The sequence below is a fragment of the Meiothermus sp. genome, assembly GCF_037443965.1.
Taxonomy (GTDB): domain Bacteria; phylum Deinococcota; class Deinococci; order Deinococcales; family Thermaceae; genus Meiothermus.
Genome location: NZ_JBBINI010000008.1, coordinates 1 through 56,450, shown reverse-complemented (window position 1 = coordinate 56,450; position 56,450 = coordinate 1). Strand labels below are relative to the sequence as shown.

The window sequence follows — 56,450 nt, the reverse complement described above, 5'->3', positions numbered from 1 at the left end:
ACAAGCAGGCGCACGCGGGCATCCTGGCGGCTAAATTCCTCGACTACCTGGGCAGTCACATCGGTGGAGTGGTCGTCCAGCACCAGAATTTCCTGCACCCCCTGCAACAGCAGGCCCGGCAGGGTTTCCCGCAGGTTGTGGGCCTCGTTGCGAGCCGGTACCAACAGCGAGACCGTGGGGCGCGGCCTGCGCAGTTTCTCTCGCTTCAAAACCGGGAAAAAGAGCATATTCAGTAGCAGTATCAAAAGCTTGAGGCCCAGCCAGGCCAGCACCCCATACCAGAGCACCTCGAGGATAGACAGCATACGACTACGGAGCGCCTTTACGCTCGGCCAGCCCGATCAGTTTACCCAGCGCCGCCCCCCAGGCCGCCATGCGTTCGTGGGTGCTTTTGCGCCCGGCCAGCCGCAGTTCGAAACCCGGCAGCGGTTCCTCGGCGGGCGCGGTGCGGATCTGGTCGTCGAGTTTGGCCAGCATCTGCTCCATTTGCTCGCGCAACAGCTTCAAATCGGGTTCTATGGGCACACCAAAGACCAGATAGGCCTCGGCCAGCTCGTGCCCGCGCAGCACCACCCTCGAGGCCACCGGCACCACCGGCACCCCCGCCCGCTGGGCGAACCAGACCACCCCCCGGTTCAGCTCGCCCAGCGGCCCCGGCGGGCGCAGCTCGCCCTCGGGGAAGACGATCAGCGCCTCTCCCCGCCCAAGGGCGGCCAGCGCCTCCCTGGGCTTGCTGGCCGAGACCGTATCGAGATGGCGAAAGAAAGCAAACTCCTGCAAGCGGCGCTCCCCCACCACAATTTTGAAAGGCCGCCCGGCCCCCCAGAATAAGACGGGCAGCAGATAGCCATCCCACCAGGAGTGGTGATTGCCGGCCAGCACACAGGCCTGCCCTGGCCATCCCCCCCGCACCCACACCCCCCGCAGGCCCCGCTGCACCGTGCGGCAAAACAAAGCCTTGAAGGCCACGCTCAATAATCGTTCCCAGGGGCGCATCTTCTCCATAGGTTTCCTTAACACTGCCCACGCTGGATTCAAGAAATAGCAAAAGACCTCGAGAGGGTCTCTTTTTGAATCCTAGAATACTGCCTTCTGTCGGGTTATTTCGCCACCACGCAGCAACCAGCTACCCGAGTCTGGCATCAGGCTGCTCATGCCCTCCAAGGCGCAGGTACCCCGACCAGGCCAGCCCGTTCATGGCCAGGCCACAGAGCAGCGCTGCCGGCCACAGGCCCAGCAGGGCCAGCCCCACCGGTAAAAACAGGGCCTCGAGCCGGTAGGCCCAGGCAAAAGCGCCATCCTGGTGCAGGCCAGGCCCCAGCCGTCCATACATCCAGGAGATGGCATAACCCACCACAAACCAGGCCAGGTAGTTCTGGACGGGCGCCCCATACCACAGGGGGTTGGGGTCTTGCCACGCCCAGTAACCCTGGGCGGGCATCAGGGCCTCCAGTCCCAAATCCCAGGCCACCACCAGCAAGCCGGTGCGCCAGGGCCGCCCCTCCGCCAGCACATGGGCCGAGAGCACCAGGGCAAACCAGCCCAGCGGCACGATCAGGGGCACACCCCCAATGGTGGGCTGCGGTGCACCCTGGTAGCTGTAAAGCCCAAAGGGAAAGCCGGTCTGGCTGCCCAGCAGCTCCACCCCCAGCCCCAGCGCAAAAGCCAGAGTGGCCAGCAGCACAATTCGCACCCCCACCCGCCCCCAACCCCACAGCAGGGCCGCCAGGGTAATGAGCAGCATCTGCGCTAGGCTGATGAGGGGAAAACCCTCCGGCCAGAGCGGCACCGGGATGCGCACCAGCACCGCCAAAGCCAGCAGCACCATCCAAAGTTGCAGGCGCTGCCGGAGCCCGCCAAGCCGGGCCCGGGCTTCGGGCTGGGCCATAAGCCAGAGGGCCTGGGCGGTGGCCGTGGCCGCCAACACAGCCCAGATCCCCAGTGCAGGCGATTTGTAAAACAACCAGCCCGCCCCACCCGCCAACAGCGTAGCGACCCCGCCTACAACCAGCAAAACCCTGCGGCCTGCCCAGAGCAGATCGCCGCCCCACACCGCCAGCAAGGCCAGCACACAGCCCCACCCGGCCAGCGCAGCACCCACCAGCCCACCCCACCCCAGCACCAGCAGCACCGCACCCAGCAGGGCCAGGCCCATACCCCAAAGCCCCCCCAGCCCACGCAGCCAGACCGGGCCTGCCGCCGCAGCGGGCCCCGCGCACCGTGCCCAGAACAGCCCAACAACCGCGAGCAAAACAGCCAGCAAGGTGGTTATCAGTAAGTCCACCGCTACCCTCGCCTGGGCGCCATTCGGCCCGACTTTGTCAGAAACCAGCGCGACCTTCCCACCGCCAGCGTAGCCCTCAGAAACGCCGGAATATTTACACTGGACATAATCTGCAAATCTTCCAGCAGGCTGGTTTCTTCATCCAAAAAGCGCAGCACCCGCTGGGGGGGGTTTTTGCGGAACAGGTCGCTGAAGACCTGTTTACCCGGACTGCGGCGGTGCGCCAGCACGTTCAGGAGCACGCTGTCCATGTAGGCGTGCCGATTAAAGGTTGGTTCCCTATAAAAGGGCTGGCCGGTCTGGGCAAGCGCTTCGGCAATGCGACGCGACTGCTGCTGGATGCGCCGGAAGGTGTAGCCGGTAGAGGCCTTGGTACAGCCTCCGGCGGTGCCGATGTTCACCACGTGGGGGCTCGGCCGGCGGGCAAAGGGCGCGTCGGTCATGGGGATGACGCCGAACTCGGTCTCGAGCACCTCGTACTGCGCCAGGCCCAGCGGGCCCTCGAGGTAGGCCCGCAGCCCTGCATCGTAGGCGTCCGGGGGCAGCAGCTCGGGCGAGAAGAGGGTGTACTCCACCAGCGCGGTCTGGGCATCGAAAGGCAGGACATAGGCAAAACGCACCGCGCCCTCCTGGGGAAGCCGAAAATCCATAAAGGTCGCGGCCCCAGCGTCGAAGGCCGGCCGGGGGGTTCGCACCACCCAGCCCTTGAAGTGCTGGAGCAGGTAGTGATAACGGGGGTTTTTGGGCCCAGGCCGGTACAGGCTGCTAAAGGCCCAGCGGCCCATAAACACCTGCCCCCCCGCCTCGACCCGCACCCCTTCCGGGGTCTCCTCGAGGTGGGTGACCTCCCCGTAGTGCAGGCCGATGTTGGGTTGCTCTGCAATCCAGCGCTGCATGAAGGTATAAAAATCAAGGCCCCGGATCATCTTGTAGGCATAAGGGGCGATATCCAGCCGCCGCGATATCCCTTCTCCATGAAACCAAACCCGGTTCCATTTGCGAAAAACCACCGACTCGAAGGGACTTTCGCCCACCTCCCAGAAGCTCCAGGTGCGGTCGTTGAGGGTTTTGGGGGCTCGCTCGAGCAGTAGGATTCGCTTATCGCGCAGGCCCGCCTGCACCAGATGGTAGGCCAGGCTCAGGCCCGCCGCCCCGGCCCCCACAATGATGTAGTCGTAGTCGTAAGCCGCGCTCACCTGGTAACAGGCTACGCCGCAAGGCCAGACCCTGGCTAGCCGGGGTTACAAAGCGGGGCGCTCGAGCCCCCGCAACTCCGCGCCGTGCTTTAGTGCCCGAAGATCGTCGCGCAGGCTGGACAGTTCACGCCGCACGGCGCGGAGGGCGCTGGCCTCGGCCAGCAAGCCCACGATGTACTGATTCAGGCTCACCTCCTCGGCCTCGGCCTCCTCCACCAGCCGGCGGTGCAGGCTGGGGGGCATCCGCACCAGCACCTTACCGCCGTAAGCCCGCTCGGTGGAGGGCAGGGGAATCTCGTCGCCGTGCTCGTAGGCCACCTCGAGCCACAAACGCTTGGCATCCTCAATCATCTGCAAGGCCTCCTCTCTGGTCTCCCCCACCGAGACGCAGCCCGGAAGGTCTTTGATTAGGGCGGTGTACCCCCCCTCGGCCTCGGGAACCAGCGTGATGGGGTAGTGCAGGTTCAGATAGTAAGCCAAAGGCTTGCGTGTAGCCGGCTTCCTCATTCCTCCTCCTCCAGCTCCAGAAGCTTGTGCACCTGTCTGAGATACGTGGTTTTCACCACCTGTCCTTTGTGCTTGGGCACGATCTGCATTCGACCATCGGGGTGGCGAAAGACGTGGTGGCTGCCGCTCGAGCGCACTTCCTTGAACCCATGCGCCTCGAGCACCCTCGCCACCTCCTCGTAGCGCATCTCAGGGGGCAGACGGCGCATTTTCTCGATCAGTTTCTCGAGCTGCCCCATCGGCCCACCCATAAAATAATATCACAAGTAATATCATTTTACAAAAGGTATACGGTCATACCCGGTTGCGGCTCAAATCCCTGAGCAACACCCTGGCGGCATTCCGCCCGCTCGCACCCATGATGCCCCCGCCGGGGTGGGTGCTGGCCCCGGTCAGGTAGAGGCCTTTTAGCCCCGGAAACCTGTACTCGTGGGCCCCCAGCCAGGGACGGAACATGAACATCTGGTCGGGGGTCATCTCGAGGTGCATCACATTCCCCGACGGCATGGCAAACTCCTGCTCGAGCCAGAGCGGGGTCTGCACCAGTTCGACCACAATCTTGCGGCGAATCGCGGGGTCGAAGCGCTCGAAGCTCCGGATCACCCCCTCCCGGGCCTCCATGGCCCGGGTTTCCCACGTCCCCGAGGCCAGCTTATGGGGGTAGTACTGCGCCCACAGCCACAGGGTCTCGCCCCCTGGGGGGGCCAGGGTCTCGTCCACCGCGCTGAAGCTCATGGCGATGAGCGGAGGGTCGCGGGTGGGCTCGCCCGCCAGGTAGTCGCCATAGGCCCGGCTGAGTTGCAGCTCGTCGGTGATGAGGAGGCCCAGCCCAATGCGGGCCTCGAGGCCGGGGTGGGTCTGGTAGCAAAGCTTTTCCGAAAGCCCCAGCCGCAGCACCAGGCCAAAGCCGTTGCCCACCCGCAGGCCTTTGGCCACCTCGGGGGTCTGGTCGGCGGGCAGCATGGCCAGGGTTTTCTGGATGTGCGCCCCGGCCACCACCGCTCGAGCGCCCACGCTTTGCCCGTCCGCCAGGCGCAGGCCCACCGCCCGTCGGCCCTCCAGCACAATCCCGGCCACCGGGCTATCCAGGTGCACCTTCCCCCCTTTGGCTTCTATCGCACGCACCAAGGCCAGCGACAGACCGCCCGAGCCGCCCCGGGGCCGGGCCACCCCACCCACGTGGTAGAGCGGGTGCCACAGCAAAAAGGGCGACGACAACGGGTCGGAGGGCGGCGGCCCGGACTGCGCGGCCATCCAGACCAGGGGGGCCCGCACCCGTTCCTCGCTGAAGTACTCCCGCGCCACATCACCGTAAGGGCGCAAGATCTGCGGCAGGCGCTTCTGCCACTCGCGCCCGAACCCCGCCCCCCAGATCATCTTGCGGCCCAGGTTGAGCGGACTGGGCGAGGCCAGGAAGGCTTCTTTGACCGCCTGGGCAAAGGGCAGCCAGTCGCGCATGAAGCGGTGGTAGGCCTGGCCCTGGCCCGGATAGCGCTCGTCCAGCTCGGCGGCGGTGCGCTCGGGGTCGCGCCAGACGAACCAGCTTTCCCGTGCATCCGAAGCGTGGAAGAGGGGGTCGAGCTCGAGGTACTCCAGCCCGTGCTTGTGCAGTTCCAGCTCATCCACAATGGGCGTCAGGCGGATCAGGATATGGGCACTCCCCCCCAGGTCGAAGCGGAAGCCCTCGTAATCAATGGTCGAGACTGCCCCGCCCGGCACCTTGCGCCGCTCGAACACCCCCACCCTATAGCCCGCCTGGGCCAGATACGCCGCCGCCACCAGCGCGTTATGCCCCGCGCCCACCACCGCCACGTCAAAATCCGGCATCTCGGGCGAATAATACCCTAGTCTGGGCTTGCTCAAAATGGGTTGAACCGTGCTTCAAGCCCCCCGCAGCCAGATGGCCTTGGGCAGGAGCATCACCCGCTCGTAAGCGGAAAGCGAGGCCCGGCGCGAGAGGTTGTCCCAGCCGTTCATCTCAAGCTTGTCCAGAATGCCCTGGTACTGCAAAGCGGCCAGCGCCACCGCCCCGCGTCCGGTTCGCAGGTGCTTAAGACCGGCCAGGCCCTCGCGGTAAAGTCGGCGGGCCTCCTGGGCCAGTTCCCGCATCAGGCCGATGTAGCGGGGACTAATCGCGCCCTGGCGCAGGTCTTCGATGGACACTTGGTGCTTGCGCATCAGCTCGGTAGGCAGATAAACCCGGCCCAGGGCTAGGTCTTCGCCCACATCGCGCAAGCAGTTGGTGAGCTGCATGGCTTGGCCCAGCTTGATGGCCGCGTCCCGCCCAGCCTCCCCCGCCCTACCAATGGGCGCAATCATCAGCCCTACGGTTCCGGCCACCCGGTAGCAATAGGTGTAGAGCTCCTCCAGGGTGTCCAGCCGCACCGGGTTCAGGTCGGCTAGAAAACCCTCTTTCATGTCAGCAAAAGCTTGTTTTGGGATGTCCCAGCGTTGCAAAGCCCAAGTCAGGGCCACTTCCCAGTCTTCTCTGGGAACCCCTGCATAGGCCCGCTCGATGCCCACCCACCACTCGTTCAGGTCGGCCAGGGGGTTGGCCGACTCGTCCACGGCATCGTCCCCAATGCGGCAAGCCGCATAGACAGCCCAAGCACCCTTGCGAGCCTGACCCTTAAACAGCAAGCTACCGTAATAAAACGTGGCCGAATGGCGACGGATAATTTCCGATACAGCTTGCCAGTTAGGTTCCATTCTGATCTCCTGGGGCACCGTCTTGAAAAGTACTATTGGCTAAGAATGCCTTTATCCTTTGATTGTGACTTTTGTCCCTGTCACAAATCCTATCAACCCCTCCCGCCAGCCGTCTACCTTGAAACCACTTTTGAGTAGTGAGTCCATTAGCTCAGGAAGGGCAGGAAAGCGCAGCCCTGTCCACTCTAGCACTCGCTGTAGGGGGCCGTCGGAGCGGTGGCTAAACATGATCCAGAGCCGCCCGCCCGGCTTAAGCACCCTGTACATTTCGCGTACAACTTGCTCGGGGTTGGGGAACTCGTTCCAACTGCCCCCCACCACCACCCCATCCACCGAAGCCTCGGGCAGCGGAATGGCTTCGGCTCGAGCCAGCAAGGGCACAAAACCGGCATATCCCTTGGCTTTCTTGACCGCCACTTTCAGCATGGGCGGGGAGAGGTCAAGGGCATAGACCTGGGCTGCGCCTGCATCGAGCAAAGCCCTGGCGTAGAGGCCTGTAGAAGTTCCTAGGTCTAGGAATTGTGATCCAGCAACTGGTTGTACTGCATTTACCAATAAGGCAAACTCTTCTTGCAACGGAAAAGGTCTGCCGGAAAGCAACGAGAGGGCTCTTTTTCTCCAGAATTCGTAGCCCATCGCGGTTATGGGAAGCAGGTTTGTCCGTGCTGCCAACGTGATGGGAGCTTGCTTGCGCTGATCTAAAAAAATTTCGCTCATCTTGAACCTCTGATTCGGATACATTCCTAAACTTATACAAACTGTGGACGATTTCTCCAACGAAGTCTTGACATAACTTAGACAGTAATCTAACCTATTATGTAACAAAAGGATTTACTTATGCGCAACGATCTAGGGGTTTACACCATCGCCGAAGTGGAGGAGCGCACAGGTCTGTCCTCTGCGCTACTTCGCCAATGGGAGCGGCGCTACGGTTTTCCCCGGCCCGAGCGTTCGCCAGGTGGACACAGGTTGTACAGCGAGACCGATCTGGAGGCCCTGCGCCACATCAAACAGTGGATTGCCGAAGGGGTAGCCCCGGCCCAGGCCGTCAAGCGCTACCTCGAGGGCCTAACCCAGGAAGGGCCGCGCCCCCCCGAAACCCTTTCGCTCGAGCTCGAGGAAGCCCTGTTACGGGCCGACACCGAAGCTGCCGAGCGGATTCTTTCTGAGGCCTACAAGTTACATCCGATGGAGACCGTAATTATGGATGTGATCTCGCCCTGTCTGCGACGCATTGGCGATGGCTGGCACATGGGCCGGGTTACTACTGCCCAAGAACACCTGTCCAGTACCTATTTGCGGGGTTCCCTGCAGGGCCTGCTCAATCTGATGGGCGGTTCGCTGGGGCCTACGCTGGTGGTTTCGACGCTACCGGGCGAACAACACGAGATTGGTAGCCTGATCACAGCATTGTTTTTGCGCCGGGCGGGCTATACGGTGCATTACCTTGGCCCCAATACCCCCCTGGCCGACCTCAAATCCTTTGCCGAACGCACCGATGCCAAAGCCATTGTGCTCTCGGCCATGCAGCCCATTTCGTTGGAGTCCCTCCCACATCAAGCCCTACGCCACCTTGCACCGCTGGTGGTAGTAGGCGGACGCGCTGCCGCCGGTGATCCCCGCACGGTAGAACGTTTAGGGGCCTCCTACATGGGCAACGATCCGCGTGAACTCGCCGAGTCGTTGTCGGTAGCGCTGAAGGAGGCGGGCCTGTGGTAGCGTACGGCTTTCCCAGGGAGAACGCTCCCCCTGACACGAGTCTACCCTTTTTACGTGGTGCTGTAAGGCTAGAAACCAGGTTCAAGGAGGCAGTATGAAAAAGGTACGTAGAAAAGAAGTGGTCTATCGGGCCGGCGACCGTGCAGATGTGCTCTATCACCTCGAGCGTGGCCTGGTGCGCATCGTCGAGATTCTGCCCGACGGACGCCAGCTCACCCTGCGCCACGTCCTGCCCGGCGACTATTTTGGCGAAGAAGCCTTATCGGAGCGGCAGTACAAGTACACGGCCGAAGCCCTGACCGACGCGGCTGCTTTTGCGGTAGACCCAAAAGTGCTTTCCAACGACGATCTACGGGCCCTGGCCGGAAGCCTAGCCAGCCAGATGGTACAGGTACAAGCCTACGAAACCCACCTCCAGTGGGGCGAACTTCGCAGCCGCATCTGCCGTTATCTGCTCTACTTGGCCGCTACTGCGGCAAAGGGCCAGGATGAACGCGGGGTCTTTGTGACGGCCAGCCACGAAGAAATTGCAGATGCCACCGCTTCGACCCGCGAGTCGGTCAGCAAACTACTCTCCGATCTGCGCCACGAGGGCCTGCTGGATACCGGCTACCGCAAAATTTACCTGGTAGACCGCAAAACTCTGGAGCTGGAAGCCGAAAGCCGGATGCTGCAAGCAGTTTGAGGTAGGGATGAAGGTACTCATCGTCGGCGGCAGCGGCTATGTGGGCAGCCACATGGCACAACACCTTTTGGCGCAGGGCCACCAGGTCACCATCGCCTCGAGGCGTGGGGAGGGGCCGCTCGAGGGCGTGCGCTATGTGGCAGCCGATGCCGCCAAAGACGAGGGTCTTCGGGAGGCCGCCCTGGGGCACGAGGCCCTGATCTACCTGGTGGGCATCATCCGTGAGCGCGGCGACCAGACCTTCCGCCAGGCCCACGTGGAGGGGGTGCGCCACAGCCTAGCAGCAGCTAAGTCGGCGGGCATCCGGCGCTTTGTGCACATGTCGGCGCTGGGCGTGGCCCGTGGCACCGGAAGCCGCTACTACGAGACCAAGGCCGAAGGCGAAGAGCTGGTACAAGCCTCGGGGCTGGACTGGACGATTCTGCGTCCCAGCCTAATTTTTGGCCGGGGCGACGAGTTTTTTGGGGGTGTTCTGAAGGGCCTGGCAACCGCCCCCATCCCCTTTATCCCCCTGATTGGCGATGGCCACTTTGTCTTCCGGCCCATCTGGGTGGGCGATGTAGCCGCAGCCTTCGAGCAGGCCCTGAACCGCCCCAACACCGTGCAGCGCAGCTACAACCTGGTGGGGCCCAAGGAATACACCTTCCGCGAGCTTTTGCTCATGGTGCGCGACACCCTGGGCTCCCGCAAACCCCTGCTCTCTATTCCGCTGGCCCTGATGGATCGGGTGGTTCCATTGATCTCCCCACTGCCCTTCAGCCCTATCACACTGGATCAGTATTTACAACTCAAGATGGGCAATACTGCTGACCCTGTGCACATGCGTGGCGCTTTTTCTTTGTTGGAGCGATCCCTGGAAGTGGAGTTACCTGGAATCCTCACAACTAAACGGTTGGTTGGTGCTTAGTCTGGAATACTGTTGAAAAACCAGGCCGGGTCTACCCTGAGAGCGTGATTAAGTCTGCTCGGCCTTATCTGTTGAAAATGAAAACACCCACCGACCCCCTCAAACGCTTCGAGGAAGTGCTTCCGCACAGCCGCGACGGATTGCTAAAGCTTTGGTCAGAACTGGCCCATCGGGTGCGGGTGGCCGATCCGGGCCGTTATTACGCGGTGCAGGATGCCCTCGAGCAGGATATCCCCTTTCCAGTGTTGGTGCTGTACGTGTTCCGCGAATCCCGCCGGGCCCTGGAAGACAACCGCGCCCGAGAACGCGCAGCTGAATAGCCCTTGGTTTTTTGTGACCCACCTCGGCTTATGGGGTGGGGTTTTGTCGTTTGATACGGAGAACTATGCCGTGGTTCTGGGTTTTGCTGTGGGCCGGGGGGCTGGTCTGGGCCAACCCCTTGTTGGTGGAAGGGCGTTTTGCCGAGGCTTATCAGCAAGGCCGGACTGCCGGGGGCGCGGGGTGGTTGTTGGCCGCGCAGGCCGCCAATTTACACGCATCCTATATCGCTACCGGCGACAGTGAGATTGGGAAATGGTTTGCCCTAGGACAAGAAGCTGCCCAGCGAATGCTGGAATTCAATGCTCAGTCGGCAGAAGCCCACTTCGAGTTGGCTCGCTCGATAGGGGGGCAGTTGTCCCAGCAAAATCTGTTGGGGCGCGCAGCCAATGTGAGTGTGATGCGAGACCACCTACAGCAAGCCTTGCGCTTGCGTCCGGACTATCCCGAGGCCCGGGCAGCTCTGGCAGTGTGGCACCTCGAGGTCGCACAAGCCGGGGTCGGATGGCTTTATGGAGCCAACATCCACCAGGTCAGACCGCTTTTTGAGGAAGCTTTACGCCTGGAGCCCAATTCTATTCTGATTCGGGTCTGGTATGCCCAAGTGTTGGTGAAGCTAGGGGCGGCGCAGCAAGCACGGATCCAGTTCGAGCATGCCCTCCGCCTAACCCCCCGCAACGCCGTCGAGGTTTTCGAGCAAGGATTTGCCAGAGAACGGCTGCACAATTTGCGCTAGGCGACTCTATGCAAACCCACAACTGTGAGCCTCTTGCTGTTTCCCCAACGCAATTCCCTATACCCTTACCCCTGCCATGCCCGAACTCCCCGAAGTGGAGACCACCCGGCGCATCCTCGAGCCCTACCTGCTGGGCCAGCGCATCCAACAACTCCTGCACCAGGATCCCGCCCGCTACCGCCACACCGAGCGGGCCCAGGGGCGCAGGGTGCTGGGCACTTCCCGCCGGGGCAAGTACCTGATCCTGCACCTGGATAAGAACCTAGAACTCATCGTGCACCTGGGTATGACCGGGGGCTTCCGCTTCGAGCCGCACCGGCATACCCGGGTTACCCTGCACCTGCCCCACCAAACCCTCTACTACACCGATCCCCGGCGCTTTGGGAAGTGGTGGGTGGTGGAGACGGGCGACTACCGCGAGATTGACCTACTGCGCCGCATGGGGCCCGAGCCACTCTCGGACGACTTCACGCTGGCAGGTTTCCAGCAGGCGCTTTGTACCCCCCGAAAGGTCAAGGAGGTGCTGCTCGCGCAAGGAGCGGTGGCGGGGGTGGGCAATATCTACGCCGACGAGTCGCTGTGGCTGAGCAAAATCCACCCCGAACGACCGGCGGCTTCGCTCTCGAGGCCCGAAGTCCGGCGGCTGTACAAGGCCATCCGGGCGGTGATGGAGCGGGCCGTGGAGGCCGGAGGCTCCACGCTCTCGGATGCGAGTTACCGGCAGCCAAACGGCGAGCCCGGTTATTTCCAGTTTGCCCACAACGCCTACGACCGCGCCGGTCAGCCCTGCAAGCGCAAGGGCTGCACAGGCCGGATCGCTAAGATGGTGGTGGGTGGGCGGGGGACGCACTTCTGTCCGCAGTGCCAAAAAAATGGCTGCTAGGGGCGCAGTTCAGCCAGACTTTTCCGGCCCCGCTTGCGGCAGCTTTCCCTGCTCGGCTAGGGTGTTGGTCACAATCCAGGCCTCGGCCTCCTCGGGGGTTTTGACCCGGTAGACCTCCTCACCGGTGCGCTTGTCCACGATGCCGTAGGCCTTGCTGCCCTTGAGGGGTTTGTACTCGTAAGGGGCCGACTGGAGGAAGGCCTCGAGGTCCACCCCCTCCCCCAGCACCTGGCGGAACCAGGCCCGCTGGGCCTGCTCGACCCGCCGGTAACCCCAGTAGTTGACCAGGCCAAACAGGGCGATGAGCACAAAGAGGGCCAGAAAAACCACAACCCAGCTCATAGCCCTAGTCTAGTGTGTTATGGGCCGCTCGGGCGAAGCAGCCACCGGGTAGTATCATCATCTATATGAGCCAATTACACATCTTACTCCTTGTTGATCTGTCGGTTGCTCGACCGATGGGAGGGGGCTGTTGAAGGTTCTACTGCTAGCCGGCGGCCCCCCCGGCGAACACGAGGTCTCGCTCTCCTCGGCGCGGGGGGTGCTGGCGGCCATGCCCCACCCCACCGAGCTGGCCGTGCTGGCCAAGGATGGCCGGTGGCTGCTGGGCGAGGACGCGTACGAAGCCCTGCGGGCCGGCGTGGCCGAACATGGCACCCATCCCTTCCCACCTCCCGTTCCCTGGCCACACTACGACGTGGTCTTTCCGCTGCTGCACGGCCCCCTGGGCGAGGATGGGGTGATCCAGGGGTTTTTACAGCTCCTGCGGCGGCCCTATGTGGGCGCGGGCGTGGCCAGCTCGGCGCTGTGCATGGACAAAGACCTCTGCAAGCGGGTGCTGCGCCAGGCCGGTATCCCGGTGGTACCCTGGGTGACCCTGTACAGAGGTGAACCGACACCCCAGCCCCCCTTCCCCCCGCCCTACTTTGTGAAGCCGGCCAACACCGGCTCCTCGGTGGGTATCTCCAAGGTCAAGGCCGACCAGGACGCGGCCAAAGCCCTGGCCGAGGCTTTCGCCTGGGACGATAAGGTGCTGGTGGAGCAGGGCATCGAGGGGGTGCGGGAGCTCGAGGTGGCCCTTTTGGGCAACATCCACGCCGAGGCCAGCGTGGTGGGCGAGATTACCTACCAGGCCGAGTTCTACGACTACCAGACCAAGTACACCGAGGGCAAAGCCCAGCTTCACCTGCCCGCGCCCATCCCCCCCGAACTTTCGGATCGGGTTCGCGCCACCGCCCTCGAGGCCTACCGCATCCTGGGCGTGCGCGGGATGGCCCGGGTAGACTTTTTTCTTTCGCCCCAGGGTGAGCTTTATCTCAACGAGCTCAACACCATCCCTGGCTTTACCCCCACCAGCATGTACCCCAAGCTCTGGCAGGCCAGCGGGCTGGCCTACCCCGACCTGCTCGACCGGCTGGTGCGGCTGGCGCTCGAGCCTTGAGCTGGGCAATACTATGGCCGCCCATGGTATAAAGCACTACTGCACATAGGGCACTCCGATACCGGTTTACTCTGTGGATTCGCGCAACTCGTTTTTGTGGAAAAAACCATCTGAACACAAAACCGACCAGCAAACCCAACGCAGAAAATCCAACCAAGGGCCAGGTAGCGAGCTCCTCTCGTTGAAACGCCACCGCCGTGTAACCAGCCAGAGTGCGCCCAGGAACGAAAGCAAGATGTTTCAATCAGCTAAATAGCGGTATCTACCCCAGGTCTTACTATTAGGCTCGAGCCTGAATGCCAGGCCCATACCAACAAATAGAGCGGCTGTAATCGCAAGCCAAGCCACGCGCTCTGGCAGGCCGAAGTAAGGGCGGAATACCTCAGCCATAAGGAGCATAAAAAGCGCAACTGTTGGGTTGAGGAGGAACCTCTTAAGTCTGAAGTTTGAAGTCAAAGTGACACCGCACAGCTCTTAGCCTTGGTGCTTGTGCTAGCCAGGATGGTTTTGCGCTTCGTTGAGGCTCCGATCAAAAAACATCAGCACCAGGCCTACCCCCACAAGAATTAGGGCCAGCAACAAAATGTTTTGCCGAAGCACCGGTGAGGAAAAGTTCAGAATAGTGGATGTGGCCCACCAACCAAACAGGATTGCAAACACAATAGCTGCACTTTTGGGACCCCAGAAACTTCTCTGCTTCATGTGTAAAGCAATGCCAAGCAAGGCACCCGCAGCCAGACTAAAAGCCAACGAAAACCCAACCTCTGCCACCGGCCAACCTGGTGACCAGAGGTTTACCAACCAAGGGAGTGGAAATGCCAGCAACGCTATCAGGTAGTGAAGCCAGCGAGATGGCATTAAAAACAAGTTCCTCATGGGCATGATCTCCTGCACGAATCGTAGCATACGTAAGACATGACGGCGGTACACACCATCCTACAGACGGCAGCAGCCCCTGGATATGGGGGTTGGCATATTTGATTACAGCTTTCAGATACGACGGGAACACAGACAAGAGTGCAAACTGTTGTGCAATCTGGGCCGCTTCCGCTGCCTCCTCCGGAGCCTGGATTGCCACCGCTGCTACCACCTCCTGATCCACTGCCATCATCAATACAGGAAACATCGCACTGAGTCTGGTTGCCCGAGCCGCTTTTGTTCTCCTCCCAGTAGTTTCCTACCTCCTGTGCTTGTCCAAAACTGTTGCCAAAGAACGCAAAAAGAAAAAGAGCCAACAAGACAAATAGCCCTGACTTACTTTTCATTTTTTGCCTCCTTCCTGGACAAAGCCTCAACTATCTCCGCCAGGTCACCCCGGTACCCCACATCAATCCACACAACCCGGCCCTGTCGGAGATATATGTGGGTGGGTGAACCAGGTATACCAAAAGTGCTAAAGAGCTCTGTATTTAACTCGCCTGTACAGGCCTCGGGCCACCTCCCTTCGCTGTAAATCACGCGCAAACGCACCGACTGTTGACACAACTTTGCCCAAACCTCCTTCTCGAGCGCACACCAGCGACACTGCTCGTAACCGAAAACCAGCAGGCCCGAGAAGTCTTGAAACGGGGCAGGGGCCGTATCGCCCAGGGTAAGGTTCAGGGTGTAGGCGGGACTCAGCAGACCGGCCTCGGCAGCGTCTACCAGCAGGCTTAGTGGATACCTTTTGCGTGGTTGATGAGAAGTACGGACGCAGACTTTAACGGCTACTCCCCCAAAAAGTTTTACCGGCTAATAGGAGCAATGTTTGAACCATTTAAGTTCTGGTTTATATACAATGCGGCATGCAAACCACCTCTGGAACCGGGCCCATAGACCTGGGCATCGTGGAAGACCTGGGCGGCATCAGCGTAATTCGTGGTGGGGGCAGCCGGCGGGCCTGGAACGGCATCCAGTACCTGCAGGGCATGTCCGCCAAGAACGTGGGCTCTACCGCCCTTTCCATCAACCTGGCCACCGTACCGCCGGGGGCCGTGGCCTATGCCCATATTCACAACGGCTTCGAGGTGATGCTGTTCATCCTTCAAGGCAGGGTCAAGCACACCTTTGGCGAGAACCTGGAAAAAGAAGTGATTAACCAGGCGGGCGATTTTATCTACATCAAACCCGGCGTGCCGCACGAGGTGTTCAACATCGGCGAGGAGGAGCTGGTGGTTTTTGTGGCCCGCTCGGCGGCAGACGAGTGGGACAAAATTATCAACTACCCCTCCAAGTACCGTCCGGCAGAGGGACAGGACACCTGATCGAGAAGGGACGAGCTGGGGTGTGGGGCTCGCCAACCTCGAGCTGAACCCGTTCTCGACATCCGGCCTTTGACCAATGAAACAAAGCAGCACTATCGCGGTCTTCTTGTTTTCGCTAGGCGGCAAAGTCTGTGAAGTGCGCGATAGGCCCGGAAAAGCGCTTCTCATGATTGGGATGGTGCCATCTCTCTAAAGACTGCTCTGTTCGCACATTGGCGACATCAGCAAGGTCGTAGCTGCGCCAGGCGGAGCTCAGATCCTGAAAGTCCGTTGATCTAGCTGCACTCAGGGGGTGCAACACCCCGGTCTCCAACCCGGTGGAAAATCCCGTGGGCGACTATAGTTTCCAACTGGCTGGGGGCACCTACAATTTGCTGGTAAGCCGTGCTGGGTTCTTGCCCGTGACCACCACCATCTACGAACCCACCGGCGGCTCGGGGGTGTACCGCTTCTCGGTGCACGACTATAGCTACAAGGACTTGACCAGCAGCAGTGCTATGGCTGTTTCTGGAGCCCAGGTGCGGGTTTTCCGAGGCGCTACGTTGGTCGCAACCTACAGTGTGCCCAACCGTGCCGGCACCCTCTGGACAGTGGCCGAACTCGACCTCACCAACCCCAGCTTCCCCATCCTGACCCCCATTAACCGCATGTCTTTTACCAGCAACCCTGCGGGGGTTCAGCGCATCGGTGAGGCCGAGCTGTTTCAGAACCTGCCGCAAAAGTAACCGGGTTTCCCACTACAGGGGCTGGCCCAGAAGCTGGCCCCTGTTTGCTGCATGCCCGAAGCTTGTGGGTGGGAGACTGTGTAGCCACGTGAAAGACGTTTGCAGCGGCGCTGCTTTATCCCAAGTCGCTTGTGAACGGTTCTTACGAATACCCCGTGCAATGGTTTTGGTGGTACGGGGTAGGTTGCTCTGCATAGCGTGCAACGCAATTGTGGGAATTGCTCGAGGAGCAGCCCATTTCCAAAACGGAGATACTTCGTAAAAATTCCCAAGCTCTAGCGTTGGCGCAGGATGTAGCGCAGGGCGGCCTCGAGCTGCTCGTTGGGGTCTTCTTCCACTAGATCGGGCTCCACCCCGCGCCCTTCCCAGGTGGGGCCACTTAAGGGGGCCAGAACACCATTCGCAACCAGCGCCACCCCGCCATCGGGGAAGCAGTAGGGGGTAAGGGCTTCGGTGTTGCCTGCGCTTCGGGTGCCAATAATATAGGCCCGTTTAGCGTTTTTGAGGGCACCCGCCAGTCCTTCGGCAGCGGAGTGAACGTCGCCATCAATCAGTACCACCAGGGGTTTTTGCGTTTGTGGGCGGCCCAAGAAGGGGGTGGTGGGGAACGGAATGGCCCCCAGGCCTCGGCTCACAATGCGCCAGGGTACGCCCCGCATAAAGACCCCCGCGACCTCGGCCATGCGCAGCACCAGTCCGCCAGGGTTGCCCCGCAGATCCAGCACGTAACCCCGAGCCCTGGCCTCGTAGCGGCGGATGGCGTCCTGCAAAGCGCTCAGGCCCGCCGCGTCCACCAAGTTGCTCAGCCGCACGATGACCACCCCATCGGTAAAGCGCACCTGGGGCGTCTCGTAGGGGGTTCGGGATGGCTGGGAAGGGGGTGAAACAGGGTTCACCGGCTGAGCGGGCCGGGGACTGGGAGTGCTGGGGTTGGTTGGGGTGGCGTTGGGGAGCAAGTCCTGGTCTTTGAAGGGCAAGGCCAGGCACTGCCCCCCGCTCAGATAGCGCCGGGCCTGAGCGGGGCTCAAGACCCTCGAGTGGTCGTCGCCCAGTTCGCCGTACATCTCGTCCAGCAGACGGTATAGCCCCTCCCAGTCCCGTACCTCGCCCAGCCGCTGCCGGTAAGCATGGCCTATGGCCTCCCAGTTCACCCCTTTGAAACCGGTGTCGTAGTAGCGCTCCTTGACCAGCCGCCAGGCCTGCTCGAGGCGCAGGGCAAAGGCCTGGGTATCTTGATTCTGGGCCAAAGCCAGGCTGCCCCATAGCACTAAGCCCGCAATCCACCAGCGCATAGCTGCATGATATGCGAAGGGCGGACAGCAAACTGTGGCAGCCGGGTTACTGGCTATTTTCTTTGTCCTCTTTATCGTGGCCTTCTTCCAGCTTGGCAAAGGCCTCGAGCCCGGCCCGAATCTTGTCCTGCAGACCCCGGAAACCCTCCATGCGGGCGCCGGTCAGCAGCTCGAGGGCCTGTTCTACGGTTTCGACCGCGTAGATGTGGAACTGGCCGGCTTGGATCGCCTTCAGCACCTCGACCCTCAGGGTCAGGTTGGAGATATTGGCTTTGGGCAAAATCACCCCCTGGGTTCCGCTCAGACCCAGCACCTTGCAGACCCTAAAGAAGCCCTCCACCTTGGCATTGATGGCCCCCACGGCCAGCACCTTGCCGGTCTGGTCTACCGCGCCGGTCACGGCCAAGTCTTGCCGCAGGGGGAAGTTGCCAATGGCCGATAGCACGGCCACCAACTCGGCCAGCCCTGCCGAGTCGCCATCAATGGAGACATAGCTTTGCTCGAAGGCCAGGCTGATGGTGGCAGGGAGTGGGCCGCTTTCGATATAGCGGCTGCGCAGGTAGCCGGCCAGGGTGAGCACCGCCTTGTGGAAAATCTGCCCGCCCAGGCCGACCTCACGGTCTATGGAAATCAGGTGATCGCGGCCAGGGGCGGCTCGAGCGGTCAGTCGGGCCGGACGGCCCCAGTAGGGTGCTGCCTCGACCACCACTAGACTGTTGATCTCCCCCACCACCTGACTGGTGGTGCGGAGGCTCCAAACCCCTTCCTGTACGGCCCGCAAAAACTCCTCCTCGGAGAGGAAACTTCTGTGGTCGCGGGCCTGAACAGCCTCCTCGACGGCTTGGGCAGTGAGAATTCCCTCACCCAAAACAGCCGCTTCTTCGGCCAAGGCACGGATTTCGATCAGGCGAGCATCCATGCGATCGCGCTGCTCGGCACTGCGCCGGGCTTCGTCGTAAAGCCGGATCAGGCCGCCCTGGGTGAGCTGGAAGCCTTGGGCCTGAAGCCACCCACCGAGGGCCATGAAATTGTCTGGGGTGGCAGGCAAGGTGGGGGAGAACTCCACCCGAATGCGGAATAACTCATTGAAGGCAGGGTCTTCTTCCAACGATTCAAAGGCCTCCTGAGTCCCCACCAGCATGACTTGCATCTGGATCGGAAAGGGCTCGACCTCGAGGCTGGCCGGGGCCTGTGGTTCGGTGACCGGCTCGACCTGGCCGTTGCGCAGGGCCCGCTTGAAGGCTTCCCAGGTGCCCTCGCGTTTGAGGCTCAGGGCATCGAGAATCAGATAACCCCCTTGGGCGCGGTGGACGGCACCTGGGCGAATCAGGCTTACGTTGGTGCTCCACACCCCCCGGTCTACAGCGTAATCCAACCGTCCAAACAGCCGTGGAGCAGTGGCGTAGGGTTCAAACACAATGGGGGGCGGGGTGCCGCTGCTGGAAGAGGTAAGCAGGTTGGGCCGCCACTGGGCCGGGTCGAGGGGCTCGCCGGTCTCGGCGTAGCGGGCTAGGCGGGCCCGCAGGGCCTCGAGGTAGGCTCTGGCCTGGGGAAAGCGCTGGAACAGGGGTTCTACCCGATTATTCAGGTAGTGCAGGGCCCAGTCGCGGCGCAGCCGCCTAAGCGCAACCTCGAGTTCGGCTGCATCGGCTAGGCTGCCCAGGGTGACCTCCTCCAGCCGGGCGCTGAGTTCGGCAGGAACCGGGCCGGGGCCAGTGAGCTCCAGCCGCTCGCCGTTGGTAGACAGAGCGAACCCGGCCTCCTGGGCTTCTTGTTGGAGCGCGGCCAGTTGCTGTTCGCGGGTTTGTTTGAAGCGGGCCTCGAACTGGGTTTTTTCCCGCAAAAAAGAGCCCTGGCGGAATAGTTCGTCCAGCCGCGTCACCTCGAGCAGTAGGTTTTCAACCGCATCGGCCAGATGGGTTTCCTGTCCGCTGGGCAGGGTCAGCACCGCCACCTTGCGCTCCGAGAGGGGCACATACAATAGGTCGGGTGGGGTTTCGACGGTCTGGGTGCTCAGATAGGCCAGCAATGCCTCGTGTTTGCCCAGGCTGGACGGCCCTACCAGATAGGCGTGGAACCCCCCCCGAATCGCCAGTTCCAAGGCTGCCTTGGCCCGTTCCTGACCAAAAAAAGGCGGCGCGGGGGGGAAAGCCACAATATCGGTGGAATGATCGCTAAATGTGCGCCACTCGAGCGCTTGGTAGGAAAGCTTCATGCTGGAAAAGTATACCCATCACGATGAGAGGGGGAGAACCCATGCTCTCTTTGGTCTAGGTTTCCGGCGTTGCCGGTCGCAAAAGCGATGTCCTGCCGGTTTCTGGCGTTGCCAGCGCAAGAGCGATGCCCCTATCGCTGGGGAAACTTAGCAGGTGGAAGAACCCTAATTTGGGATACTACCCCCTATTTCAATAAGCCCGCCGCTGGGCCTCTGGGTGATAGAGCCAAAAATCCCATGAACCCTGTTATGCTGTTGCCAAAGGAGGCAACTTCGTCATGTCTATGCGAGTTCTTGGAATGATTCTCGCGGGGGGTCAGGGCTCAAGGTTGTTCCCCCTCACGGCCAAGCGCGCAAAACCTTCAGTGCCTTTTGGGGCACGCTACCGCATCATAGATTTTGTACTCAACAACTTCCTGAACTCAGGGATTTACGGAATTTACGTGCTGACCCAGTTCAAAGCCCAGTCCCTTACCGAGCACGTGCAGCGGCACTGGCGGTTTGGGGGCTTTCTGGAGGATGCCTTCATTCTGCTGGTGCCGGCCCAGATGTACCGCTACGAGGAGCTGGGGCCGGTCTGGTACCGCGGCACCGCCGACGCCATCTACCAGAACCTACACCTCATCAACAACCATAAACCCGAGTGCGTGGCGATTTTTGGGGGCGACCACATCTTCAAGATGAACATCGCCCACATGCTGGACTACCACACCGACCACAGGGCCGACCTGACCATTGCAGCTTACCCGGTGCCCATCGAGCAGGCCAGCCGTTTTGGGGTATTGCAGGTAGACGAGCAGTGGCGCATGGTGGGCTTTCAGGAAAAACCCAAAAACCCCACCCCCATCCCCGGAAAGCCCGACCAGGCCCTGGTCTCGATGGGCAACTATATCTTCCGTACCGAGGCCCTGGTGGAGAAGCTCGAGCACGACGCCAAAGACCCCAACTCCTCGCACGATTTTGGCAAGGATGTGATCCCCCGGGCTCTGAGCGAGGGCTACCGCATCCAGGTCTACGACTTCAAGCGCAATCCCATCCCCGGCCAGCAAGTCCCCAACACCTACTGGCGCGATGTGGGAACCATTGATGCTTACTTCGAGGCCAGCATGGACTTGATCCAGGTCACTCCGGAGTTTGACTTGTTCAACCCCGACTGGCCGCTGCGGGCTGCCAACTTCAACTCCCCACCCGCCAAGTTTGTCCACGAGGCCGGAGCTCGTACTGGACAGGCTTTTAGCAGCCTGATCGCCGGGGGCTGTATCATTTCCGGGGGTACCATCCGCGAATCGGTGGTGTTCCGCCGCAACCGCATCAACTCTTACGCGTTGGTAGAGCGTAGCATTTTGTTTGACGAGGTGGAGGTAGGGCGCTACGCCAAGCTGCGCAACACCATCGTGGACAAAAACGTGAGCATTCCACCCCATGTCGAGATCGGCTACGACCTCGAGGCCGACCGGGCCAGGGGTTTTACCGTCACCTCGGAAGGCATTGTGGTGGTGCCCAAGAGCTTTAGGTTCTAAAGTTTAGCTATAGCTGGTAGCCTATAGCCGGTAGCGGTTTTGCTATAAGCTATCAGCTATTGGTTGCGGCATTTTATGGATAAGCATCCTGGTAAGGTTTTTTACCGCCTGACACGTATTTTCCCCGGAGACCAGCTACCGGGCGGGCGGGCGCCTGCCGCCAAAGTCTATGCCAATCCACTGGAGTCGGTGGAACTGGCCGAGCCAGTGCGGGACGGTGGCCCGGCGGTGTGGCGGGTGCTCTCTAGGGTCATGCCCACCACGCCCAAAGTGGGTTCTTCCATCACCCAGGCCGAGCTTTCGCAGGTGCTGGCCCCGTTGGCGGTGCGCCGAGGGGGGCGGGGCTATCCTTCGGCGGGGGGTGCGTATCCGCTCGAGGTCTACCTGGCTGTGCAGCACCTACAGGACACCTTCCAGGGCATCTATCACTACGCCGCCAAGCAGCATCAGTTGGAGCAGCTCTCGGGTCGTTTCGACCCTAAAAGCTGGAAATCGGCCCTGATGGACTTGGAAGCGGTGGAAGCCTCGGCGGCGCTGGTGGTGTTTAGTGCCGTGCCGGAGCGCTCCGAAGCCGTGTTTGGTTTGCGTGGCTTTCGCTATGCCCTGCTCGAGGTAGGTTACGCAGTGGGCGAGGTGATGGTGGCGGCTACCGCGCTGGGGTTGCAAGCCTATCCTGCCGAAACCTTCTACGACGAAGACGTACGCAAACTCCTGGCGTTGCCCGATACCGAGCATCCGGTGGTGGTGTTGCTGTTGGGGCGGTAGTTTGCGCAGCAAACTTCAACCATAGGCAGTCATTGACCGGTATGCTTGGCCGAAGATGAATGTTCCAGAAGCGGTTTTTGTCTACGGTACCCTCAAGCAGGGCGAGCGCAACTTCCAGGTGTCGAAAGAGGCGGGTTGGCTGCGCTCAGCCGAGGCCTACATAGAAGGCTTTAGGCTTTTTCACATCCCAAAAAGCGAGGTGCGCCCCTATGCCTATCCGGGGGTGGTGCGTGGGGAGGGACGGGTTTGGGGCGAGGTACAATGGTTTGCCGATTTAGCACACGCGCTCGAGCTGCTCGACGAGCTCGAGGACGAAGGCCGCGAGTACCGGCGTATCCCCACCACGGCCTACCTGAGCCAGCAAGCCCTGCAACCCTGCACGGTCTGGGTGTATACCTACCCCAGCCTAGAGGCCATGCAAAGCGTCTCGGGCCTCTGGCTACCGGGGGGGGTCTGGCATGAAATGGAAGGGCGGAAGGGGTAAACTGCCAGTGTCTCTATGAAAGTTGCCTTTGTTGCCTCCGAAGCTTTTCCTTTTGCTAAAGTCGGTGGTCTGGCCGATGTGGTGGGCAGCCTACCGCACGCACTCAAGACTCAGGGCCTCGAGCCCACCATCTTTTTGCCCTGGTACTGGGGTATCCAGGGCTACTATGTGGGCGAGGCCTGGTTCAGCTTCGAGGGTGGGCGCGAGAAGATTGGGATCGGCCACGCCGAGCACGACGGGGTGCGCTATGTGCTGGTGGGGCTGGGGGATTTTTCCCGCGACAAACCCTACGGCTACGACGACGATTTCCGCCGCTTTGTCCGCTTCTCTATGGCGACTGCAGAATTGCTGGGTAACTTCGATATCGTCCACGCCCACGACTGGCAGGCGGCCTTGCTGCCCTTGCTGCGCAACCTGGGCTGGTTCAAGGCCCGCACGGTCTACACCATCCACAACTTGGCCTATCAGGGGGTTTGGGGCTCCCAAGACTTCTATGCTTGGACGCGCCTGCCGGGCGAGACCTACTATGGGGCGGGCCTCGAGCACAATGGGGCGGTCAACCTGATGAAAGCCGGGATTGTGAATGCCGATGCCGTGACCACCGTCTCGCCCCGCTACGCTTGGGAGATCAGCACCCCTGAGGGAGGTGAGGGACTCGACGGGGTTCTGCGCGCTCAACAGTGGAAACTCAGGGGCATCCTGAACGGTCTCGATCATGACTACTGGAACCCTGCTACCGACCGATACCTCAAATATCACTACGATGCCAGCAACCTTTCGGGCAAGACCAGCAACCGTGCTGCGTTGTTGGCCGAGTTTGCTCTGGAAGACCGCCCCACCCTGGGGGTGGTCTCGCGCTTTGCCCATCAGAAAGGGATCGATCTGATTGGCGATGCGGTGGATGGCCTGATGGGAATGGGGGTGAATCTGGTGGTACTGGGGAGTGGGGAGCCGGGCCTCGAGCGCACCTTCGCCTGGATGGCCTCGCACCTCCCAAGTCGCATGGCCTATGTGCAGGGCTACAACGAAGCTCTAGCCCACCGTATTTATGCCGGCTGTGATGGTTTCTTGATGCCCTCGCGTTTCGAGCCCTGTGGGCTGGCCCAGCTCATCGCCATGCGCTACGGAACCCCCCCCATTGTGCGGGCCGTGGGCGGCCTGCTCGACACCGTGAAGCACTGGGAAACCGGCTTTATGTTTGACTCCATGGATGCCGGAGGTATTCTGCACGGGGTTCACGAGTTCCTCAAGCACCCCGACCGCGAAGCCGTAGCCAAAAAAGCCATGCAGCAGGATTTTTCCTGGGATGGGCCAGCCCGCGAGTACGTGGCGCTGTACCGGCAACTGTTGGGCATGGCCTAGAGCGGTCTTCAGAAAGAATGGTGCCATCCCAATCATAAGAAGTGCTTTTACGAGCACTTTTTTGCTGCTGGAACCAGCGGCAAAAATGTCGTAGGCCGTGATAAAACCCACTCGCAATCACACCGGATTCGGTTAGTTTGCCACCGTTCGATGACAAACTAACCCGACCGAATTTATCCGCGTAGCGGAGGGCGATACCGCCCCTTGGAACGGGATGCGCTTGCTTCGCCGAGCAGAGCGAGGGGTGTGCTCGGCTTCGGCCAGCTCAGCAACCGTAGGATTCAAAAAGATAGCCCTCCTTGAGGGTTTTTGTTTGAAGACTATCTTTTTGAATCCGGTATCACTTGCTGACCCGGGTTCGTTCACAACATTTCAAACAATGGAGCTAAGGCGGGCCATCTCTTCCTCCGACAAGCGGATCTGCAAAGCCCCTGCGTTGCCCTCGGCCTGCCGGGCGTTTTTGGCTCCGGGAATGGGCAGGGTACCTTTTTGAATACACCAGCGCAAGGCCACCTGGGCCGGGGTTGCATTGAGGTTTTGGGCAATTTCGCTCAGGGTTTGTAGAAGCTGGGGAATCTGCGTTTTGTGCGTCACGTAGCGCTGGGCACGGTAGCGTCCGGGCGGCGGGTTCTCCAGGCTGTACTTGCCGGTTAGCCAGCCCATCGCCAGCGGGCTGTAGCTCATCAGCACAATGCCCTCGGCTCGCATAGCCTGAAGCAGACCTGTCTGCTCGGGTTTGCGCTCGAGCAGGTGGTACTCGACCTGGTTAACCGCCAGGGGCACCCGGTGCTTGGCCAGCACCTTTGCTACGCGCTCGAGCTGGCCCAAGTCGTGGTTGGACACTCCCACCGCTTTGGTAAGCCCTTGCTCGTAGGCCTCGGCCAGCGAAAGGGCCCATTGTTCGATGGGTACGGGTTTCCAGGGCCAGTGCAGCAGGTACAGGTCCAGTTGGTTCATCTGCAGGCGTTGCAGGCTTTTTTTAAGCGCACCCAGCAGCACCTTGCGGGAGAAGCGCCAAGGGTAGGGAGACATCTTGCTCACCAACAGGGGCTTGGGGGAATGGGCGTGATAGTACTGCCCGATCAGCTTCTCGGACAGTCCAAAGCCATAAATCTCGGCGGTGTCGAACAGACGTACCCCGGCCCGCAGGGCGGCCTGGTAGGCGGCCTGGAGATCTTCTTGCCGGTAGCCCTGGCCATAACCCCAGACCAAGCGGTCGCCCCACTGCCAGGTACCAATGCCCAGCGGCGGAATGGCCGGAAGCCCCTGGATCTGAACGAAGTCACTCACCGCTCGAGCCTACCCTGCCTATTGGGCAAAGATGTGTAATACCGATTACGCTTGAATCCTTCACCGTTGGACGGAGTCAGAGGTGAAGGATTCAAGCCGACCGAAGGGAGTAGAAAAGCATTTCGGTAGTATCGTTTAGGCTTTTCAAAGTGAACGATACTACCGAAATGCGTATAACGTGCGGTTAGGTTGACTCTCCCTGCGCCACATCGAAATACGCTTCCTGCAAGCGATCCACAATCACCTCGAGGCCCTTGTCAATGGCCCTGTCCAGGTTCTCGGCGGCAATGAGGGGAATCCCAGCACCGCGGGCCAACTCCACTAGATGCTGCTGAATCAGGCGAATTTGATCGAAGTGCTGGGCATAGGCACCGCTGGTGCGTGAACCACGGGTCTCGCGTTCGCGCAGGGCAAAACGGTCGCGGTGCAGGGCTTCACCCTCCAGCACCAACATAATGGGAATCTGAATCACCTCGCTCTGGTACTGGTGGGTCATGTAACCCGGAACCACATGCACGCCTTCCACCACCAGCGAGGTTTTTTCTCGGGCGCTGCGCTCCTGGATGGCCCGCAGCCCCACCGCCACCCTCGAGACCTGGTCGCGGAAACCCTGCATGACCAAAGCAGCGCTGGGTTCAGCCGTGTGGGGGGTAGCCAGCGCTCGCCAGGAGTCGAAGCTGCTGGTATGCAGGGTGGGTAGAAGGTCTTTGGGAATGGTAGCCCGCAAAATTTCCCGCACTGCATCGGTGGAAATCATGCGGGTGATGCCCAGCCGATAAGCCAGGGCCGAGGCCAGCACGCTCTTCCCCACCCCCGCCACCCCGCCAATTAAGAGGTGTACCGGCTTCACCGCCCGGCGGATGCTGCGCAACAGGTGATAGCGGCGGGCCACTTCCTCCCCGGCCTCCTCCATCAGCTCTTCCGAAACCGCCCGGCGCAGGTAGTCGCGGGTGACCACGGTCGAGCCTGCATCCCGCAGACGGCGCTCCACATCGCGGGCCAGACGGTAGGCCGAATCGGGCGAAAGCCCCACCGCCATCACCGACTGGGCCAGCACACCCTTGGAGAAAGGCACCCGCGGCTCCCCCTCCCCCTCCTCCACAAAAATCTCCCCTGCCAAGGCCTGCCGCCCCGCATAGCGGGTTCGGGCCGCTGGCCCAAACAGCTCTTCAATTTCAGCAGTAATCCGCTTCTCGAGTTCGGACGCATCTATCGAGCGCACCCCGCTGCGGCGCAGCCGGTTTTCCACCGAGCGGGCCAGGGCCTGGGCCTCGCGCATGGAAAAGCCCGCATCTTCCAAACTCCTCGCCAGTACCCCCTTCGAAAAAGGACGGCGGCGGTACCCCTCCTTGACCACAATGTCCTCGAAGGCATGGGTCTGGCCCCTGAGCCGCTCTGCGAGCTCGGGGCCAAAGTTTTTTTCCACTTCCTGTATGAGCAGCTTTTTGAGTGCCAGGGCCGTAATTTCCGGCTTTTTTCGGGTCTTGAGCTGCTCCTCGATGGTGTGGGCTACCGACATGGCAGGCTCCATTTTGAGCCCAGCCATCATCATCGTCTCTACCAACAGCCCCTTGGAGAAAGGCCAGCGAAAGCCCCCTGGCGTTTTGATGAACACTTGGCGCACGGTTCAATCGTACTCGAAAACCGTTTGACACACCTTCTGGCAAATGCTAACCTAGCGTTTGCTGAGCCACTCTAAGGTGGCAAGCATGGCGCTGTAGCCAAGTGGTAAGGCAGAGGTCTGCAAAACCTCCATTCACCGGTTCGAATCCGGTCAGCGCCTCCAAAGGTTTCCCCTATTGACGGAAACACCAGGATAAAATTACTCCGCACGGGCGCGTAGCTCAGATGGCTAGAGCACTACCTTGACACGGTAGGGGTCGTTGGTTCGAGTCCAATCGCGCCCACCAAATCCCCCACAATTCAAGTGGGGATTTTTTTGCTCTGCCTGCTTTTCAGCCACAACGCATCCAGCCTCGCAACCGTTCTCGAAAAAAGATACCCCAGAGAGTCGGCTTCGACGGGCTCAGCCGCTCCCTGCACCGGAAAAAACTAGGAAGCACTGTGGAGGGTTCAGACTGCTTCGCCAGGCAAAAAGCGGAAGGGGTACTCGTCGCTCACCTCGGCCCGACCCTCCTGCACCAGTTCCTGCATGAGCCGCATCAACCGACGGCGGGACATCGGAAAACGTTCCTCGAGCTCCTCGTAGGTCAGTGGGCTTTGGGTCAAAGCCGTTACCACCGCCGCTTTCAACTCCACCCACTTTCCCGCCCTCGAGCCGCGTTCCTCCCCCAGCAGCCTCGCGACCACCTGATCCCGCAGCGCCATGGCTTCGGTGATGCTCAAACCCAGTGAGGGAGCCAGGTCGCCCAGCGGTTCTCCGTTGGCATAGGCCAGTACGATGATACGTTGGGGCTTGGAGAGGCGCTTGACCGCCGACTCCAACGAGGTTCCCAGGCGTTGCTCGACCGCCTGTCGAAAGCGCTGGCCTTGGATTTGGTCCGACGAACCTTCATCCTGAAGCTTTTCTAGCGCACGCTTCTCTACCTGGCGTATCCCCTCGGGGGTCAGCTCGTGGCGAGCCGCAATCTGGCGCAAGGTTTCGCCCGAAGCCCGCGCCAACAATACCTCACGCTCGAGCGGGTAAAGTTTTTCCAGATGGTCGGTCAGTTTGTTCGGCAAAATGCCCTTACTCAAAAAATACTGTCCTGGCGTTTTCTTCGGGGTTCTTGGCATAAACAATTGAGCACTCCGCTGTATTTAGTTTATAATAAATGTACTTGCGAGCAGTACCATCTGCACCCAGGCAGTTCAGATTACCGCCCGCACAACCCGCTGTGAAACACACAGCCTGAAAGCATTTAGAGAAAGCAGGGAGCTATGAAAGAACAAGCTATTCTAATCATGTCTTCGGAAGGAACCCCGCAGCCAGGGCTACGCTCCGCCGTGCCCAGCGCCGGCTGGACGAAGCTCTTCCAGGCCGCCGACTGCTACCTCGACCTTAGCTACAAGCACGACGGCCAGCAGGGTCTATTGCTAGGACAGGTGCTGCGCGAGGGCGAAGCCTCTTTCAACTCGGCCAAGGTTGCCCTGGTAAGCCCCCAAGGCACCCCCCTTCAAACCTTAGAAATCGCCCCCAACACAGGTTTTCGCCTTGTTGTGGACGATGCAACTGCCCACCGCCTCGAGCTCACCCTCGATCAAACCACCTTCGACGTGGCCCTGTCCTGAACCCCAACCCCCTAAAAAGCCGCTCCAGAGCGGCTTTTTTTATTGCCCCACCAGCGCACCACCGGCCTTCGAGCCGTAACGCTCTAGCCCAATTTCTGGTGAAAAAATCACCACAAGCCCCCCAAAAAACCTCTACGCTAATTGCGTCTACTTCGGTAGGCACCGCAAAATTGGCTATATTGTAATCTTGATACATTCTAAATCAAGTACAGATTTTCCCGTATGTCTTGACAGCATGGGAGGTCATGGCGTATTGTTTTCCTCAAGGTTGGAGGCGTAGAAATCAAAGCGCTTCCAAGCCGTCTAGGAGGAGATAAACATGAAAAAGCTCGCCTTCAAAATCGCTACCCTGATTGCCGCCCTCGTTGCCCTGGCTATGGCCGCCGGCGCTGGTGCGGATTGGCAGTAACCACGTAACGCTAAAGCGGGTGCGGTGGTGCAAACCGCACCCGCTTTCTTTGGGTCTTCCCGTAGACTAAGGCAGTGAAGGCCCTGGTTCCGCTGCCTCCCCTACGCGTTCTGCTCTTTTTGCTGGTGCTGCTGGGGGCTTTTGTTGGACTGATTTACCTGCTCTTACCGCACTCCAGTCTCCATCTCCCCAGTGCTCTAGATATAACCTTCTGGATCGTCTTAATTATTCTTTCTAAGCGCGTGGCAGTCACGCTGCCTTTCAACGCGTCTATGTCCCATGCATATGTGGTGGCCTTGGCCGCCATCACCCTCTTCCCCGCCTGGCTGGCCGCGGGCCTGGTGTTTATATTTAGCCTCAACAAAGACTTTGGCCGCCCCGGCTACACCTGGTACAAGGACATTTTCAACCGTACTCAGTCAGGCCTAGCCACCGTTCTTGCGGGATGGACTTGGAGCTGGACACAAGCTCAACTGGGCTTTCATCCCTATCTGCTAGAGGCTGCGGGCATCCTGGCGGCCTCGCTGGTGTATTTCTTGGTCAATGTGGGCAGCGTGACCTACATAATCCACCTTGCCAGCGGGGCTGGCCTGCGCAAGGTCTGGTTTGAGAACTTTAGCTGGTTGTGGGTGAGCTATCTGGTGCAAGCGCCGATTGGTTTGCTGTTGGCCAAGGCTTATCAGATTCCGCTGGTCTGGGGCTGGGGCGGGTTTACGGTGCTCTTCATGATGCTTCTGCTCTACTTCTCGCGTTTTTACTGGGACGAGAAGGTTAAGCTAGAGGAGGCCTTCGATACCACCATCGAGGTGCTGGTGGCAACCCTGGATGCCAAAGACTCTTTTACCCGGCTGCACTCCGAGCGGGTGGCATCAATTACTAACAGCATTGCCAAAAGGCTTGGACTCGACGAGCAGGACGTAAAGCGCATTACCTACGCGGCACGTATTCACGACATTGGCAAGGTGGCCATTCCAGACTCGGTTTTGCTGAAGCCCAAAAAACTGACGGCAGAGGAATTCGCCCTTATCAAAAGTCACCCGGCCAAGGGCCTCGAGGTGCTGCGGCCCATGCTAAGACGCTTGTCCAAAGATGTCCAGGGCGTTATCCTGCATCACCACGAGCGCTGGGATGGAACCGGTTACCCAGCGGGCAAGCGGGGTGAGGATATCCCCTTGTGGGCCAGGGTGGTCTCGCTGGCCGACGCCTACGAGGCCATGACCGCGGGCCGATCCTATGCCCGGCCCAAGTCGCCCGAAGAGACCCTCAATGAGATAATCATGTTGGCTGGGCGGCAGTTCGACCCCCAGGTGGTGAAGCTCTTCGAAGATCTGTGGCACGAAGACCTCATCTGGAAAGACCGGGAGGAGTTCCTACGACGCTATATCTCGCCAGTGCAATTATCGGAATTGCCCTCGCTCTCGCCTTCCGAGCCAGCCTCCGAGACCTTGCCAACCTCGAGCTCAAAGCAGCTTGGGCCTTCATAACGGCAGCGCTGCTGGAAGGTGGACTGGCCTTTGCTACTTCGCGCGGCTTGGTTGCACCCGAGATCGCGGGGCCGGTAGCGAAAACCTTGGTGCTGGTCTTTGTGGGCTATGGGCTCATGGTCAATACCCACCTGCGCGGGCTGTGGTTTGTGGGGCTGGGCTTGTTTTGCAACGCACTGGTCATTTTCGCCAACAAGGGACATATGCCGGTAAGCAGCGAGGCGCTTTATAAAGTGGGCTTGGAATCGTATATCCCCAAGCTACAACAGCAATACGATGCCGTACACACCCTGCTAACCGATTCCAGCCGGCTGTGGTTCCTGGCCGATGTAATCCCGGTGCACATCCTGGGTTATACCAACGTCATAAGCCTTGGAGACGTGTATTTGATGGTGGGCATTGCCCTGACCATCGTGGATGGAGCCCTGGAGGCCAAGCGCAAAGCGCGGGAGGCTTTCGAGATAGATTTGGAGTTTTAGGGCACGCCACGTAAGCCTATACTTTGTCGCTGGTTCGTTACAATGATCGCGGTGATAGCATGAGCAAAAGCTACAAAATCTGTCTAATCGAAGGCGACGGCATCGGTCACGAAGTGATACCCGCAACCAAGCTGGTGCTCGAGGCCACCGGACTGGGGCTCGAGTTTGTCGAGGCCCAGGCGGGCTGGGAGACCTTCGAGCGAATAGGTATCTCGGTGCCCGAGGAGACCCTCGAGGCCGTGACCCATACCGACGCCACCCTGTTTGGTGCCGCCACCAGCCCTACCCAGAAGGTGCCGGGCTTCTTCGGGGCCATCCGCTACATGCGGCGCAAGCTCGACCTGTTCGCCAACGTGCGTCCGGCCAAACACCACCCCGTGCCAGGCTCACGCCCTGGCGTGGACCTGATTGTGGTGCGCGAGAACACCGAAGGCTTGTATGTAGAGCAAGAGCGCAGCTATCTGGGGGGCGAGATTGCCATTGCCGATACGGTGATAACCCGCAAGGCCAGCACCCGCATCGGCGCGTATGCAGCACGGCTCGCAGCCAGCCGGCCCCGCAAGCAACTCCACGTGGCCCACAAAGCCAACGTACTCCCGGTGACCCAGGGTCTGTTCATGAACACCGTTTTGGCCGAAGCCGCCCGCTTCCCCGAGGTCAAAACCCAGGACATCATCATTGACAACTGCGCCATGCAGCTCGTACGCAACCCCGAGCGCTTCGATGTGATCGTGACCACCAACCTGTTTGGCGATATCATCTCCGACCTCACCGCCGGGCTGGTGGGCGGGCTGGGCATTGCAGCCAGCGGCAACATCGGCACCGACCACGCAGTTTTTGAGCCGGTGCACGGCAGCGCGCCGGATATTTCCGGAAAGGGCATCGCCAACCCTGCCGCCACCATCCTGTCGGCAGTGATGATGCTGGATCACCTAGGCGAGCACGAGACCGCCCGCAGGGTGGAAGCTGCTGTAGACAAGGTGCTGGAACAGGGCCCCCGCACCCCCGACCTGGGCGGCAACGCCACTACCCTGCAGTTTGCCGAGGCGGTAGCCCGGGTTTTATGAGAAACCCGGAGTCCTCCCACTCCACTGGAACAACCCCACCCGAGGCAAAAACTCCGTTGATAACGCCCCATCGCCCTGCATTACAAGCCCCCCTTGGGGTTTTGGTTAAGAAGCAATGTTCAAATGCACCGTCTTTAGGTTAAGACCTGGGCTAAAGTGGGCAATATGAGCGCTGCTACGCAGATTTACCGTGCTATACTGACACATAGTTTGAGATTTATGTGGGAAAGGGGGCAGCGTGCGTGATTTTTTTGGCGGGTTGCTGAGACCCAGGGTCGAGGCACTTGGTCTCGAGATTGGATCGGCCAACATCAAGATGGTTGAGCTGTCCGGAACTCCTCCCAGCCTGAAGAACCTGAGCATCAGGCCCACGCCTCCGGGGGTTATTCAGGAAGGTTCAATTATCGAACCAGGGGCGCTGGCCGATGTGATCAAAGAGATGCTGGCTGAGATGCGCACCCGCAAACGGTACGTGGTCACGGCGGCCAGCAACCTAGCGGTCATCACCCGTACCTTGCAAGTGCCCAAGATGCCCATCAAACAGTTGGAAGAGGCCGTACGCTGGGAGGCCGAGCGCTACATCCCCTTCCCCATTGACGAGGTGGTGCTGGATTACGCCCCCCTGGACCCACTAGAGGCCATCCCGGAGGGCGAGCAGATGGATGTGGTGGTGGGGGCGGCCCGGCAAGAAACCGTGGCCAGTCTGGTCGAGGCCCTCAAGGCGGCTGGGCTCGAGCCGCTCATCATTGATGTAAAGCCCTTCGCCGGCCTACGCACCCTGGACAACCGGCTGGTGGCCACCGACCGAGAGCCCATCACGCTATTCCTCGAGATAGGGGCCGAGTCCTCTGCCCTGGTGCTGACCCGCGGCGAGCGGCTGCTCTTGAACCGGGTCATCAACCTCTCGGGCAAAGACTTCACCGCTGCCATCTCCAAAGCCTTCAACCTCGATGGGGTAGCTGCCGAGGATGCCAAGAAAAATTATGGTCTGGCCACCATCCCCACCGAAGACGAAGACCTGCTCCTGGACTTTGACGCCGAGCGTGAACGCTTCAATCCGGCCCGCATGTACGATGCCATCCGCCCGGTGCTGGTCGAACTCACCACCGAGCTGCGCCGAAGCCTGGAGTTCTTCCGGGTGCAGGTGGGGGATCTGGGGGTAGACCAGGGTTTTGTGGCAGGCGGTGGTAGCAAACTGCGCAGCCTAGTACCGCTGCTGGCCGACACGCTGGGCATTCCACTGGAAATCGCCGACCCCTGGCAGGGCATCCAGATTGACAAGAGCCGTTTCGATCTGGAGTATCTGCGCGGCCTCTCGCCCGAGTTCACAGTGCCGGTGGGTCTGGCGCTACGGGGGGTGAATCCACTTGATTAAGCTCAACCTCCTCCCCAAAAACCTGCGCCGCCGGGTCGAGCCGGGCTGGTGGCGGTTGGCTGCGGCTGCCGTGGTACTGGCAGTGCTGGGGACGGTCGCTTTCCTCCACTTCTCCACCCTCTCCCGGGTGCAGGCCCTGGAGAACCAGCGCGACCAGTTACAAGTAGAGGTGGACGTGCTACGGCCCTTCATCGCAGAGCAAAACCGCCTCAATCAGCAGCAGCGTGAACTCGAGCAACTGCTCTCGGTGCGCAACCAGTTGCGCGAACGCTATGTGCCCTGGTCGGACAACCTGGCCCAGGTTATCAACCAAATCCCCCGCGAAGGCCGTCGCTTTGGGGTGGCCCTGCGCAGCATCGGCACCAAAGCGCTTACCCCGCAGGAGACCCAGAGTAACGTACAAAACGGGGTCTACGACGGCAAACCCGTCAACGTGGAGTTCAACCTCCAGGGCGAAGCCATCGGTCAGAACGCGCTCATTCGCTTTGTGGAGGCTTTCGAGACCTCGCCCCGGTTTGGCATCAACTTCCAGAACGCCAACCTCGACCAACAACGGCAGCTCTACACCTTCGGGGCCACGGTGGGCCTGGTGAGCCAACCCCAGGCCACCGCCAACGCGACAGGAGGTGAAGGCAGTGGTAGCTCTTCTCGCTAGAATGGGCCAGCGCGAGTGGGCCATTGTGGCTATTGTGGCAGCGCTGCTGCTGGGGGTGATGTGGTACTTCCTGGTCACCCAGCCCCTGCAAAACCGCATCCCGGAGATTCAGGCCGAAGTAGATCGCCTGACCACCGAACGGGATCGCGGCCGCGCGGCCCAGCGGGCCCTGCCCCAACTGCGTGAAACCATCGCTCGCTTAGATGCCGAGCGCCAGCAGTTCTTGCGCGAACTGCCCCCCACCGAGCAACTGGGTCGGGTGCTGGCCTCGCTGGCCCAGCAGGCCCGCGAAAGTGGTGTGGTTTTGCGCACCCTCAGCCGGGGTGCCGGCGACAACCAGGGGGTCGCCAACGTGCGGGCCACCAACCTGGCCATGCAGGTTGAATCCCCTTTCCCCGAGCTGTATGTGTTCTTGCGCAACCTCGAGAGCTTCCAGCGGTTCGCTACGATCTCGGGGCTGAACCTCACCCTGGGGGGTAGCGGCCCTGCCGCCACCGTGGCCCAAGCCAACAACCCCACCATCAACACCAGCCTGACCATGACGGTATACACCTATACCGGACAGGCCCAGCCTGCCACCCAGGGTGGACAACCGGCGCAACCTGGCCAACCCGGTCAGCCGGGAGGTCGGCCATGAACTTCCTCCAGCGCATGCCTCAATCTGCCAAAGTGGCTTTGGTGGCGGCCCTGTTGGTGGGGGCAGTGGCCACCTGGTATCTGGGCTTCTTCCGCCCCAGCCAGACCGCACAGCAGCCCACCACCCCCACACCCACCCCTGCACCGGTGGGCACCCCAACCGCGCCTAGCACAGCGCCGGCCACCACTGCGCGGCCGCTCGAGGTGCTCCCACTGCCCTTCCTGGTCACGGAAGCCGCCCGACCCACCGAGCAGGAGAATCAGGGGCAAGCCGCTGCCAGCGCAGCTTTGACCCGGCCTCGAGTGACGGTACCGCCCAACCCCTTCGTGCCGCTGGTGGTTGAAACCGTGCCGCCTGCGGTGGCCCAGCCAGCCCAACCCGCGCCGGCCATCGTCAGCCGCCCAGCGTCCACCCCCGTTGCATCGCAACCCATCCCCAGCCAGACCGCCCGGGTGCAGGTGCGCCAACCCACTACGCCGCTGCCACGCCCCAGCTTGCCGGGCACCCGGCCCACACCAGGGGTCACCTCGCCCTCTACCTCCGCAACGCCTCCAGCTCCTTCCGGTCAGGCCCGCTTGGCCCAAGGAACTTCTCGCACCAACTTGCCGAGTGTGGTTAGCCTGGGTTCTGGCTCGCTACCCATCCGACTGGCTCCTCTGGACCGCGAACTGACCACCGCTGCCAGCGAAACGCCTAAGGAAGCGGCAGCTCTGGATCTGGATACTCCTGCTACCACGGCTGCCAGCGGCAGCGGGAACCTGGACTTCGCTCGAGCCGAAATTGACGCCCGGCTCACCCAGGTGCTCGAGCCCCGCAGCAACCCGGCTCGAGGGCAGGAGGCTGTTCAGGAAAGCAGCCTGGCCCGTTTCGTGCGCGAGCAGAACCTGAAGCTCTCGGGCGTGGTGCTGGGCCCCACCAGCGTGGCCATTTTCCAGAGCAAGGATGGGTTCATGGTACTGCCGGTCGGCCGCACCCTCCCTGGCAGCGATGTGCTGCTGCGAAGCCTCAGCGCAAAAGAAGCCCTCTTGGTACAAGGTTCGGAAAGCCTGAACCTGACGATGGATAACCCCTAGGCGGTGAGAAGATGAAGCGTTTTCTAGCTCTTTTGGTAGTGTTGAGTCTGGCGCTGGCCCAGGGTACCCTGCCCAGGGACGCCCGCTTCGACCAGCCCGTAAGCAACATCGGTGTTAACCTGCCCTTGCCCGCTCTACTGGATGCCCTGGCCCGCAGCGTAGGACTCTCCCCGATTCTGCGCGATGTTCCCAACGTTAACGTTACTGCGGATATTGACAAGAAGCCTTTCCGGCAGGTATGGGACTTGCTGATTAATACCTATGGGGATGGGCGCATCACCTACGCTCTCCTCGACAACAACGTGATCGTGGTAGGGCCCAAAGAAGTGGTGGATCGGGCCCGCGGCCAGACCGCCCAGCCCGCTCCCCAGCCCGGGGAGCCGGTGGTGCGCGAGTTCTACCAGGTGCGTTCAGGCGACCCGGCAGCGCTGGCTGCCTTTATCCAGCAGGAGGTGCCCGGCATTACCGTGCGGGCAGCCCCGGGGCAGAATGCCCTGGTCATCACTGGAACAGCCCGCCAGCAAGCCGAGGCCCTGGCCATCCTGCAACGCATTGATGTGCCCAGGGCTACCGTAGCTGCTGTTCCGGTTGTGCAGAAATCCTTCGCCCTCTCGCATGCCCGTGCCAACGAGCTGGCCGACGTGCTGGGCAAGGCCATTGCAGCCCAGGCCCAGGGTCCAGCAGCCCCTGCCCAAGGCCAGGCCCAGGCTGCCGCACCTGCGGCCCCCCAAGTAACGGTGGTGGCTGAGCCCCGTACCAACACGATTATCGTGACGGGTTCTGCCGACCAAATTGCCTTGGCCGAGCGCTTGATTCCCACCCTGGATCGCCCGATTCAGCAAGTCCAACTGCAAATTCGGGTGCAGGCCGTACAAGGTGAAGTGATTCGCAACCTGGGCATCCGTTGGGAGACCGTCTCGGGTGGCAACCTGATTGCCAGCTTCCTCTCCACCGGGCTCAACCTGATTTTTGATGCCACCCGAAGCCTGGCCTCGCTCAACATCCGGGCGGTGCTGGATGCCCTGGAAAAGCAACAGTTGTCCCGCCGTCTGAGCGATGCCAACGTTCTGGTTGAAGATAACTATGGAGCCGATACCTCCGACCTGCGGGCTACGGGTGCAAGGGGAGCAGAAATCAAGGTGGGCGGGCGCTTGCTAATCCCTATTCGCCTAGGTGAAGAAGTCAGCGTACGCGAGTTCGACTACGGGCTGCTGGTACGGGTGCGCCCGCAAATCTCGGCGGATGGGAATATCCTGCTCGAGGTCTTTACCCAGACCGGCGGCGACCCTGCCGATGGCCCCGCCGGCAGCATCCGCATCCCCCAACAGACCACCCTCTCTAAGCTCCGCATCCGCGACGGCCAGACCGTGGTCTTGGGAGGGCTAATTCAGAAAGTTACCGATACCTCCGAGACCAAGGTTCCCTTGCTGGGCGATATCCCCCTGTTGGGTGAACTCTTCAAGCAACGCACCTCGAGCATCAAGGACGACGAGCTGATCGTGATTATCACCGGCAACATCGTCAAGGATGCAGCCCAGCGCTAGATATATCTCTCATCACAAAAGCCGGGCTTTGTTCCGGCTTTTTCACATCAATCGTTTGTGAATGACCCAAAAGGTCGGGAGTGACCCTCGGACGCGCCTGGGCAAAGCGGCTCGCGCGGTTCCATCGGAGCAAGAACCGAGTGCGGGCTCGTAGATCGAGGAGGCGCCTCTATTGTTGGGGTTACCCTGAGGTTGTGCTAGATTTTGTTCATGCGTTTTCTAACTGCGGGAGAATCCCACGGGCCACAGCTTACCGGCATTGTGGAGGGCCTGCCCAGCCAGCTACCCCTCACGGTGGAAGACATCAATCCCTGGCTGAAAAAGCGGCAGGGGGGCTATGGGCGTGGGCGGCGGATGGTGATCGAGACCGACACGGTGGAGTTTGCCAGCGGGGTGCGGGCGGGCCGTACCACGGGGGCTCCGGTCACGCTGGTGATCAAGAATACCGACTACCGCAACTGGGTAGAGATCATGGACCCGGCCCCTGGCAATGAGCCGCGCAAAAAAGCCCTCACGGCGGCCCGGCCCGGTCACGCCGACCTGTCGGGGGGGGTCAAGTACGGGCACAAAGACCTGCGCGATGTGCTCGAGCGCGCCTCGGCCCGCGAAACCGCCATGCGGGTGGCCGTAGGGGCCATCGCCCACAAACTGCTGGCGAGTTTTGGCGTAGAGAGCGCCTCCTTTGTGGATGGAATGGCCGGGGTCTGGAGCCAGGTTCCGTTTGATTGGAGCCTCAAGGAGCAAATTGAAGCGAGCCCCGTGCGCATGACCGACCCAGAGGCCGAGGCCGAGGTGATCCGCCGGGTGGATGAAGCCAAGGCCAGCGGCGACACCCTGGGTGGCATTGTGGAGGTGCGTTTTAGGGGTCTGGTGATGGGGCTGGGTTCGCAGATGCACTGGGAGCGCAAGCTGGATGGGCGCATCGCCCAGGTGGTGATGAGCATCCCGGCCATCAAAGGGGTAGAGATTGGCACCGGCTTTGGCAACGCCATGAAGCCGGGCTCGCAGGTTCACGACCCCATCTACTGGGAGCCCAGCCAAGGCTACTACCGCCAGAGCAACCGGGCAGGCGGTACCGAGGCAGGCATGACCACCGGCGAAGAGTTGGTGGTGCGGGCGGCCCTCAAACCCATCGCTACCCTGATGAAGCCGCTGCCCACCGTGGATGTGGTCACCCACCAACCCGCCGATGCCGCCCGCGAGCGTTCCGACACCACCGCGGTTCCGGCAGCCAGTGTGATTGTGGAGGCCCTGGTAGGCATCGTGCTGGCCCAGGCCTATCTGGAAAAATTTGGCGGCGACACCCTGGGGGAGTTGGTTGAGAGGGTTGAACGCTACAAAGAGCGGATACTGAGGTATTAGAAAGGGTTCGTGATTGGTGAAAAAACTCGATTTCAACCGACAACGAAATAGAGGGGGGGTTCACCCTGCACCCGGTTTCTTCTTTGGCTTCTGTCGGGCCTTCCCGGCGCTGTTGGAGCCTGGGGCCGCTTTATGATCGAGATCGAGCGTCCTGTGACCTGGGTGGCCCTGACCGGCTTCATGGGGGTGGGCAAGAGTCGCATCGGACGGGAACTGGCCCGCGAACTGGTGCTGCACTTTATAGACCTGGATCGCTACATCGAGCGCGAGATGGGGCTTTCGATTGCCGATATTTTCCGCCACCTGGGAGAGCCCACCTTTCGTCAGCTCGAGGCCGAGGCCGTAAACGAACTTACCCAGAAAGATTTTCTGGTACTCTCGCTGGGAGGGGGCACCTTTGTGAACCCGGAAAACCGCGCGCGGCTGTTGCGGCGAGGGCCGGTGGTGGCGCTGTGGGCCAGCCCCGAAACCATCTTCGAGCGGATCAGCCGCCGACCGGGGCAACGACCCATGCTCGACAACCTCGACCCCTTTGAGCGTATCCAGAAGCTCCTGACCGAACGCGAGGCCATCTACCGCCAGGCCACCTTGCACGTCTCTACCGATGGCAGACGGATTCCCGACGTAGTAGACGAAATTATTGAACGATTGTGGGATTATGCGGAAGCTCAAGATTAGACACCCCATTCCCTACCCGATCCACATCGGGTTCGACCTCGAGGTACCCCAGGCCACCGGCCCCAGGGCCATGATCTTCGATCTGGCCGTACAGGACTATGCCAAAAAGCTCGCAGCCCGTCTGGAGATCTCGGCGGGACTGGGCCTTCCCGGCGGCGAAAGCGTAAAGAGCCTGGCGACCTACGGCAAGGCCCTGTCGTGGCTGGCCGAACAGGCCCTCCCCCGCGATACCACGCTCTATGTGGTGGGCGGCGGTAGCCTGACCGATCTGGGCGGGTTCATTGCCGCCACCTATCTGCGTGGGGTGAACTATATCAGCCTTCCCACCACCACCCTGGCCATGGTGGATGCCTCGCTGGGCAACAAGACCGGTATCAACCTGCCCGAAGGCAAAAATTTGGTGGGGGCTTTCCACGCCCCAGAAGGGGTATATGCCGACCTCGAGACCCTCAAAACCCTCCCACCCCATATCTTCAAACAAGGGTTGGTGGAAGCCTTCAAACACGGCATTATCGCGGGGGACGAGACGCTGGTGAACGTGGAGCCGCTCTCGCTGGAGTGGGAAGGTTTCGAGAACTACCTGGCCCGCGCCATCGCGGTCAAGCTGCAAATTGTGGAGGCCGACCCCACCGAGCAAAACGAGCGCCGCAAGCTCAACCTAGGACACACCCTGGCCCATGCCCTCGAGGGCGCCACCTACGGGGTGATGCCCCACGGGATCGCGGTGGCCTATGGCCTCCTGTTCGCTGCGCTGCTGGGGCGCGCCCACGGCGGCACCGACCTGGTACCCACGGTGCTGAAGTTCTTGCGGTGGCTCTCCCCGCCCCCACCCCCCCGCTTTAGCTGGGAAGACCTGACCCCTTTCCTGAGCCGCGACAAGAAAAAGGTGGGCAAGGCCCTCAACTGGGTGGTGCCCAAGGATATGGGCTGGCTCGAGATTCACCCCGTGTTGCAGGAAGTGCTGCTGGGTTGCTACGAAGAATTCCTTAGCCTGGTGGCTGCGCTGGCGAGTGAAGCATCCAAACCCACCGCAGCCGAGCAAGCGTGATACCCTTTCCGCTTGAATCCTTTACCGCCATGCGCAGTCAGAGGTGAAGGATTCAAGCCGACCGAAGGGAGTAGAAAAGCATTTCGGTAGTGTCGTTTAGGCTTGCCAAAGTGAACGATACTGCCGAAATGCGTATGAAGCGGTTTGTGGGTTGAGGGTTCCTCCTGTACAGAGGGAGCATTACAGCTGTACCGGCTCCTCCACGGGCTCGAGGGGTGCGGGAAAACTGTGGCGGTTGTGCATGATGCGCACCGCATAGTCGTAGGTGAAATAGCTGTAGGCCCAGTTGGAAAGCACCATCATGCGGTTGCGAAAGCCAATCAGGTAGTAAAGGTGCACCGCCAGCCAGGCCCCCCAGGCCAGGAAGCCACGCATTTTCAGGTTGCCGATCTCGGCGATGGCATGGCTGCGCCCCAAGGTAGCCATATTGCCTTTTTCCTTGTACTGGAAGGGTCGTTTCTCTTGCCCGTACAACTCGCGCAAGATATTGCGGGCAGCCAACGCTCCTTGCTGCATGGCGGTGGGGGCCACCTGGGGATGGGGGCGGCCATCCCGATATTCCAAATAGTTCAAGTCACCCGCCACGTAAATCGAAGGATGGTCGGGTACATATAGCTCAGGGGTAGTAGCTATGCGATTCCCTTTAGTGGCAGTTAGTCCGGGCAGCGCCTGCCCCGTCACTCCAGCGCTCCATACCACGGTAAAGCTTGGTAGGGTGAGGCCGCTTTGCAACCGGACAGCATCGGGGGATACTTCCACCACCCGCTCCCCCAACATCAGCTCCACCCCTAGCTTTTCCAGGAAGCGCTGTGCGTACTGGGCCGACGAGGGCGCGAAAGTCTCTAATAGTCGGTGGCTGTTCTCGACCAAGATAACCCGAAGCTCCGATAGGTCGAGGTCGGGATAGTCCCTCGAGACCACATGTCGGCGCACTTCTCCCAGCGCCCCCGCCAGCTCCACCCCGGTAGGCCCACCCCCCACCACCACAAAGGTCAATAGCGCCTTGCGCCTCGCGGGGTCGGGGGTACGCACCGCTTCCTCACAGGCCGAGAGAATCCGGTCGCGGATTTTCATGGCGTCGTCGAGGTCTTTGAGGCCATAGCCATACCTGGCCACGCCCGGCAGGCCAAAGTCGTTGGTACGGGTGCCGGTGCCCACAATCAGATAGTCGTATGCCACCGGGCGTCCTTCAACCCACAAAATCTTGGCCTGGGGGTCTACGCCCTCGGCGGAACCCAGCAGAAAACGGGCATTCTTGTGTCTGCGGAGGAAAGCCCGCACTGGAAAAGCAATCTGGGGGGCCTCGAGGCCGGCGGTGGCCACCTGATACAAAAGGGGCTGGAACAGGTGATAGTTGTTGCGGTCTACCAGCGTGACCTGCACCCCTGGTTCGCGGGCAAGCTCGCGCACCGCGTGCAGGCCCACAAAGCCAGCTCCCAACACCACCACGTGTTTGTTCGCCATCCGCAGCCTCCCCTGGAACATCGCCTTGACTTTTAGCCCAAGGACTTTTGTCCCACCCGCTTGATTGTACTTCTTTTCACAAGAAGTCGAGGAACTTCCATTACATTTTGAACCCCTCTAAAGTGTCTGTATTGGGAAATACCCTATCCGTTTTTAGTAAGAAATATGGCTTCACGACAGCGATTCATACCCTTTCCGCTTGAATCCTTTACCGCCATGCGTAGTCAGAGGTGAAGGATTCAAGCCGACCGAAGGGAGTAGAAAAGCATTTCGGCAGTATCGTTTAGGCTTTCAAAAGTGAACGACACTGCCGAAATGCGTATCACGTATCGGAGAAAGGTAAGAACAATGGGTATTCCGCCTCTTTTCCAGAGATCGCAACAACCATGAACTACCCGAATCGATCATCAAACCCCTCCGCGCGCTCTCCTCTGCTCAAAACCCCGTTCCAGCAGGGTGAGCAGGGCCATGCACAACCCCATTAGCACCACCGCCAGCACCACCGCCTCCTGAAACGGCAGTGCCCCCGGACGGCCCAGCCGCTCATAGATGGCCACCGAAAGGGTGGCCCACTCCGGGCGCTGTAGGGTCAGGGTTGCACCGAACTCTCCCAGAATAGCCGCCAGCGCCAGCGCCACGCCTGCCAGGGCAGCGGTTCGCACCAGGGGCCACTCTACCCGTACCCACCGGCGCCAGGGGCCCGCGCCCAGTACCCTGGCTGCCTCCACTACCTCTTTGGGCATGGTTTGCAAGGCAGGCAGGAGTACCCTGGCCAGCAAGGGGTAGCTGAGCAGTGCGTAGGCTGCAATCAGAACCGCCAGTGAACCCCGCAACCCCGGATAAGCCAGCAAGTAGCCCAGCCCTATCGCCACCGGTGAGATTGTCAAGGGCAGCAGGCCCAGCAGATCGAGCCAGCGCTGGCCTCGCCAGGCCGCATAGGCATACAAAGTGCCCAGCGGCAGCACCAGCAGCAGCGCCAGCCCGGCAAATCCCAGGGTGTTGAAAAGGGCCAGGCTACCGGGCGTAAACTCGAGGTTGCTCCACACGCTAACCCAGGCTGTGGGCCGCTCGAGGGCTCGCAGCAGCAGGTTCCACAAGGGGCTGTAAAGCACCAAATAGAACCCCCATACCCCTGCCGCCACCATCCAGGCGGTTTTGGGCGCCAGGGGCAAGGGTGCGCCATAACCCCCCAGGCCCAGGGCCCATTGCGCTTGCAGCCGCAGGTAGCCCAGCAAAACCACCAGCGTCACCCCCAGTTGCATCAGCACCAGGGCGGTAGCCTCGGGGAAGGCCAGCCGCAGGGCCAGGGCGTTGTAGGTCTCGACCTCGAGCGTCGCCCACATGGGCCCCCCCAGAAGCAGCGGCACCCCAAAGCTGGTAAAGCTGTACAAAAACACCAGGCTCCCACCCGAAAGCAGCGCAGGCAAAAGCAGCGGAACCCCCACCCGCCGATAGGCGCGCAGGGGCGAGGCCCCTAAGGTACGGGCTGCCGCCAAAGGGGCTTGCAGGTTCGGCAGCAAGGCCACCAGCGGTCGCAGCACCAGCCCCAGGTTGTAGAGCAAGCTAGCCCAGAACAGCACCCAGGGGCTGCCATAGAGGTTGAGGCCCAGCAGGCCGTTGGGCCCCACCAGGCTGAGAAACCCCATGGCCACCACGATGGTTGGTAGCACGAAAGGCACGGTGGAAAAGCCCAGCAGCAAATCCCGCCCGAAAAAGCGGTACCGAAAAGCATAGGCCAGCGGCAAAGCCAGCCCAATGCACAAGAGCGAGGAGCCCAGCCCGTAGGCTAGGCTCCAGCCGAGCCGCGACCAGTAGTGGGGGTTGGCAAACGCCACCTGCAAGCCCTCGCCAAAACCCAGGGCCACGATTCGCCCCAGCGGGTAGACCAGCGCCAGCGCCAAAAACACCAGCACCGGGAGCGCAGCAATCGAGGATGGACGCGTGATCAAAGCCGACCCTCTGCGAGTTGGGAAACGGTTCCTCCAAGCCTTCTTTCCCCAACGCTCCAACCAGATTCGGCTGTTATATGACCATACACCAACGCGTACTCCAGCATCAAAAGAACCGCCTTATCGGGTTTTGTGCGATAAATGCTCCATTGTATCCGGTATCACGCCGCGGCAGTAACCCGATTTTACATAAAACCACAGACGTGTTTCCGACCGCAGCCTAACGACGGGCCTTGACCGCCTCGGCGCTCTGCCCCTGCACCACCACTTGCGTCCACTCCCGTATCCAGCGCTCGCGGTTTTCTGCAATCTGCCTGGGAGCCATGCGTGCAGGCTGGGGTGGAACCTGAGCCCAGCGGAAGACCTCCGGCAGGGCTGCATCGCGACGGGCCGGGTAGACCCACATCTGGGTGGGGATGTTTTCCTGGGCTGCCCTGGAAACCAGCCAGTCCACAAACCGCTCCGCCGCCCGCTGGTTGCGGGTGCCTTTGAGGATGCCCACATACTCGACCTGGAAAAAAGCACTGCCCGGTAGAAACAGGTTGGCGGTGGGCGGCTCCGCGGGCTTGGGTTTGGCCTCGCTGTAGAAAAGCTCCGCGGCCGGACTGGTACTGTACGAGACCACCAGCGGGCGGTCTCCCCCTGCGCGGGTAAAGTGGGTGTAGTAGGCATCGCTCCAGCCACTCACCACCCGCACCCCGTTTTTGCGCAGGTCTTCCCAAAAGCCCAGATAACCATCTTCACCAAAAGTCGCTACCGTGGCCAGCAAGAAAGCCAGCCCCGGCGAGCTGGTCGCGGGGTTCTGCACCACCAGGAGCCGGGCAAACTCCGGCGAAGCTAGGTCGGTAAAGCGCTGGGGCAGGGGTTTGCTCTGGAAGTAACCCCGGTCGTAGTTGAGGGCCACATAGCCAAAGTCCACCGGGGTGGCGCGGAAGGTCTGGTCGAGCAGGAGTTCGGGACGCAGGTTGGGCAGTTCGGGGGAGCGATAGGGCTGCAAGATATCGGCCTGAAGGGCCCTCGAGAGCAGGGTGTTGTCGAAGCCATAGATCACATCGGCGATGGGCGCGCCCCGGCTCAGGATGGCTTTGTTCAACATCACCCCAGCATCGCCCCCCTTCAGAAAGCGCAGGCGAATCCCCGACTGGCGCTCGAACTGGGCAATCAGGTTTTTGTCCAGAGCCCAGCTATCGTGGGTCAGAACGGTGAGGGTGGGGGCCTGGGCCATCGCGAGCCCCAGGGCCAGCAGAACAGTTATCCACAACCTTATCCACATAAAAATCCCCTCCTGTCACCGGGAGGGGAATGAACCTGAGCGGTGAGCCAACGGCCCGTGTCACGCTTCCTACGTCGGTACTAGCCGATTCAGGTTCCAAGGGTATTTCTCAGCTTGCGCGGCGCAAGCACCCCCGGTGACACCTTGATGATACGACCCCCGGCTATATTTGCAAAGAATCAGCGCACGGTCTGGGTCGCCACAATCCAGAACCCAGGATAGCGCGCCTTTAGTTTCTGTGCGGCAAACTGAGCCTCGTCGGCGTCGCGGGCCAGTCCAAAGAGCGTCGAGCCCGAACCGGACATCAGGACCCCAAAGAGGCCGGCCCGCCGCAATTCTAGTTTCAGCTCCTCCAGAAAGGGCTGTAGGCGAAACACCGGCCCCTCGAGCGTGTTCCAGTAGGGGGGCTCGGCGCCTGCCCGAACCGCGCCCAGAATGCCCGGTACGTCCAGCTCGGGCTGCCACTCCTCGGGCTTTAGATGCCGGTAGGCATCGGAGGCCCGTACCGCAATGCCCGGATTGACCAGAACCAGATGGGCCCCTAAGGGTTGAAGGGGCGTGAGTTGCTCACCCACCCCCCGCCCCTCGGCCAGCCCCCCACCCAGAAAAAAGGGTACGTCGGCCCCCAGTTGCAGGGCCAGGGTGTGGAGCTCGAGGGGGGCCGGGTAAAGTTCTGCAAGCGCCCGCAGCACCGCAGCCGCATCGGAGGAACCACCCCCCAGACCCGAGGCCAGGGGCAGCTTTTTCTCCAGCACCACCCGAACCCCACCGCGCCAGCCCATCGCGCCCAGGTACAGGGCGGCTGCTTTGTAGACCAGGTTGTCGGTGTTGGCCGGCAGGTCGGAGCCGCGCACTTCCAGCTCGATACCCTCCGGGAGGGTCTCCAAATGCAGGACATCGCCCACCGCCAGCACGGCAAAAATGGTGTGCAGCGCGTGGTAACCGTTAGGCAACCGGCCCAGAACCGAGAGCCCCAGGTTAACCTTGGCAGGGGCTAGGACTTCCATGTCCGGGCCAGCCCTTCCGCCAGAATAAGGTCTTCGGGATAGGTTACCTTGAACATCCGCCGGTCGCCCTCCACCAGCGCCACCGGATGCCCCAGCGACCGCACCAACTGGGCATCGTCGGTGAATTCCAGACCTTCTGCCTGGGCCTCGAGGTGCGCCTTCCACAAGAGCTCGCGCCGGAAGCCCTGGGGGGTCTGCACCAGCCGGTAGTGCTCACGGGGAATGACCGCGCCGTACTGGCGCTGCTGCTCCTGCACCAGGGTATCGGGTACCGGCACCGCCAGGGTGGCTGCACCCGAACGACGCACCTCGCAAAGCAAGCGCTCGACCGCCTCGCGCACCACAAAAGGCCGGGCCACATCATGCACCAGCACAATTTCACCGGTGGCCGCCTGCACCATGTTGAACACGCTTTGCTGGCGGGTCTGGCCGCCCAAAACAGCCTTGAGGCCGGGTACATCCAGATGGTGTCCGAAAGGCAGCGCCACCACGATTTCGTCGGCCCAGGCAAAGCCCTCCAGGGCCCATTGCAATAGGGTCTTGCCGCCCACCTCGATAAACGCTTTGGGGCCTCGCCCGATTCGCTGGCCCGAACCGGCAGCGGGCAACAGCACCGAAACCTTCACGCCTGGAATCGTACCGTATTTGTGGAGTATGCGTGGTATCCTCATGGGCGTGACGATTTTTGAGGCTTTTATTCTGGGGGTTTTAGAGGGCCTGACCGAGTTCCTGCCGGTCTCCTCCACCGGCCACCTCACCCTGGCGGCGCACCTGATGGGCCTGGATATCGAGAACGACCCCTTCATCAAGAGTTTCGTGATCGTGATTCAGCTCGGGGCGATTCTGGCCGTGCTGGCCCTTTATTTCAAGCGCTTCCTGCGCGATATGGAAGTCTGGAAACGCATTTTGGTGGCCTTTATTCCCACCGGCGTTCTGGGGTTTTTGCTGGCCGATGTAATCGAGAACGTTTTTCTGGGCAACGATCTGATTGTGGTTATTAACCTGATTGGGGTGGGGGTGCTGCTGTTGTTTGTGGATCGCTGGCTCGAGCGCCACAAGCGCTACGACGACGTGAACCAGATGCCCCTACTCCAGCCCGTGCTCATTGGCCTGTTTCAGGCCCTCGCCATGATGCCGGGGGTCTCCCGCAGCGGGGCTACCATTGTGGGGGGTATGGCCCTGGGGCTCTCGCGCCGCGCAGCCGCCGAGTTCTCGTTCATTCTGGCCGTCCCGACCATGCTCTCGGCCACCGGATTCTCGCTTTTGCGCAACCTGAACGAGTTTCGTGCCGATAGCTGGGGTCTTATTGCGGTGGGCTTCCTCACCGCTTTTACGGTGGCCTTACTGACGGTGCGCTGGCTGCTGGGCTTCGTGAGCCGCAATAGCTTCGTGCCCTTTGCCATTTACCGCATCATCATTGGCATCGTGTACGGGGTGTTTTTCCTACGTTAGTCGAGCTCGAGCTCCACCAGCTCCTTCCAGCGCGGGGCACGGGGGTAGTCGAGCCCAAACAAATCCAGAATGCGCTGGGTGAGGAAGGCCAGCAGGTCTTCGATCTGCCGGGGCTTGTGATAGAACCCTGGAGCCGCCGGCAGAATGGTAGCCCCGGCCTGGGCCGCCCTGACCATCGCTTCCAGGCTGGGCAGGGGCAAGGGCGCTTCGCGGGGAACCAGTACCAGCGGACGACGCTCCTTGAGGGTGACGTAGGCTGCACGGGTCAGCAGGTTGTCGGCCAGGCCATAGGCCACCTTGGAGAGGGTCGTTGCACTGCAAGGCACAATCACCATGCCCAGGGTGCGAAAACTGCCCGAGGCCACCGCCGCGCCCAGGTCGCTGCTGCGGTGCACCACCTGGGCCAGGGCCTCGACTGCCTCGAGGGACACCTCGGCTTCCTCCACCAGCACCCGTTTGGCCCCCTGGGTCATCACCAGATGAACCTCCAGATCGGGGATTCGGCGCAGGGTCTGCAACAGATCGAGCGCGTAGGGCATCCCCGAAGCCCCCGAAAGCCCCACCACCAGACGCTTGGGTAGACTCATGTTCTGAGTTTACAGGCCAGCAGGTTTTGCAAAAGCAGTCGGGGCTGCGTAGCCAAGGCGGCCTCGAGCTATACCAAAGGAATAGTCGCAGCCTTCACAGACGTGACCCCCAGATGATACCGTTTCCGCTTGAATCCTTCACCGCCCGCCGCAGTTAGAGGTGAAGGATTCAAGCCGACCGAAGGGATTAGAAAAGCATTTCGGTAGTATCGTTTAGGCTTGCCGAAGGGAACGATACTGCCGAAATGCGTATCAGCCATCAAGTTGGCAATTTTGCTTGATGGTTATAGAGGGTGCTCTATTCGTCTTCTTCTTTGGGTGGCTGCCAGGGTAGCCCGCTGAAGAACTCCCGCACCAGCCGGCCCACCAGACCCCCCAGCGCGATCAGGGCAATCAGGTTGGGAATCGCCATCAGGCCATTGAGGGTATCGGCCACACTGGTGAGGGCGGCCAGACCCCCCAGCGGCCCCACAAAGGCAAAGGCCACAAAGGTCAGGCGGTAGGGCCAGCGAATGCCTTCGCCAAAGAGATAGGCCGCCCCTTCCTCGCCATAGAAGCCCCAGGAAACCATGGTTCCCAGGGCAAAGACCGCCAGAATCAGCCCGAGCATTGCCACCCCCAGCGGGTGTTCGGCAAACAGGAGGCGGGCGGCTTCCACCCGGTCACCCCCCAAAAAGCGCTCCCAGAAACCACTGGCGATAAAGGTCAGGGCCATCAGGGTGGTTACAAAAAGGCTTACCAGCATCTCAGTCAGGCCCCAAAAGCCCTGCCGCACCGGGTGGTCTACCTGGGCTTGTGCGTGGGCGATGGCCGCCGAACCCAGCCCGGCTTCGTTGGCGAAAATCCCCCGTCCGACCCCCGCTTTGAGGATTTCGACCAAGCCCAGCGAAAAGGCGGCTCCAGCGGCTCCTCCGGCCACCGCCTGAAAGCTAAAGGCCGAGGAAACAATCAGGGCCAGCGCACCGGGCACATCGCCGATGTGGATGAAGAGCAGCGGGAGAATCCCTAGCAAAAACAGCCCCAGCTTGAGTGGTACGATCACCTGGGCAAAGCAGGCAATCAGGCGAATGCCGCCCGCCAGCAAGATTCCCACCAGCACCGCCAGCAACACCCCGGTGATGGCCGGTGGCACATTGAATTCCTGTGCGAAAGCAGTGCCTACCGCGCCCGCTTGCGAAAGGTTGCCGATCCCAAAAGCGGCAATGGCTGTGAAAAGGGCAAACAGCGCCGCCAACCAGGCCAATCGCTTGCCCAGCCCATAGCGAATGTAGACCATCGGCCCGCCCAGCACCGAACCATCGGTGTACTGGCGGCGAAAATGAACGGCCAGGACGGCCTCGGCAAACTTAGTGGCCATGCCCACCAGGTAGGCAACCCACATCCACAGCACCGCACCTGGCCCTCCGATGACGACCGCCCCCACCATACCGATGATGTGGCCGGTTCCGATGGTTCCAGACATGGCGACCATGGCAGCCTGAAAGGGCGTGATCTGGCCCCCAAAGCTCAGGAAGCGCTCCCGAATGGCCCCGAGGGTTTCGCGCAGCGCAATACCCAGCCGGCTGAACTGGGGAAAACCCGTGCGAAACGATAGGTAAAGGCCCACCAGGATGAAGAGCAGCATCATCCATTCGCCATAAACAGCCCGATTGACAACCTCGTTGAACGCAAGAATATCCATAGCTTGCCCTTGTTTTAGCCGATCTCCGGCCAGACTTCGACACGCACACCGCGGCTGAGACGCAGTTGGCGCAGATCGCGCTCGAAAAGCCCCAGGCGGCCCTGCATCTGGACGCGGGGCTCGGGCCGCAGGGTGACCTCTTGGGTTTTGGTACGTACCCGTACAAGGAACGGTTGACTCATGAGACCCTGCCAGTGGGCGAATAGATCTTCGTCTATCACAGCTACCCCCTGCCCTCCACCGTACAAAGAGAGTACCACCAGCGGTTCGGGTTGGATTTCCAGGCGTAAACGCGCCTCGAGCAGCCCCAGACGCAGCAGCTTATCCAGCACCTGGGCGGTCTCGAGGGGTGAGAGCCGGCGGTTCATCAGGGCCTGGGCCAGGCTCTGGCCTTGGGCCAGGTTGAGTACCCCCACCTCGAGGGGGCTCAGTTGGGTCTGGCTCGAGGCTGGGCGGCTTGCCAGCATCAACCCCCAGTTATCGGGCAGGTTGATCTCCTTCCAGGCTTCGAACTGGTGAAGAATCAGGTGGTGGGTCTCGAGGCTGGGCTCGATGCTGCGCTCCTGGGTCTGGGTTTCGGACTCGAAGCGAAACGGGGCCGACTGGATACCGGCCAGCAGCTCGAGGGCCTCCAAACCCCGCAGCGAGCCCGCTTCGGCGTGCACCGGGTATCCCCCGTGCAGATAGATGCGGCCCGAGAACTGGGGGTGCTCGATGAACAACGCCCCGCCCCTGGCCGCACCCATCAGGGTCTCCAGAAGCCTTAAAAGGGGAAACTCCGCCAGGTTTCCACTCAGCACGTTCCAGCCTCCCGTAGCTTCAAAACCCGCTCTCGCTCATACAATCGGGCACAACAAGGCCATTGTAATGGCACGGAGCGATATAGGTTGGTTCAAATGAGCCAAGTATCCGACCAGAACAGGATTACAACGGCTCTCCCCCCTCTGAAGCTGGGCAGGGTTTGCGATATGCTAAGAGCTGCCCATGTCGAGTGTTCTGGTTTTGCACGGCTTTACCTCCCACCCCACCCTGACCATGGGGCCGCTCCCCGAAACCCTGCGCAAGGCTGGGTTTACCGTGGCCCAGCCCACCCTGCCCGGCCACGGCACCCGGCCCGAAGACCTGCGCGGTGTGCGCTGGCAGGACTGGCTCCAGACCGCCCGCGAGGCCTATCGGGCACTCCCCGAGCCCAGGGCAGTGGTAGGCCTCTCGATGGGGGGGCTGCTGGCCGGCTGGCTGGCCGCCGAGCACAAAACCGCCGCCCTGGTGGCCCTGGCCCCGGCCTTGGGCTTCAAGAACCGCTTGGCTTACCTGGCTCCTTTGCTTCACCACATCAAACCTTGGGCTAAGAGCACCGACCCCGCCGAAGAAGCCAGGCGGCGTGCGCAAAGCCCCAACTACCCCAACTTTCCGACCTCGGCCCTGGCTCAGTTAATTGCGCTCCAGCAGCGGGTTCCCGAGCTTTTGCCCAGGGTCTGGGCCCCGGCTTTGGTGCTCGAGGCCGCCCACGACGACACCGTGCCGGAAGCCGAGGTGCGGCGCTACTTTGACCTCATTGGGGGCCCCGATAAGGCGTACCGCGTCTATCCCAGCCAGCACGATATGCTCCTAGATCCGCTGGCCCAGCAGATTTCCGACGATATCGCAGCCTGGCTGCAAGAAAAGCTGATCGGTGCGTCGGTGTAAAGATTATCGGGATACCTCGAGCTCGAGCTTCACATTGCCCCGCTTGGTCTGGCCCAGCACCTTTTTCACCACCAGGCTCCCCAGCCCTTCGGCCAGCAGGTGGTCGCCCTCGGTTATCTCGTCCTTGGCCGAGGCGGTCTTGCCCCGGAGTTTGACCTTGCCGGCCTTGACCCCCTGGGCAAAGTAGGTGCGCGAGACCCCAAAGCCCTTGGCCCCCACCACATCCACCCGCAGGCTGGGCACCACCACGCTGCGGGTGCGCTCGCGGGTTCTGGGCAACTGCTCGGGCGCGGCCACTTGGGCCTGGAAGCCGGCTTCCTGTAGGGTTTTGAGGCCTTTGGGGAGGGTGGCCAGCAGGAAGCCTTCCTGGGTCTCCTCGAGATCCCCCAGCAACCCCGGCCCCAGCAGCGCGTGCAGCCTATCTTCCAGGGCCTCGAGGTCGCCCTCGAAGGTCAAGAAGACCACCGTGGTGGGGTCGGATACCGCAGGGATGTGTGCGGGGAAGAGCACCGCCACCTGCCTCGAGGCCATGGGCAGGCCCCCGAAGGTCTGGAGACCAAGCCCCTCCTGCCTAGCCTGCCGGCGGAGCTCCTCCAGCGCAAGGGCCTCCAGAAAGGGGGTCTGTACCACCCGGCCCCCTCGAGCTTTCTTTATGTATTCCTGCATAGCGTCCATCCTTTCGGTAAGGCTGGCTTTGGTCAACTTCTCCAAAAATCCGCGTAGAGGCCGGGCGAACCCATCAGCTCGGCATGGCTGCCCACCTGCACGATCCGGCCCTTTTCCATCACCACGATCTGATCGGCGTGCTGCACAGTGGCCAGGCGGTGGGCCACCACGATCACCGTGCGGCCCGGACGGGCGGCCTCGAGGGCGGCCATCACCTGCCCCTCGCTGGTGCGGTCGAGAGCGCTGGTAATCTCGTCGAGCAACAGAACTTTAGCCTCCCGCAGCAAAGCCGCCGCAATAGCCAGGCGCTGCCGCTGCCCCACCGAGAGCCCGCCCCCGTCGTCCTCGAGCGGGGTTTGCAGGCCAATTTCCCGGCCCAGGCCCACGGTATCCAGGGCTTGCTGCATGGCTTCTGGGCGGGCGCCGGGGGCCAGCGCGGCCAGGTTCTCCTGTACGGTTCCGGCGAACAGTAGGGGCTCCTGCGGAACCCAGGCCATGCGGGCTCGCAGCCACCCGGCCTCGTAGCTGTGCAGCGCGCGGCCATCCAGCAAGACCTGCCCCGCACTGGGGCGGTACAGGCCCAGCAACAAGCGCAGCAGGGTGCTCTTGCCCGCCCCCGAAGGGCCCACAATGGCGGTGAAGGAGCCCGGCGCGATGCGCAGGTTGAGGTTTTGTAGGGTGGTTGGGCTGCCGGGGTAGGCGAAACTGAGGTCGCAGAGCTCGAGGCCCCCCGCCAGGGTCTGGGGTCGGAGCTGCCCCATGGCCGGGGCCGGGGGTAGCTCGAGCAGCTCCACCAGGCGGGCCGCAGCCCCCTCGGCCTGGGCGAACCCAGCACCGATCCGGCTCAGGAGCTGCAGGGGGGTCACCGCCAGCCCCAACAGGGTGAGGAAGGCGGTCAGGTCGCCGGGGGTCATCTGCCCCCGTTGCACCGCCCCCACCCCCAAGGCCAGCAGCAGGCCCAGCAGCAGCGTGGTGGCAAGCTGGCCCAGGGGCAGGTTGAGGGCCGCGATCAGGGCCCGGGTGCGCCCCAGCCGGTACTGCTGCTGGTTGCTGTGCCGGAAGCGCATTTGCACAAAGGCCTGCAAGTCCAGGGCCCGGATCAGCTCCAGCCGCCCGAACCCCTCGGCCATGCGGGCGGCCAGGCGCTCCATAGCGGCCTGGGTTCGCCGGCTGTAGCGGGTCACCCAGGCCCCAATCCAGCCCAGCAGCAAGGCCATGAGCGGAAGTAGCAGCAGCAGGTACAAGGTGAGCTGGGCGTAGTGCAGCAAGAGCTGAGCCAGCAAGGCCAGGAGCAAGATCCCCTGTACCAGCAGCCCCCCCAGGCTGTAGAACAGAAAGCCCTCGAGCTCCTTCAGATCGGCCACCAGCCGCCCAGTCAGCCCGCCCGAGGAGGCCGGCAGGGCCATCAGGTCGGCCTGCAGCAATCGCTCGAATACCCGCTCCCGCCAGACCGCCGGAATTTTGAGGGAAAGGTAGCCTATAAAGGCCTCGAGCGCGTATCCGCTCACCACCAGCACCGCCAACAAACCCGCCCCCGCCCATAAAACCGCCCCGAGCCGCTCCCACTGCCCCGACAAAACCTGATCAAACAGCGGCTTGACCACCAGGGTCGGCAGCCAGGCCTGGGCCGCCGCCGGCAGCAAGGCCAGCCCGGCCGCCAGCAGGATTTGCGGCAAAAAGGGACGCAGTAGCCGGAGAAGGTTCATGGAAGAAAGCGTGGTGGGGTTTCACCGCTGCCGGAATTTCTAAGCCGTCGCCGGGCCTCAGCAGTGGGCCAGCACATACTCCACCAGCTTATCGGCTCCGGGCCGGGCGTCCAGGCGCTTTAGCCGGGCCCGGACATCCTGGGCCCGCCGGGGCTCGAGCAGCTCGAGGCCCGCAGAGGCCACCTCGGCCGGACTAAAAACCCCGCGCAACTCGGGGAAAACCCGCTCATTCAGCCATTGGTTGGGCAGGGCCAGGTGGGGCAGGCGCGCCGCCAGCCGCCAGACGAAGCGCTGCTTGAGGCTGCGGAGGCCCGGCCCGCTCAAGAGCCAGTGCCAGAGGCCCTCCAGCGGCAGCATCTCCGGCTTGTGCAGGGGCAGCAGCACCAGCGAGGGCAGGCCGGCCAGGGCCAGCTCGAGGGTGTTGGTTCCCGGAATGGTAATCGCCAACTGCGCGCGGCGCATGGCTGCATAGCGCTGGGGCTCATCCAGCACCAGAACCTCGAGGCCCCCGGAGGTCTGCAGGCGATCCCCCACCCAGCGGGCCCCCACCCCGCCCAGCTCCTTCACCAGCCCACCCTCCAGCGCCTCGGCCACCACCGCCTCCGGCAGCAAGCGGCTCCTCACCCAGGCAAAGCGCAGGTCGGGCCGCGCTTGGGCCATCTGCTCGGCCGCCGCCAGCAAGAACCCCAGCAGGTAGCGGGCCGCAAAGGGGCGGCTACCGGCCAGCAGGAGCACATCGGCGGCTGGGGCAGGGGCCACCGGTGCTTCGTGGAGGGCGTCCACCACCAGGTTGCCCACCACCTCTATGCGGGCCGGGTTTACTCCTCGAGCCTGCATGGCCGCCTTGGTGCGCTCGGAGTCCACCAGCATTGCCCGCAAGCCGGGGTGATGGGCCCTGGCATCGAAGGTATAGGAAAAGGCCGGGTAGCCCGTGGCCCGGCTCAGCAGCACCGCGTCGCGGGGCGCCCCCCCCAGCAACAGCACCAGCCCACGGCGGCCTGTCTTGCGCGCCAGCAGCCGGCGCAAAAGCGCCGAGCGGCCCGAGAGGGCGTCCAGTTGCAGTGCTTCGGCCTTGGTCTGCTCGGTTCCGGCGGCGAACTGGTCGCGGATCAGGAACAGCTCGATGCGGGCCCCGGGCACCTGCCGCCGCAGGCGTGTCAGCACCGGCGGCACCCAGGTCGAAAGCTCGCCGGGGCCGTTGGTCAATAGCAGAATTTCATCCAGCATCTTGGGTTCGACTTCAGCCCTGAAAGTCCGGCTCGCCCCGCACAAAGCCCGAGAGGTGACGCCTGGAAGGCGCCGCCAGGAAGGCTCTGAGCATCTGCACCTCTTCGGTATTGGGCAAGCCCTCGAGGGGGCGACCCTCGCGCACCGCCCGGAAGGCCTGCTCGAGGGCCCGGTAGCGCTCGCCGTTGATACCGGCCCGGCGCAGCCCCACCGTGTTGAGGCGGTAGTGCAGGGCCGGGCTGCCGTCGGCCAGGCTAAAGGGCAGGATATCGCGGGTGGACTTGGAGAGGGCCCCTACCATGGCCCGGGTGCCGATCCGCACGAACTGATGGATACCGGCCAGCCCCCCCACCACCACATAATCGCCAATCTCCACGTGCCCGGCCACCGCCACGCTCTGGGTCAGAATCACACCGTCACCCACCTGGGCATCGTGGCCCACGTGCACATGGCCCATCAGGTAGCAGCCCGCGCCGATCCGGGTGGGCGCTTCTTCTTTGGTGGAGCGGTGCAGGATCACCCCTTCGCGCAAGACGGTGTTTTCCCCGACCTCGAGCCCGGTCTCCTGCCCTTTGAAACTCAAATCCTGCGGGATGCCCCCCAGCACCGAGTGGGGCCCCACCTTGACCCCGGCCAGAAGCCGCACATACGGGTGAATGACCACATGAGGCCCCAGCTCCACCCCGGGCCCTATCTCACAGGGGCCTTCCACCACCGCATACGGGCCAATCTTCACGTCCGGGGCCAGATGGGCTTTGGGGGAAACCACCGCGGTGGGGTGTATGGCAACCCGGCTCACGAGGCAGCGCCTCCCGTATCGGAGCGCAGCACAAAGGTCAGGGTGGCCTCGGCCCGCAACTCGCCCTCTACCCTGGCTTCGACCTTTACCTTCCCTAAGCCCCGCCGGTAGGCCAGCAGTTCCCCTTCCAGAATCAGCGTATCGCCCGGAACCACCGGCTTCTTGAAGCGGGCTTCCTCCACCCCCACCAGAAACACCAGCCCGCCTGGCTTGAATTCCGGCTGTTTGGTCACCACCGCCACCGAACCCTGGGCCATGGCCTCGATCAACAAAACCCCTGGCATGATGGGGTAGCTGGGGAAATGGCCCTGAAAGTGCGGCTCGTTGAACGATACGTTCTTCAAGGCCCGAAAACGCTTCTCGTCGGCCTCCAGCACCCGGTCAATCAGCAAAAAAGGGTAGCGGTGCGGAAGGAACTTGAGGATTTCGTAAATGTCCACGGCTTAATACTAAGGGGTAAGGCCCCCCTCGGATGACGTTGGTTGGGTGTCCTACATGACATCCCTTCGTGTGCTACCTGCAGTCTACCCTTCCACCCCCGCCATCCTGAGCAGAAGACGGCTGCGGATGAGGTTGTGCACCAGCAGAATCAGGTTCACCCGCGCCAGGAAACCTGCAAACGACCGGGCC

General features: G+C 61.7%; 56 protein-coding genes, 2 tRNA genes and 1 riboswitch (1 of these 59 running past the window's edge). Of the genes, 29 read left to right on the top strand and 29 right to left on the bottom strand.

Annotated elements, in window-relative coordinates; translation table 11 throughout:
* The 9 genes from WKI89_RS06305 to WKI89_RS06265 all read right to left on the bottom strand — a co-directional run.
* A protein-coding gene (locus tag WKI89_RS06305; protein ID WP_337868323.1) for a glycosyltransferase family 2 protein crosses the window boundary here: on the bottom strand, window positions 1–305 show its beginning. It extends 784 nt beyond the left edge of the window; only the first 305 of its 1,089 coding nucleotides appear in the window; its start codon is at window positions 303–305; its stop codon lies off the left edge, out of view.
* Window positions 306–309: 4 nt separating this feature from the next.
* Window positions 310–1,005: a lysophospholipid acyltransferase family protein gene (locus WKI89_RS06300; protein WP_337868322.1), complete on the bottom strand. Its 696-nt coding sequence runs from the start codon at window positions 1,003–1,005 to the stop codon at window positions 310–312.
* Window positions 1,006–1,126: 121 nt separating this feature from the next.
* Entirely contained in the window at window positions 1,127–2,284 is a 1,158-nt protein-coding gene (locus WKI89_RS06295) for a carotenoid biosynthesis protein (RefSeq protein ID WP_337868321.1), read from the bottom strand.
* Window positions 2,285–2,286: 2 nt separating this feature from the next.
* Window positions 2,287–3,480 carry a lycopene cyclase family protein gene (locus WKI89_RS06290; RefSeq protein ID WP_337868320.1) on the bottom strand — a complete coding sequence of 398 codons (1,194 nt, stop codon included), beginning with the start codon at window positions 3,478–3,480 and terminating at the stop codon, window positions 2,287–2,289.
* A 45-nt stretch (window positions 3,481–3,525) separates the two neighbouring features.
* Window positions 3,526–3,987, bottom strand: coding sequence for a type II toxin-antitoxin system HicB family antitoxin (locus WKI89_RS06285; RefSeq protein ID WP_337868319.1), 462 nt, complete (start codon window positions 3,985–3,987; stop codon window positions 3,526–3,528).
* Complete coding sequence (locus tag WKI89_RS06280) at window positions 3,984–4,238, bottom strand: type II toxin-antitoxin system HicA family toxin (RefSeq protein ID WP_337868318.1); 255 nt, start codon at window positions 4,236–4,238, stop codon at window positions 3,984–3,986. The genes WKI89_RS06285 and WKI89_RS06280 overlap by 4 nt, the downstream gene beginning before the upstream one ends.
* Window positions 4,239–4,281: 43 nt before the next feature.
* The gene (locus tag WKI89_RS06275) at window positions 4,282–5,814 is read right to left on the bottom strand and encodes an NAD(P)/FAD-dependent oxidoreductase (protein WP_337868317.1); all 1,533 of its coding nucleotides are present in this window, start codon (window positions 5,812–5,814) and stop codon (window positions 4,282–4,284) included.
* 54 nt (window positions 5,815–5,868) lie between these two features.
* Window positions 5,869–6,696, bottom strand: a complete 828-nt coding sequence (locus WKI89_RS06270) for a phytoene/squalene synthase family protein (protein ID WP_337868316.1) — start codon at window positions 6,694–6,696, stop codon at window positions 5,869–5,871.
* Window positions 6,697–6,747: 51 nt separating this feature from the next.
* Window positions 6,748–7,413, bottom strand: a complete 666-nt coding sequence (locus tag WKI89_RS06265) for a class I SAM-dependent methyltransferase (RefSeq protein ID WP_337868315.1) — start codon at window positions 7,411–7,413, stop codon at window positions 6,748–6,750.
* Between the two features lie 120 nt (window positions 7,414–7,533).
* Here WKI89_RS06265 and WKI89_RS06260 point away from each other — a divergent pair, with 120 nt between their 5' ends.
* From WKI89_RS06260 to WKI89_RS06235, 6 genes are all read left to right on the top strand, one after another.
* Window positions 7,534–8,415, top strand: coding sequence for a MerR family transcriptional regulator (locus WKI89_RS06260; RefSeq protein ID WP_337868314.1), 882 nt, complete (start codon window positions 7,534–7,536; stop codon window positions 8,413–8,415).
* 94 nt (window positions 8,416–8,509) lie between these two features.
* Window positions 8,510–9,100: a cyclic nucleotide-binding domain-containing protein gene (locus WKI89_RS06255; protein WP_337868313.1), complete on the top strand. Its 591-nt coding sequence runs from the start codon at window positions 8,510–8,512 to the stop codon at window positions 9,098–9,100.
* Between the two features lie 7 nt (window positions 9,101–9,107).
* Window positions 9,108–10,007, top strand: coding sequence for a complex I NDUFA9 subunit family protein (locus tag WKI89_RS06250; RefSeq protein WP_337868312.1), 900 nt, complete (start codon window positions 9,108–9,110; stop codon window positions 10,005–10,007).
* Window positions 10,008–10,051: 44 nt separating this feature from the next.
* The gene (locus WKI89_RS06245; RefSeq protein WP_337868311.1) at window positions 10,052–10,327 is read left to right on the top strand and encodes a hypothetical protein; all 276 of its coding nucleotides are present in this window, start codon (window positions 10,052–10,054) and stop codon (window positions 10,325–10,327) included.
* Window positions 10,328–10,392: 65 nt separating this feature from the next.
* Window positions 10,393–11,061: a hypothetical protein gene (locus WKI89_RS06240; protein WP_337868310.1), complete on the top strand. Its 669-nt coding sequence runs from the start codon at window positions 10,393–10,395 to the stop codon at window positions 11,059–11,061.
* 76 nt (window positions 11,062–11,137) lie between these two features.
* The gene (locus tag WKI89_RS06235; RefSeq protein WP_337868309.1) at window positions 11,138–11,944 is read left to right on the top strand and encodes a DNA-formamidopyrimidine glycosylase; all 807 of its coding nucleotides are present in this window, start codon (window positions 11,138–11,140) and stop codon (window positions 11,942–11,944) included.
* A gap of 9 nt (window positions 11,945–11,953) precedes the next feature.
* On the opposite strand, the gene WKI89_RS06230 is transcribed toward WKI89_RS06235, so the two are convergent.
* Entirely contained in the window at window positions 11,954–12,286 is a 333-nt protein-coding gene (locus WKI89_RS06230) for a hypothetical protein (protein WP_337868308.1), read from the bottom strand.
* A gap of 130 nt (window positions 12,287–12,416) precedes the next feature.
* Here WKI89_RS06230 and WKI89_RS06225 point away from each other — a divergent pair, with 130 nt between their 5' ends.
* On the top strand, window positions 12,417–13,385 hold the full coding sequence (locus WKI89_RS06225; RefSeq protein ID WP_337868307.1) for a D-alanine--D-alanine ligase family protein: 969 nt from the start codon (window positions 12,417–12,419) through the stop codon (window positions 13,383–13,385).
* A gap of 492 nt (window positions 13,386–13,877) precedes the next feature.
* Here the strand turns inward: WKI89_RS06225 and WKI89_RS06220 are convergent, their stop codons facing one another.
* On the bottom strand, window positions 13,878–14,279 hold the full coding sequence (locus WKI89_RS06220) for a hypothetical protein (RefSeq protein WP_337868306.1): 402 nt from the start codon (window positions 14,277–14,279) through the stop codon (window positions 13,878–13,880).
* 890 nt (window positions 14,280–15,169) lie between these two features.
* On the opposite strand from WKI89_RS06220, the gene WKI89_RS06215 reads away from it, so the two are divergent.
* Window positions 15,170–15,628, top strand: coding sequence for a cupin domain-containing protein (locus WKI89_RS06215; RefSeq protein WP_337868305.1), 459 nt, complete (start codon window positions 15,170–15,172; stop codon window positions 15,626–15,628).
* Between the two features lie 329 nt (window positions 15,629–15,957).
* Complete coding sequence (locus WKI89_RS06210; RefSeq protein ID WP_337868304.1) at window positions 15,958–16,353, top strand: hypothetical protein; 396 nt, start codon at window positions 15,958–15,960, stop codon at window positions 16,351–16,353.
* A gap of 275 nt (window positions 16,354–16,628) precedes the next feature.
* On the opposite strand, the gene WKI89_RS06205 is transcribed toward WKI89_RS06210, so the two are convergent.
* Entirely contained in the window at window positions 16,629–17,645 is a 1,017-nt protein-coding gene (locus tag WKI89_RS06205) for a S41 family peptidase (protein WP_337868303.1), read from the bottom strand.
* Window positions 17,646–17,691: 46 nt separating this feature from the next.
* Entirely contained in the window at window positions 17,692–19,860 is a 2,169-nt protein-coding gene (locus WKI89_RS06200; protein WP_337868302.1) for an AAA family ATPase, read from the bottom strand.
* Window positions 19,861–20,138: 278 nt separating this feature from the next.
* Between WKI89_RS06200 and glgC the strand changes: the two genes are divergently transcribed.
* The 4 genes from glgC to WKI89_RS06180 all read left to right on the top strand — a co-directional run bounded on the left by glgC (window position 20,139) and on the right by WKI89_RS06180 (window position 23,991).
* On the top strand, window positions 20,139–21,380 hold the full coding sequence (glgC, locus tag WKI89_RS06195; protein WP_337868301.1) for a glucose-1-phosphate adenylyltransferase: 1,242 nt from the start codon (window positions 20,139–20,141) through the stop codon (window positions 21,378–21,380).
* Between the two features lie 75 nt (window positions 21,381–21,455).
* Window positions 21,456–22,145, top strand: a complete 690-nt coding sequence (locus tag WKI89_RS06190; protein WP_337868300.1) for a SagB/ThcOx family dehydrogenase — start codon at window positions 21,456–21,458, stop codon at window positions 22,143–22,145.
* A gap of 55 nt (window positions 22,146–22,200) precedes the next feature.
* Window positions 22,201–22,629, top strand: coding sequence for a gamma-glutamylcyclotransferase family protein (locus tag WKI89_RS06185; protein WP_337868299.1), 429 nt, complete (start codon window positions 22,201–22,203; stop codon window positions 22,627–22,629).
* A 15-nt stretch (window positions 22,630–22,644) separates the two neighbouring features.
* Entirely contained in the window at window positions 22,645–23,991 is a 1,347-nt protein-coding gene (locus WKI89_RS06180; RefSeq protein ID WP_337868298.1) for a glycogen synthase, read from the top strand.
* Window positions 23,992–24,363: 372 nt separating this feature from the next.
* Here WKI89_RS06180 and WKI89_RS06175 read toward each other — a convergent pair whose 3' ends face one another.
* Window positions 24,364–25,281, bottom strand: coding sequence for an aldo/keto reductase (locus WKI89_RS06175; RefSeq protein WP_337868297.1), 918 nt, complete (start codon window positions 25,279–25,281; stop codon window positions 24,364–24,366).
* Window positions 25,282–25,465: 184 nt separating this feature from the next.
* Window positions 25,466–26,905: an ATP cone domain-containing protein gene (locus WKI89_RS06170; RefSeq protein ID WP_337868296.1), complete on the bottom strand. Its 1,440-nt coding sequence runs from the start codon at window positions 26,903–26,905 to the stop codon at window positions 25,466–25,468.
* Window positions 26,906–26,992: 87 nt separating this feature from the next.
* On the opposite strand from WKI89_RS06170, the gene WKI89_RS06165 reads away from it, so the two are divergent.
* Together WKI89_RS06165 and WKI89_RS06160 are read left to right on the top strand one after the other, a co-directional pair.
* A tRNA-Cys gene (locus tag WKI89_RS06165) sits at window positions 26,993–27,067 on the top strand.
* Between the two features lie 47 nt (window positions 27,068–27,114).
* Window positions 27,115–27,191: transfer RNA gene (locus WKI89_RS06160), tRNA-Val, on the top strand.
* A 163-nt stretch (window positions 27,192–27,354) separates the two neighbouring features.
* Here the strand turns inward: WKI89_RS06160 and WKI89_RS06155 are convergent.
* Complete coding sequence (locus tag WKI89_RS06155) at window positions 27,355–27,963, bottom strand: sigma factor-like helix-turn-helix DNA-binding protein (RefSeq protein WP_337868295.1); 609 nt, start codon at window positions 27,961–27,963, stop codon at window positions 27,355–27,357.
* 198 nt (window positions 27,964–28,161) lie between these two features.
* Between WKI89_RS06155 and WKI89_RS06150 the strand changes: the two genes are divergently transcribed.
* The 12 genes from WKI89_RS06150 to WKI89_RS06095 all read left to right on the top strand — a co-directional run bounded on the left by WKI89_RS06150 (window position 28,162) and on the right by WKI89_RS06095 (window position 40,323).
* A complete protein-coding gene (locus WKI89_RS06150; RefSeq protein WP_337868294.1) occupies window positions 28,162–28,512 on the top strand; it encodes a hypothetical protein in 351 nt (116 codons plus the stop codon).
* Window positions 28,513–28,995: 483 nt separating this feature from the next.
* Window positions 28,996–30,405 carry an HD-GYP domain-containing protein gene (locus tag WKI89_RS06145; protein WP_337868293.1) on the top strand — a complete coding sequence of 470 codons (1,410 nt, stop codon included), beginning with the start codon at window positions 28,996–28,998 and terminating at the stop codon, window positions 30,403–30,405.
* Window positions 30,318–30,884: a DUF5317 domain-containing protein gene (locus WKI89_RS06140; protein WP_337868377.1), complete on the top strand. Its 567-nt coding sequence runs from the start codon at window positions 30,318–30,320 to the stop codon at window positions 30,882–30,884. The genes WKI89_RS06145 and WKI89_RS06140 overlap by 88 nt, the downstream gene beginning before the upstream one ends.
* 59 nt (window positions 30,885–30,943) lie before the next feature.
* Complete coding sequence (locus tag WKI89_RS06135) at window positions 30,944–31,951, top strand: isocitrate/isopropylmalate dehydrogenase family protein (protein WP_337868292.1); 1,008 nt, start codon at window positions 30,944–30,946, stop codon at window positions 31,949–31,951.
* Between the two features lie 238 nt (window positions 31,952–32,189).
* A complete protein-coding gene (gene pilM / locus WKI89_RS06130) occupies window positions 32,190–33,326 on the top strand; it encodes a type IV pilus assembly protein PilM (protein WP_337868291.1) in 1,137 nt (378 codons plus the stop codon).
* Window positions 33,319–33,981: a flagellar protein FliT gene (locus tag WKI89_RS06125; protein WP_337868290.1), complete on the top strand. Its 663-nt coding sequence runs from the start codon at window positions 33,319–33,321 to the stop codon at window positions 33,979–33,981. Before pilM ends, WKI89_RS06125 begins: the two co-directional genes overlap by 8 nt.
* A complete protein-coding gene (gene pilO / locus WKI89_RS06120; RefSeq protein ID WP_337868289.1) occupies window positions 33,962–34,618 on the top strand; it encodes a type 4a pilus biogenesis protein PilO in 657 nt (218 codons plus the stop codon). Before WKI89_RS06125 ends, pilO begins: the two co-directional genes overlap by 20 nt.
* Window positions 34,615–35,691, top strand: coding sequence for a hypothetical protein (locus WKI89_RS06115; protein WP_337868288.1), 1,077 nt, complete (start codon window positions 34,615–34,617; stop codon window positions 35,689–35,691). Before pilO ends, WKI89_RS06115 begins: the two co-directional genes overlap by 4 nt.
* Window positions 35,692–35,702: 11 nt before the next feature.
* On the top strand, window positions 35,703–37,235 hold the full coding sequence (locus WKI89_RS06110) for a secretin N-terminal domain-containing protein (protein ID WP_337868287.1): 1,533 nt from the start codon (window positions 35,703–35,705) through the stop codon (window positions 37,233–37,235).
* Window positions 37,236–37,445: 210 nt separating this feature from the next.
* Complete coding sequence (gene aroC, locus WKI89_RS06105; RefSeq protein WP_337868286.1) at window positions 37,446–38,597, top strand: chorismate synthase; 1,152 nt, start codon at window positions 37,446–37,448, stop codon at window positions 38,595–38,597.
* 132 nt (window positions 38,598–38,729) lie between these two features.
* Entirely contained in the window at window positions 38,730–39,275 is a 546-nt protein-coding gene (locus tag WKI89_RS06100) for a shikimate kinase (RefSeq protein ID WP_337868285.1), read from the top strand.
* Window positions 39,256–40,323: a 3-dehydroquinate synthase family protein gene (locus WKI89_RS06095; RefSeq protein WP_337868284.1), complete on the top strand. Its 1,068-nt coding sequence runs from the start codon at window positions 39,256–39,258 to the stop codon at window positions 40,321–40,323. Before WKI89_RS06100 ends, WKI89_RS06095 begins: the two co-directional genes overlap by 20 nt.
* Before the next feature lie 180 nt (window positions 40,324–40,503).
* Here the strand turns inward: WKI89_RS06095 and WKI89_RS06090 are convergent, their stop codons facing one another.
* The 5 genes from WKI89_RS06090 to ispD all read right to left on the bottom strand — a co-directional run bounded on the left by WKI89_RS06090 (window position 40,504) and on the right by ispD (window position 46,642).
* Entirely contained in the window at window positions 40,504–41,787 is a 1,284-nt protein-coding gene (locus tag WKI89_RS06090; protein WP_337868283.1) for an NAD(P)/FAD-dependent oxidoreductase, read from the bottom strand.
* Between the two features lie 407 nt (window positions 41,788–42,194).
* Complete coding sequence (locus WKI89_RS06085; RefSeq protein ID WP_337868282.1) at window positions 42,195–43,736, bottom strand: iron ABC transporter permease; 1,542 nt, start codon at window positions 43,734–43,736, stop codon at window positions 42,195–42,197.
* 220 nt (window positions 43,737–43,956) lie between these two features.
* The gene (locus WKI89_RS06080) at window positions 43,957–45,009 is read right to left on the bottom strand and encodes a thiamine ABC transporter substrate-binding protein (RefSeq protein WP_337868281.1); all 1,053 of its coding nucleotides are present in this window, start codon (window positions 45,007–45,009) and stop codon (window positions 43,957–43,959) included.
* 48 nt (window positions 45,010–45,057) lie between these two features.
* Window positions 45,058–45,154: riboswitch (TPP riboswitch) on the bottom strand.
* Window positions 45,155–45,188: 34 nt separating this feature from the next.
* Entirely contained in the window at window positions 45,189–46,016 is an 828-nt protein-coding gene (gene ispE, locus WKI89_RS06075; RefSeq protein ID WP_337868280.1) for a 4-(cytidine 5'-diphospho)-2-C-methyl-D-erythritol kinase, read from the bottom strand.
* Window positions 46,004–46,642: a 2-C-methyl-D-erythritol 4-phosphate cytidylyltransferase gene (gene ispD, locus WKI89_RS06070; RefSeq protein WP_337868279.1), complete on the bottom strand. Its 639-nt coding sequence runs from the start codon at window positions 46,640–46,642 to the stop codon at window positions 46,004–46,006. The genes ispE and ispD overlap by 13 nt, the downstream gene beginning before the upstream one ends.
* 43 nt (window positions 46,643–46,685) lie before the next feature.
* On the opposite strand from ispD, the gene WKI89_RS06065 reads away from it, so the two are divergent.
* Window positions 46,686–47,468: an undecaprenyl-diphosphate phosphatase gene (locus WKI89_RS06065; RefSeq protein WP_337868376.1), complete on the top strand. Its 783-nt coding sequence runs from the start codon at window positions 46,686–46,688 to the stop codon at window positions 47,466–47,468.
* On the opposite strand, the gene WKI89_RS06060 is transcribed toward WKI89_RS06065, so the two are convergent.
* From WKI89_RS06060 to WKI89_RS06050, 3 genes are all read right to left on the bottom strand, one after another.
* Complete coding sequence (locus WKI89_RS06060; protein ID WP_337868278.1) at window positions 47,465–48,055, bottom strand: UbiX family flavin prenyltransferase; 591 nt, start codon at window positions 48,053–48,055, stop codon at window positions 47,465–47,467. The two genes, WKI89_RS06065 and WKI89_RS06060, sit on opposite strands and share 4 nt — an antisense overlap.
* Before the next feature lie 298 nt (window positions 48,056–48,353).
* Window positions 48,354–49,736, bottom strand: coding sequence for an amino acid carrier protein (locus WKI89_RS06055; RefSeq protein ID WP_337868277.1), 1,383 nt, complete (start codon window positions 49,734–49,736; stop codon window positions 48,354–48,356).
* 14 nt (window positions 49,737–49,750) lie between these two features.
* Entirely contained in the window at window positions 49,751–50,536 is a 786-nt protein-coding gene (locus WKI89_RS06050) for a DUF4388 domain-containing protein (RefSeq protein ID WP_337868276.1), read from the bottom strand.
* Between the two features lie 184 nt (window positions 50,537–50,720).
* Between WKI89_RS06050 and WKI89_RS06045 the strand changes: the two genes are divergently transcribed.
* Window positions 50,721–51,422 carry an alpha/beta fold hydrolase gene (locus WKI89_RS06045; RefSeq protein WP_337868275.1) on the top strand — a complete coding sequence of 234 codons (702 nt, stop codon included), beginning with the start codon at window positions 50,721–50,723 and terminating at the stop codon, window positions 51,420–51,422.
* A 3-nt stretch (window positions 51,423–51,425) separates the two neighbouring features.
* Here WKI89_RS06045 and WKI89_RS06040 read toward each other — a convergent pair whose 3' ends face one another.
* The 5 genes from WKI89_RS06040 to fabZ are packed head-to-tail and all read right to left on the bottom strand — an operon-like array spanning window position 51,426 to window position 56,260.
* On the bottom strand, window positions 51,426–52,097 hold the full coding sequence (locus tag WKI89_RS06040) for an RNA-binding protein (RefSeq protein WP_337868375.1): 672 nt from the start codon (window positions 52,095–52,097) through the stop codon (window positions 51,426–51,428).
* 23 nt (window positions 52,098–52,120) lie between these two features.
* A complete protein-coding gene (locus tag WKI89_RS06035; protein WP_337868274.1) occupies window positions 52,121–53,794 on the bottom strand; it encodes an ABC transporter ATP-binding protein in 1,674 nt (557 codons plus the stop codon).
* A gap of 57 nt (window positions 53,795–53,851) precedes the next feature.
* On the bottom strand, window positions 53,852–55,021 hold the full coding sequence (locus WKI89_RS06030) for a sugar synthetase (protein ID WP_337868273.1): 1,170 nt from the start codon (window positions 55,019–55,021) through the stop codon (window positions 53,852–53,854).
* A 13-nt stretch (window positions 55,022–55,034) separates the two neighbouring features.
* Window positions 55,035–55,820, bottom strand: a complete 786-nt coding sequence (gene lpxA / locus WKI89_RS06025) for an acyl-ACP--UDP-N-acetylglucosamine O-acyltransferase (RefSeq protein ID WP_337868272.1) — start codon at window positions 55,818–55,820, stop codon at window positions 55,035–55,037.
* Window positions 55,817–56,260, bottom strand: a complete 444-nt coding sequence (gene fabZ, locus WKI89_RS06020) for a 3-hydroxyacyl-ACP dehydratase FabZ (RefSeq protein WP_337868271.1) — start codon at window positions 56,258–56,260, stop codon at window positions 55,817–55,819. Before fabZ ends, lpxA begins: the two co-directional genes overlap by 4 nt.
* Between the last annotated feature and the right edge of the window lie 190 nt (window positions 56,261–56,450).

Excerpts from the sequence above, each read along its gene's own strand:
- WKI89_RS06300 (WP_337868322.1), bottom strand. The coding sequence starts at position 1,005 with ATGGAGAAGATGCGCCCCTGGGAACGATTATTGAGCGTGGCCTTCAAG.
- WKI89_RS06285 (WP_337868319.1), bottom strand. The coding sequence starts at position 3,987 with ATGAGGAAGCCGGCTACACGCAAGCCTTTGGCTTACTATCTGAACCTG.
- WKI89_RS06280 (WP_337868318.1), bottom strand. The coding sequence starts at position 4,238 with ATGGGTGGGCCGATGGGGCAGCTCGAGAAACTGATCGAGAAAATGCGC.
- WKI89_RS06275 (WP_337868317.1), bottom strand. The coding sequence starts at position 5,814 with ATGCCGGATTTTGACGTGGCGGTGGTGGGCGCGGGGCATAACGCGCTG.
- WKI89_RS06270 (WP_337868316.1), bottom strand. The coding sequence starts at position 6,696 with ATGGAACCTAACTGGCAAGCTGTATCGGAAATTATCCGTCGCCATTCG.
- WKI89_RS06265 (WP_337868315.1), bottom strand. The coding sequence starts at position 7,413 with ATGAGCGAAATTTTTTTAGATCAGCGCAAGCAAGCTCCCATCACGTTG.
- WKI89_RS06260 (WP_337868314.1), top strand. The coding sequence starts at position 7,534 with ATGCGCAACGATCTAGGGGTTTACACCATCGCCGAAGTGGAGGAGCGC.
- WKI89_RS06255 (WP_337868313.1), top strand. The coding sequence starts at position 8,510 with ATGAAAAAGGTACGTAGAAAAGAAGTGGTCTATCGGGCCGGCGACCGT.
- WKI89_RS06250 (WP_337868312.1), top strand. The coding sequence starts at position 9,108 with ATGAAGGTACTCATCGTCGGCGGCAGCGGCTATGTGGGCAGCCACATG.
- WKI89_RS06240 (WP_337868310.1), top strand. The coding sequence starts at position 10,393 with ATGCCGTGGTTCTGGGTTTTGCTGTGGGCCGGGGGGCTGGTCTGGGCC.
- WKI89_RS06235 (WP_337868309.1), top strand. The coding sequence starts at position 11,138 with ATGCCCGAACTCCCCGAAGTGGAGACCACCCGGCGCATCCTCGAGCCC.
- WKI89_RS06230 (WP_337868308.1), bottom strand. The coding sequence starts at position 12,286 with ATGAGCTGGGTTGTGGTTTTTCTGGCCCTCTTTGTGCTCATCGCCCTG.
- WKI89_RS06215 (WP_337868305.1), top strand. The coding sequence starts at position 15,170 with ATGCAAACCACCTCTGGAACCGGGCCCATAGACCTGGGCATCGTGGAA.
- WKI89_RS06205 (WP_337868303.1), bottom strand. The coding sequence starts at position 17,645 with ATGCGCTGGTGGATTGCGGGCTTAGTGCTATGGGGCAGCCTGGCTTTG.
- WKI89_RS06200 (WP_337868302.1), bottom strand. The coding sequence starts at position 19,860 with ATGAAGCTTTCCTACCAAGCGCTCGAGTGGCGCACATTTAGCGATCAT.
- glgC (WP_337868301.1), top strand. The coding sequence starts at position 20,139 with ATGTCTATGCGAGTTCTTGGAATGATTCTCGCGGGGGGTCAGGGCTCA.
- WKI89_RS06190 (WP_337868300.1), top strand. The coding sequence starts at position 21,456 with ATGGATAAGCATCCTGGTAAGGTTTTTTACCGCCTGACACGTATTTTC.
- WKI89_RS06185 (WP_337868299.1), top strand. The coding sequence starts at position 22,201 with ATGAATGTTCCAGAAGCGGTTTTTGTCTACGGTACCCTCAAGCAGGGC.
- WKI89_RS06180 (WP_337868298.1), top strand. The coding sequence starts at position 22,645 with ATGAAAGTTGCCTTTGTTGCCTCCGAAGCTTTTCCTTTTGCTAAAGTC.
- WKI89_RS06150 (WP_337868294.1), top strand. The coding sequence starts at position 28,162 with ATGAAAGAACAAGCTATTCTAATCATGTCTTCGGAAGGAACCCCGCAG.
- WKI89_RS06135 (WP_337868292.1), top strand. The coding sequence starts at position 30,944 with ATGAGCAAAAGCTACAAAATCTGTCTAATCGAAGGCGACGGCATCGGT.
- WKI89_RS06115 (WP_337868288.1), top strand. The coding sequence starts at position 34,615 with ATGAACTTCCTCCAGCGCATGCCTCAATCTGCCAAAGTGGCTTTGGTG.
- WKI89_RS06110 (WP_337868287.1), top strand. The coding sequence starts at position 35,703 with ATGAAGCGTTTTCTAGCTCTTTTGGTAGTGTTGAGTCTGGCGCTGGCC.
- aroC (WP_337868286.1), top strand. The coding sequence starts at position 37,446 with ATGCGTTTTCTAACTGCGGGAGAATCCCACGGGCCACAGCTTACCGGC.
- WKI89_RS06100 (WP_337868285.1), top strand. The coding sequence starts at position 38,730 with ATGATCGAGATCGAGCGTCCTGTGACCTGGGTGGCCCTGACCGGCTTC.
- WKI89_RS06095 (WP_337868284.1), top strand. The coding sequence starts at position 39,256 with ATGCGGAAGCTCAAGATTAGACACCCCATTCCCTACCCGATCCACATC.
- WKI89_RS06090 (WP_337868283.1), bottom strand. The coding sequence starts at position 41,787 with ATGGCGAACAAACACGTGGTGGTGTTGGGAGCTGGCTTTGTGGGCCTG.
- WKI89_RS06080 (WP_337868281.1), bottom strand. The coding sequence starts at position 45,009 with ATGTGGATAAGGTTGTGGATAACTGTTCTGCTGGCCCTGGGGCTCGCG.
- ispE (WP_337868280.1), bottom strand. The coding sequence starts at position 46,016 with ATGGAAGTCCTAGCCCCTGCCAAGGTTAACCTGGGGCTCTCGGTTCTG.
- WKI89_RS06065 (WP_337868376.1), top strand. The coding sequence starts at position 46,686 with ATGGGCGTGACGATTTTTGAGGCTTTTATTCTGGGGGTTTTAGAGGGC.
- WKI89_RS06060 (WP_337868278.1), bottom strand. The coding sequence starts at position 48,055 with ATGAGTCTACCCAAGCGTCTGGTGGTGGGGCTTTCGGGGGCTTCGGGG.
- WKI89_RS06055 (WP_337868277.1), bottom strand. The coding sequence starts at position 49,736 with ATGGATATTCTTGCGTTCAACGAGGTTGTCAATCGGGCTGTTTATGGC.
- WKI89_RS06045 (WP_337868275.1), top strand. The coding sequence starts at position 50,721 with ATGTCGAGTGTTCTGGTTTTGCACGGCTTTACCTCCCACCCCACCCTG.
- WKI89_RS06040 (WP_337868375.1), bottom strand. The coding sequence starts at position 52,097 with ATGGACGCTATGCAGGAATACATAAAGAAAGCTCGAGGGGGCCGGGTG.
- WKI89_RS06035 (WP_337868274.1), bottom strand. The coding sequence starts at position 53,794 with ATGAACCTTCTCCGGCTACTGCGTCCCTTTTTGCCGCAAATCCTGCTG.
- WKI89_RS06030 (WP_337868273.1), bottom strand. The coding sequence starts at position 55,021 with ATGCTGGATGAAATTCTGCTATTGACCAACGGCCCCGGCGAGCTTTCG.